At 70.9% G+C, this 57,671-nt stretch carries 48 protein-coding genes and 1 pseudogene (2 of these 49 cut by a window edge); 45 read left to right on the plus strand and 4 right to left on the minus strand.

Annotated elements, in window-relative coordinates; translation table 11 throughout:
• The 22 genes and pseudogenes from ASF23_RS18615 to ASF23_RS00355 form a co-directional block, all read left to right on the plus strand.
• Positions 1-328 carry the final stretch of a hypothetical protein gene (locus ASF23_RS18615; protein WP_055947357.1) on the plus strand. The gene continues 335 nt to the left of window position 1, outside the view, so 328 of the gene's 663 nt are visible here — the last part of the coding sequence; its start codon lies beyond the left edge, outside the window; it ends in the stop codon at positions 326-328.
• 248 nt (positions 329-576) lie between these two features.
• Positions 577-1,293: a F0F1 ATP synthase subunit A gene (gene atpB / locus ASF23_RS00260; RefSeq protein ID WP_326998988.1), complete on the plus strand. Its 717-nt coding sequence runs from the start codon at positions 577-579 to the stop codon at positions 1,291-1,293.
• A 72-nt stretch (positions 1,294-1,365) separates the two neighbouring features.
• Positions 1,366-1,602 carry an ATP synthase F0 subunit C gene (atpE, locus tag ASF23_RS00265; RefSeq protein WP_055947362.1) on the plus strand — a complete coding sequence of 79 codons (237 nt, stop codon included), beginning with the start codon at positions 1,366-1,368 and terminating at the stop codon, positions 1,600-1,602.
• A gap of 8 nt (positions 1,603-1,610) precedes the next feature.
• Entirely contained in the window at positions 1,611-2,183 is a 573-nt protein-coding gene (locus ASF23_RS00270; RefSeq protein WP_055947365.1) for a F0F1 ATP synthase subunit B, read from the plus strand.
• Positions 2,184-2,185: 2 nt separating this feature from the next.
• Entirely contained in the window at positions 2,186-2,980 is a 795-nt protein-coding gene (locus ASF23_RS00275; protein WP_055947367.1) for a F0F1 ATP synthase subunit delta, read from the plus strand.
• Positions 2,981-3,164: 184 nt separating this feature from the next.
• Positions 3,165-4,802 (plus strand): F0F1 ATP synthase subunit alpha, encoded by a 1,638-nt coding sequence (gene atpA / locus ASF23_RS00280; RefSeq protein ID WP_055947370.1) that lies wholly within the window; start codon positions 3,165-3,167, stop codon positions 4,800-4,802.
• 52 nt (positions 4,803-4,854) lie between these two features.
• Complete coding sequence (locus ASF23_RS00285; protein WP_055947373.1) at positions 4,855-5,760, plus strand: F0F1 ATP synthase subunit gamma; 906 nt, start codon at positions 4,855-4,857, stop codon at positions 5,758-5,760.
• A gap of 71 nt (positions 5,761-5,831) precedes the next feature.
• Positions 5,832-7,289 carry a F0F1 ATP synthase subunit beta gene (gene atpD / locus ASF23_RS00290; protein ID WP_055947376.1) on the plus strand — a complete coding sequence of 486 codons (1,458 nt, stop codon included), beginning with the start codon at positions 5,832-5,834 and terminating at the stop codon, positions 7,287-7,289.
• Between the two features lie 2 nt (positions 7,290-7,291).
• Positions 7,292-7,567: a F0F1 ATP synthase subunit epsilon gene (locus tag ASF23_RS00295; protein WP_055947379.1), complete on the plus strand. Its 276-nt coding sequence runs from the start codon at positions 7,292-7,294 to the stop codon at positions 7,565-7,567.
• Between the two features lie 5 nt (positions 7,568-7,572).
• The gene (locus ASF23_RS00300) at positions 7,573-8,349 is read left to right on the plus strand and encodes a YaaA family protein (RefSeq protein WP_055947382.1); all 777 of its coding nucleotides are present in this window, start codon (positions 7,573-7,575) and stop codon (positions 8,347-8,349) included.
• 105 nt (positions 8,350-8,454) lie between these two features.
• Positions 8,455-9,009 (plus strand): hypothetical protein, encoded by a 555-nt coding sequence (locus ASF23_RS18495; RefSeq protein ID WP_055947385.1) that lies wholly within the window; start codon positions 8,455-8,457, stop codon positions 9,007-9,009.
• Positions 9,010-9,068: 59 nt separating this feature from the next.
• Positions 9,069-9,737: an FHA domain-containing protein gene (locus ASF23_RS18500; RefSeq protein WP_162236663.1), complete on the plus strand. Its 669-nt coding sequence runs from the start codon at positions 9,069-9,071 to the stop codon at positions 9,735-9,737.
• A complete protein-coding gene (locus tag ASF23_RS00315; protein ID WP_055947389.1) occupies positions 9,734-10,564 on the plus strand; it encodes a PP2C family protein-serine/threonine phosphatase in 831 nt (276 codons plus the stop codon). Before ASF23_RS18500 ends, ASF23_RS00315 begins: the two co-directional genes overlap by 4 nt.
• A gap of 169 nt (positions 10,565-10,733) precedes the next feature.
• Positions 10,734-12,143, plus strand: a complete 1,410-nt coding sequence (locus tag ASF23_RS00320) for a serine/threonine-protein kinase (RefSeq protein WP_055947391.1) — start codon at positions 10,734-10,736, stop codon at positions 12,141-12,143.
• A complete protein-coding gene (locus ASF23_RS00325) occupies positions 12,143-18,022 on the plus strand; it encodes an Ig-like domain-containing protein (RefSeq protein WP_055947393.1) in 5,880 nt (1,959 codons plus the stop codon). The genes ASF23_RS00320 and ASF23_RS00325 overlap by 1 nt, the downstream gene beginning before the upstream one ends.
• Positions 18,023-18,070: 48 nt before the next feature.
• The gene (locus ASF23_RS00330; RefSeq protein ID WP_055947394.1) at positions 18,071-19,042 is read left to right on the plus strand and encodes an AAA family ATPase; all 972 of its coding nucleotides are present in this window, start codon (positions 18,071-18,073) and stop codon (positions 19,040-19,042) included.
• Positions 19,039-20,487 (plus strand): DUF58 domain-containing protein, encoded by a 1,449-nt coding sequence (locus ASF23_RS00335; RefSeq protein ID WP_235510723.1) that lies wholly within the window; start codon positions 19,039-19,041, stop codon positions 20,485-20,487. The genes ASF23_RS00330 and ASF23_RS00335 overlap by 4 nt, the downstream gene beginning before the upstream one ends.
• Positions 20,484-22,877 carry a DUF3488 and transglutaminase-like domain-containing protein gene (locus ASF23_RS00340; protein WP_055947397.1) on the plus strand — a complete coding sequence of 798 codons (2,394 nt, stop codon included), beginning with the start codon at positions 20,484-20,486 and terminating at the stop codon, positions 22,875-22,877. The genes ASF23_RS00335 and ASF23_RS00340 overlap by 4 nt, the downstream gene beginning before the upstream one ends.
• Positions 22,874-22,942, plus strand: a pseudogene (locus ASF23_RS19040) (zinc-ribbon domain-containing protein); the annotation flags it as partial. The gene ASF23_RS00340 and the pseudogene ASF23_RS19040, both read left to right, overlap by 4 nt.
• Positions 22,943-23,329: 387 nt before the next feature.
• Positions 23,330-24,967 carry an FHA domain-containing protein gene (locus tag ASF23_RS18505; RefSeq protein ID WP_235510725.1) on the plus strand — a complete coding sequence of 546 codons (1,638 nt, stop codon included), beginning with the start codon at positions 23,330-23,332 and terminating at the stop codon, positions 24,965-24,967.
• Between the two features lie 165 nt (positions 24,968-25,132).
• A complete protein-coding gene (locus tag ASF23_RS18920) occupies positions 25,133-26,263 on the plus strand; it encodes a hypothetical protein (RefSeq protein ID WP_156364023.1) in 1,131 nt (376 codons plus the stop codon).
• A 41-nt stretch (positions 26,264-26,304) separates the two neighbouring features.
• Positions 26,305-26,667: a hypothetical protein gene (locus ASF23_RS00355; protein WP_055947406.1), complete on the plus strand. Its 363-nt coding sequence runs from the start codon at positions 26,305-26,307 to the stop codon at positions 26,665-26,667.
• Positions 26,668-26,782: 115 nt separating this feature from the next.
• Here the strand turns inward: ASF23_RS00355 and ASF23_RS00360 are convergent, their stop codons facing one another.
• Positions 26,783-27,781: an asparaginase gene (locus tag ASF23_RS00360; protein WP_055947410.1), complete on the minus strand. Its 999-nt coding sequence runs from the start codon at positions 27,779-27,781 to the stop codon at positions 26,783-26,785.
• Positions 27,782-27,814: 33 nt separating this feature from the next.
• On the opposite strand from ASF23_RS00360, the gene ASF23_RS00365 reads away from it, so the two are divergent.
• The 11 genes from ASF23_RS00365 to rbfA all read left to right on the plus strand — a co-directional run bounded on the left by ASF23_RS00365 (position 27,815) and on the right by rbfA (position 41,732).
• A complete protein-coding gene (locus ASF23_RS00365) occupies positions 27,815-28,288 on the plus strand; it encodes an OsmC family protein (protein ID WP_055947413.1) in 474 nt (157 codons plus the stop codon).
• Between the two features lie 131 nt (positions 28,289-28,419).
• Entirely contained in the window at positions 28,420-29,370 is a 951-nt protein-coding gene (locus tag ASF23_RS00370; RefSeq protein ID WP_055947415.1) for an FKBP-type peptidyl-prolyl cis-trans isomerase, read from the plus strand.
• A 44-nt stretch (positions 29,371-29,414) separates the two neighbouring features.
• Positions 29,415-30,536, plus strand: coding sequence for a 1-deoxy-D-xylulose-5-phosphate reductoisomerase (gene dxr / locus ASF23_RS00375; protein ID WP_055948961.1), 1,122 nt, complete (start codon positions 29,415-29,417; stop codon positions 30,534-30,536).
• 178 nt (positions 30,537-30,714) lie between these two features.
• Positions 30,715-32,043 carry a M50 family metallopeptidase gene (locus ASF23_RS00380; RefSeq protein ID WP_055947417.1) on the plus strand — a complete coding sequence of 443 codons (1,329 nt, stop codon included), beginning with the start codon at positions 30,715-30,717 and terminating at the stop codon, positions 32,041-32,043.
• A 121-nt stretch (positions 32,044-32,164) separates the two neighbouring features.
• Positions 32,165-33,634: a purine-cytosine permease family protein gene (locus ASF23_RS00385; protein WP_055947422.1), complete on the plus strand. Its 1,470-nt coding sequence runs from the start codon at positions 32,165-32,167 to the stop codon at positions 33,632-33,634.
• A gap of 77 nt (positions 33,635-33,711) precedes the next feature.
• A complete protein-coding gene (gene ispG / locus ASF23_RS00390; protein WP_200919275.1) occupies positions 33,712-34,860 on the plus strand; it encodes a flavodoxin-dependent (E)-4-hydroxy-3-methylbut-2-enyl-diphosphate synthase in 1,149 nt (382 codons plus the stop codon).
• A gap of 145 nt (positions 34,861-35,005) precedes the next feature.
• A complete protein-coding gene (locus tag ASF23_RS00395; RefSeq protein WP_055947428.1) occupies positions 35,006-36,757 on the plus strand; it encodes a proline--tRNA ligase in 1,752 nt (583 codons plus the stop codon).
• A gap of 162 nt (positions 36,758-36,919) precedes the next feature.
• Complete coding sequence (nusA, locus tag ASF23_RS00400) at positions 36,920-37,909, plus strand: transcription termination factor NusA (protein WP_055947430.1); 990 nt, start codon at positions 36,920-36,922, stop codon at positions 37,907-37,909.
• 67 nt (positions 37,910-37,976) lie between these two features.
• On the plus strand, positions 37,977-38,285 hold the full coding sequence (locus ASF23_RS00405) for a YlxR family protein (protein WP_082473658.1): 309 nt from the start codon (positions 37,977-37,979) through the stop codon (positions 38,283-38,285).
• A gap of 72 nt (positions 38,286-38,357) precedes the next feature.
• Positions 38,358-41,195, plus strand: coding sequence for a translation initiation factor IF-2 (gene infB, locus ASF23_RS00410; protein ID WP_055947434.1), 2,838 nt, complete (start codon positions 38,358-38,360; stop codon positions 41,193-41,195).
• A gap of 108 nt (positions 41,196-41,303) precedes the next feature.
• The gene (rbfA, locus tag ASF23_RS00415) at positions 41,304-41,732 is read left to right on the plus strand and encodes a 30S ribosome-binding factor RbfA (RefSeq protein ID WP_055947437.1); all 429 of its coding nucleotides are present in this window, start codon (positions 41,304-41,306) and stop codon (positions 41,730-41,732) included.
• 131 nt (positions 41,733-41,863) lie between these two features.
• On the opposite strand, the gene ASF23_RS00420 is transcribed toward rbfA, so the two are convergent.
• The gene (locus tag ASF23_RS00420) at positions 41,864-42,730 is read right to left on the minus strand and encodes an A/G-specific adenine glycosylase (protein WP_156364117.1); all 867 of its coding nucleotides are present in this window, start codon (positions 42,728-42,730) and stop codon (positions 41,864-41,866) included.
• 88 nt (positions 42,731-42,818) lie between these two features.
• Between ASF23_RS00420 and ASF23_RS00425 the strand changes: the two genes are divergently transcribed.
• The 5 genes from ASF23_RS00425 to ASF23_RS00445 all read left to right on the plus strand — a co-directional run bounded on the left by ASF23_RS00425 (position 42,819) and on the right by ASF23_RS00445 (position 46,189).
• Positions 42,819-43,295 (plus strand): hypothetical protein, encoded by a 477-nt coding sequence (locus tag ASF23_RS00425; RefSeq protein ID WP_055947443.1) that lies wholly within the window; start codon positions 42,819-42,821, stop codon positions 43,293-43,295.
• Between the two features lie 37 nt (positions 43,296-43,332).
• Complete coding sequence (truB, locus tag ASF23_RS00430; protein ID WP_055947446.1) at positions 43,333-44,334, plus strand: tRNA pseudouridine(55) synthase TruB; 1,002 nt, start codon at positions 43,333-43,335, stop codon at positions 44,332-44,334.
• Entirely contained in the window at positions 44,331-44,693 is a 363-nt protein-coding gene (locus tag ASF23_RS00435) for a hypothetical protein (protein WP_055947449.1), read from the plus strand. Before truB ends, ASF23_RS00435 begins: the two co-directional genes overlap by 4 nt.
• A gap of 72 nt (positions 44,694-44,765) precedes the next feature.
• Positions 44,766-45,227, plus strand: a complete 462-nt coding sequence (locus ASF23_RS00440; protein ID WP_055947451.1) for a hypothetical protein — start codon at positions 44,766-44,768, stop codon at positions 45,225-45,227.
• Positions 45,228-45,229: 2 nt separating this feature from the next.
• Positions 45,230-46,189: a bifunctional riboflavin kinase/FAD synthetase gene (locus tag ASF23_RS00445; protein ID WP_055947454.1), complete on the plus strand. Its 960-nt coding sequence runs from the start codon at positions 45,230-45,232 to the stop codon at positions 46,187-46,189.
• 116 nt (positions 46,190-46,305) lie between these two features.
• Here the strand turns inward: ASF23_RS00445 and ASF23_RS00450 are convergent, their stop codons facing one another.
• Both ASF23_RS00450 and ASF23_RS00455 read right to left on the minus strand, forming a co-directional pair.
• Positions 46,306-47,538: a DUF349 domain-containing protein gene (locus ASF23_RS00450; protein WP_055947457.1), complete on the minus strand. Its 1,233-nt coding sequence runs from the start codon at positions 47,536-47,538 to the stop codon at positions 46,306-46,308.
• Positions 47,539-47,633: 95 nt separating this feature from the next.
• Positions 47,634-48,467, minus strand: a complete 834-nt coding sequence (locus ASF23_RS00455; RefSeq protein WP_055947459.1) for a peptidylprolyl isomerase — start codon at positions 48,465-48,467, stop codon at positions 47,634-47,636.
• Between the two features lie 110 nt (positions 48,468-48,577).
• Between ASF23_RS00455 and ASF23_RS00460 the strand changes: the two genes are divergently transcribed.
• The 7 genes from ASF23_RS00460 to aroC form a co-directional block, all read left to right on the plus strand.
• The gene (locus ASF23_RS00460; protein ID WP_082473659.1) at positions 48,578-50,050 is read left to right on the plus strand and encodes a replication-associated recombination protein A; all 1,473 of its coding nucleotides are present in this window, start codon (positions 48,578-48,580) and stop codon (positions 50,048-50,050) included.
• A gap of 835 nt (positions 50,051-50,885) precedes the next feature.
• Positions 50,886-51,515, plus strand: a complete 630-nt coding sequence (gene rpsD / locus ASF23_RS00465; RefSeq protein ID WP_055947462.1) for a 30S ribosomal protein S4 — start codon at positions 50,886-50,888, stop codon at positions 51,513-51,515.
• A 191-nt stretch (positions 51,516-51,706) separates the two neighbouring features.
• On the plus strand, positions 51,707-51,901 hold the full coding sequence (locus ASF23_RS00470; RefSeq protein ID WP_055947465.1) for a hypothetical protein: 195 nt from the start codon (positions 51,707-51,709) through the stop codon (positions 51,899-51,901).
• A 63-nt stretch (positions 51,902-51,964) separates the two neighbouring features.
• A complete protein-coding gene (alaS, locus tag ASF23_RS00475) occupies positions 51,965-54,622 on the plus strand; it encodes an alanine--tRNA ligase (protein ID WP_055947468.1) in 2,658 nt (885 codons plus the stop codon).
• Between the two features lie 3 nt (positions 54,623-54,625).
• Positions 54,626-55,069 carry a Holliday junction resolvase RuvX gene (gene ruvX / locus ASF23_RS00480; protein WP_055947472.1) on the plus strand — a complete coding sequence of 148 codons (444 nt, stop codon included), beginning with the start codon at positions 54,626-54,628 and terminating at the stop codon, positions 55,067-55,069.
• A 24-nt stretch (positions 55,070-55,093) separates the two neighbouring features.
• On the plus strand, positions 55,094-56,668 hold the full coding sequence (gene mltG, locus ASF23_RS00485) for an endolytic transglycosylase MltG (RefSeq protein WP_055947475.1): 1,575 nt from the start codon (positions 55,094-55,096) through the stop codon (positions 56,666-56,668).
• 74 nt (positions 56,669-56,742) lie between these two features.
• Positions 56,743-57,671, plus strand: partial view of a chorismate synthase gene (gene aroC / locus ASF23_RS00490; RefSeq protein WP_055947478.1) — the 5' portion only. Its footprint extends 304 nt past the window's final position; 929 of the gene's 1,233 nt are visible here — the first part of the coding sequence; its start codon is at positions 56,743-56,745; its stop codon lies beyond the right edge, outside the window.

Here is a 57,671-nt window from a genome sequence, read left to right on the forward strand (position 1 = left end):
TGATGCCCCCGTGATGGCCGTCGCGATCATCGTCGGCGTGGTGGGCAGTCTGGTGATCGACGTCGTCGCGGTGTCGCGTGCGCGCATCCCGATCGGGGTCTCGCTGCCGGGCGACGTGTCCGCACCGGTGGTGCGCGGTGCCGGAGACGCGTCCGTACCGGTGGTGCGCGGTGCCGGAGACGCGTCCGCACCGGTGGTGCGCGGTGCCGCCGACAGCCTGGAGGGACGGGGTGCGTCCGCCGCACCGACCCACCGGACGGACGGCGTGCCTCCCGTCCGCGCCGCAGGCGACGACACGGCGACGGATGTCGGTCAGCCGCCCGCCTGAGAACCCGCGAAGGCTCTCACACCTGATAGGGTTCTAGAAGTCCGCGCCTGGAGCCTGCGCTCCGGTCGGGCCGCCTCCACTCAGTCCACTCATCGCGTGCCTCGTGCGCGCGCTCGACACAGGAGACAGCGCTGCTATCCCACGCTCTTCCCCTGTCCCTCACCGCAGCGGGTCACTCCGTTTCGGCTGCGGGCAGTTCGGCCGCCGAGTTCCACGGGCCGTCGATCAGTGAATTCTTCCCGCCCGTCATCGCGTTCGGGGGGACGCCGTTCGAGATCGACCGCCTCGTCATCATCCGGTTCATCGCCGTCGCGGTGCTCCTGGTCTTCGCCTTCGTCGGCACACGTGCGCTCAAGCTGATCCCGAACCGCGGTCAGGCGATGATCGAGTACGGCTTCGACGTCGTGCGTCGGAACGCGTTCGACAACCTCGGCGAGGCCGAGGGTCGTCGGCACCTGCCGCTCCTCGCGTCGATCTTCTTCGGCGTGCTGTTCATGAACCTGACGGGTCTCATCCCGTTCCTGAACCTCGCCGGCACGTCCCGCATCGCGATGCCGATGCTCCTGGCGATCATCGCCTACGTCGCGTTCATCGTCGCGGGTGTCCGCAAGCACCCCGGTGCCTTCTTCCGGAACGCGCTGTTCCCGAAGGGCGTGCCGTGGCCGCTCTACATCATCGTGACGCCGATCGAGTTCGTCTCGACCTTCGTGCTCCGCCCGGTGACGCTGACGCTCCGACTGCTCATGAACATGGTCGTCGGACACCTGCTGCTCGTCCTGTTCTTCTCGGCGACGTGGTTCTTCTTCACCGAGTCGCACAGCATCCTCGGCGTCTTCGGCGTCGGGACCCTCGCCTTCGGCATCGCCTTCAGCTTCTTCGAGATCCTCGTCGCACTGCTGCAGGCGTACGTGTTCATGCTGCTCACCGCGGTGTACATCCAGCTCGCGCTGGCTGACGAGCACTAGAAGACCACACACCTCTCAGACCTCATCCGGTCCTCGGCAACCGCCGCGGACCACCCCCAGGAAGGAAAACACGTGGACGCAACGACCGTTCTCGCGGAGATCAACGGCAACATCGCGACGGTTGGCTACGGCCTCGCGGCGATCGGCCCGGCAATCGGTGTCGGCATCGTCGTCGGCAAGACGATCGAGTCCGTCGCCCGCCAGCCCGAGCTCCAGGGTCGCCTCACGACCCTCATGTACATCGGTATCGCCTTCACCGAGGCGCTCGCCTTCATCGGCATCGCCACGTACTACATCTTCACCAACTAAGGCCCTCGATGCACAACGCACTCATCCTGGCGGCGGAGGCGGAGACCCAGAATCCGCTGGTCCCGCAGATCTACGACATCGTCTGGTCACTCGTGGCCTTCGTGATCATCTTCATCGTGTTCTGGCGCGTCGTGACGCCCCGGATCACGAAGATGCTCGATGAGCGCACCGAGGCGATCGAGGGCGGCATCAAGAAGGCCGAGGCCGCACAGGCCCAGGCGACCGCGGCGCTCGACGAGTACAACAAGCAGCTCGCCGAGGCGCGTGCCGAGGCCTCCCGCATCCGCGAGCAGGCCCGAGCCGACGCCACCGCGATCGGCAACGAGGTGCGTGAGCAGGCCTCGGCCGACGCTGCGCGCATCACGGCCAACGCCCAGGCGCAGATCGAGGCCGAGCGTCAGAGTGCGCTCACCTCGCTCCGCACCGAGGTCGGGTCGCTCGCGCTGGACCTCGCGTCCGGTGTGATCGGCGAGAGCCTCACGGACGACGCCAAGGCCACCGCGGTCGTCGACCGGTTCCTCGCGGACCTCGAGGCGAGCTCGACGGCCACCGGCGCGGTCGACTCCACCGAGGGTCGCTGAACATGCGCAGCGCGACCAGAACGGCACTGACGTCCACCCGGGCGGTGCTCGGTGAGCTCGGTGGCAGCGCCGACCTGGCGACCGGTGTCGAGATCCTGAACACGGGTCGGGTCATCGGTTCGTCGCGGCAGCTGCTCACGGTGATCGCCGACCCGACGGCCGACGTGCTCGGCAAGAAGGCGATCATCGAACAGGTCTTCGCCGGGCAGTCGACCCAGACGCGCGCGGTCCTGACCGCCGTCGTCGGGTCGCGCTGGTCGACGCAGTCGGACCTGCTCGGGGGCATCGAGGACGCGGGCATCCGGGTCATCGCCGCCAGCGCACCGTCCGACGTGTCGATCGAGGCCGAGCTGTTCTCCTTCGAGACGGCCGTGCGGAGCGACTCCGGCCTCGAGCTCGCGCTCGGGACCAAGCTCGGCAGCCCCGCTGAGAAGGCGGCGCTCGTCGACCGGCTCCTCGGGGGCAAGGCCTCCGCGCAGACCATCGCGATCCTGCAGCACCTCGTGCAGCAGCCGCGGGGTCGTCGGATCGGCGAGATCGTCCGCGACGCCAGCTCGATCGTGGCCGACCAGGCGGACAAGCTCGTCGCCACGGTCATCACGGCCGAGCCGCTCTCCGACGTGCAGGCGGCTCGTGTCGCCCGCGGCATCGCCGCGCGGTACGGCCGCGACATCAGCGTCAACCGGGTCGTGGACCCCACCGTCATCGGTGGCGTCCGTGTCCAGGTCGGCGGCGACGTCATCGACGGCACCGTGAGCTCCCGACTCTCGGACCTCAAGCTCCAGCTCGCACACTGAGCGACGGCGGGCTGTGGACGCCGTGAGTCGCTCGACGTAGCCTCGACTCGGCACCGCACCGCATCGCTCCTGGCGTCCGGCCACACAGACACCGCCACTCAAGACACACCTCACTCGGGCACACCGACCGCAGGGCATCACGCTCCCTGGGCCGCCGGCCCCGGAAACCAACAAGGAAAATCCCATGGCAGACATCACCATCAGCCCCGATGAGATCCGTGATGCCCTGAAGGACTTCGTCTCGAACTACGAGCCGACGAAGGCCTCCACGGCCGAGGTCGGGCACGTCACCGACGCGGCCGACGGCATCGCCCACGTCGAGGGACTCCCCGGCGTCATGGCGAACGAGCTCATCCGCTTCGAGGACGGCACGCTCGGCCTCGCGCAGAACCTCGACGAGGACTCGATCGGCGCCATCGTGCTCGGCGAGTTCGCCGGGGTCGAGGAGGGCCAGGAGGTCACCCGGACCGGCGAGGTCCTCTCGGTCCCCGTCGGCGACGGCTTCCTCGGCCGCGTCGTCGACCCGCTCGGTGTCCCGATCGACGGTCTCGGTGAGATCGCCGCGGAGGACCGTCGTGCCCTCGAGCTCCAGGCTCCCGGTGTCATGGCCCGCAAGTCCGTGCACGAGCCGATGCAGACCGGCATCAAGGCGATCGACGCGATGATCCCGATCGGTCGCGGCCAGCGCCAGCTGATCATCGGTGACCGTCAGACCGGCAAGACGGCGATCGCGATCGACACGATCATCAACCAGAAGGCCAACTGGGACTCCGGCGACGAGAACAAGCAGGTCCGCTGCATCTACGTCGCGATCGGGCAGAAGGGTTCGACGATCGCCTCGGTCCGCGGCGCGCTCGAGGACGCCGGCGCGATGGAGTACACCACCATCGTCGCCGCTCCCGCCTCCGACCCGGCCGGCTTCAAGTACCTCGCCCCGTACACCGGCTCGGCCATCGGCCAGCACTGGATGTACGGCGGCAAGCACGTCCTGATCATCTTCGACGACCTGTCCAAGCAGGCCGAGGCCTACCGCGCCGTGTCGCTCCTCCTGCGTCGTCCGCCGGGACGCGAGGCGTACCCGGGTGACGTGTTCTACCTGCACTCCCGTCTGCTCGAGCGTTGCGCGAAGCTGAACGACGAGCTCGGGGCCGGATCGATGACGGGTCTCCCGATCATCGAGACGAAGGCGAACGACGTCTCGGCGTACATCCCGACCAACGTGATCTCGATCACCGACGGCCAGATCTTCCTGCAGTCCGACCTCTTCAACGCGAACCAGCGTCCCGCGGTCGACGTCGGCATCTCGGTGTCCCGCGTCGGCGGTGACGCCCAGGTGAAGTCGATCAAGAAGGTCTCCGGGACGCTCAAGCTCGAGCTCGCCCAGTACCGCTCGCTCGAGGCGTTCGCGATGTTCGCATCCGACCTCGACCAGACGTCGCGTCGTCAGCTCGACCGCGGTGCCCGTCTGACGGAGCTCCTCAAGCAGCCGCAGTACTCGCCGTACCCGGTCGAGGAGCAGGTCGTCTCGATCTGGGCCGGCACGAACGGCAAGCTCGACGAGGTCCCCGTGCCCGACGTGCTCCGCTTCGAGTCGGAGCTGCTCGACCACCTCAAGCGCAACACGAAGGTGCTCGACACCCTCCGCGAGTCGAACGTCCTGTCCGACGACACCGTCACCGAGCTCTCGGGCGCGGTCGACGAGTTCAAGAAGGGCTTCCAGACGGGCGAGGGCAAGCCGCTCGCGTCGGTCGGGTCCGAGCAGTTCGCCGCGGCGGACTCCGAGGACGTCGACCAGGAGCAGATCGTCAAGGGCCGGCGCTGATCCGCTGCCCCCGCCGCTGATCGCAACTGACAACCCCTCGTAAAGGACACCAATGGGAGCACAACTCCGGGTCTACCGGTCGCGGATCCGCTCTGCGCAGACCACCAAGAAGGTCACGCGCGCCATGGAGCTGATCTCGGCGTCGCGGATCCAGAAGGCCCAGGCCCGCATGGCCGCGTCCGGTCCGTACTCACGGGCCGTGACCCGCGCCGTGTCCGCCGTCGCGACGTTCTCGAACGTCGACCACGTGCTGACGACCGAGCCGGAGACGTCGACGCGTGCAGCGATCGTCATCTTCACGTCGGACCGCGGGCTGAACGGTGCGTTCTCCTCGAACGTCCTCAAGCAGGCCGAAGAACTGACCTCGCTCCTCCGCAGCGAGGGCAAGGACGTCGTGTACTACCTCGTCGGCCGCAAGTCGGTGGGGTACTTCACGTTCCGGCAGCGCGCCTCCGAGCAGCAGTGGATCGGCGGGACCGACCAGCCCGAGTTCGCCACCGCGAAGGAGATCGGCGACGCGGTCGTCGCGAAGTTCCTCCAGGACACGACCGAGGGCGGCGTGGACGAGATCCACATCGTCTTCAACCGGTTCGTGAGCCTCGTCACCCAGGAGCCGCAGGTGGTCCGCCTGCTGCCCCTCGAGGTCGTCGACGGCGTCGAGGAACCGACCGACGACGAGCCGCTCCCGCTGTACGAGTTCGAGCCCGACGTGGACGCCGTCCTCGACGGACTGCTCCCGGTCTACATCGAGAGCCGGATCTTCAACGCGATGCTGCAGTCCGCGGCGTCGGAGCACGCTGCCCGCCAGCGTGCGATGAAGTCGGCGAGCGACAATGCCGACTCGCTCATCAAGGACTTCACCCGGCTCGCGAACAACGCGCGTCAGGCGGAGATCACCCAGCAGATCTCCGAGATCGTCGGCGGCGCCGACGCTCTGTCGGGTCCCAAGAAGAAGTAGCCAGTGGCGGGTCACCCCGCCCCGGTCCGACCCGCACAGGGTCTCAACACCACCCCAGGAAGGCACCAGCCATGACCGACACCGCCACCACCGCGGTTCCGTCGTCCAAGGCGCACGGAGTCGGCCGGATCGCCCGCGTCACGGGCCCCGTCGTCGACATCGAGTTCCCGCACGACGCGATCCCGGACATCTACGCACTGCTGAAGACCACCATCGTCATCGGTGAGTCGTCGCAGGAGATCGGCCTCGAGGTCGCGCAGCACCTCGGCGACGACCTCGTCCGCGCCATCTCGCTCAAGCCGACCGACGGCCTCGTCCGCGGCCAGGAGGTCCGTGACACGGGCGCTCCGATCTCGGTCCCCGTCGGTGACGTGACCAAGGGCAAGGTGTTCGACGTCCTCGGGAACATCCTCAACAAGCCGGGCGAGCAGATCGAGATCACCGAGCGCTGGCCGATCCACCGCAAGGCACCGGCGTTCGACCAGCTCGAGTCGAAGACCACGATGTTCGAGACGGGCATCAAAAGCATCGACCTCCTCACCCCGTACGTGCAGGGTGGCAAGATCGGGCTCTTCGGTGGTGCGGGCGTCGGCAAGACGGTCCTCATCCAGGAAATGATCCAGCGTGTGGCCCAGGACCACGGTGGTGTCTCGGTGTTCGCCGGTGTCGGTGAGCGCACCCGTGAGGGCAACGACCTCATCGGCGAGATGGAGGAGGCCGGGGTCTTCGACAAGACGGCCCTGGTGTTCGGCCAGATGGACGAGCCGCCGGGAACGCGTCTCCGCGTCGCACTCTCCGCGCTGACGATGGCGGAGTACTTCCGCGATGTCCAGAAGCAGGACGTGCTCCTCTTCATCGACAACATCTTCCGCTTCACGCAGGCGGGTTCCGAGGTCTCGACGCTCCTCGGTCGCATGCCGTCCGCCGTGGGGTACCAGCCGAACCTCGCCGACGAGATGGGTGTGCTCCAGGAGCGCATCACCTCGACGCGTGGTCACTCGATCACCTCGCTGCAGGCGATCTACGTGCCGGCCGACGACTACACCGACCCGGCCCCGGCGACCACGTTCGCGCACCTCGACGCCACGACCGAGCTCTCCCGCGAGATCGCGTCGCAGGGTCTGTACCCCGCGATCGACCCGCTGACCTCGACGTCGCGCATCATGGACCCCAGGTACCTGGGCGAGGCGCACTACCGCACGGCGACGCGCGTCAAGCAGATCCTCCAGAAGAACAAGGAGCTGCAAGAGATCATCGCCATCCTCGGTGTCGACGAGCTCTCCGAAGAGGACAAGATCACCGTCGAGCGCGCTCGTCGCATCCAGCAGTTCCTCTCGCAGAACACCTACATGGCGAAGAAGTTCACCGGTGTCGAAGGCTCGACGGTTCCGCTCAAGGACACCATCGAGTCGTTCTCGGCGATCGCGGACGGCGAGTACGACCACGTGGCCGTGCAGGCGTTCTTCAACGTCGGCTCGATCGCGGACGTCGAAGAGAAGTGGGCGCAGATCCAGAAGGACAACGGCTGATCATGGCTGGTCTCACCGTGAGCGTCGTCTCGGCCGACCACGAGGTCTGGTCGGGCGACGCCACCATGGTCGTCGCACGCACGACGGAGGGGCAGATCGGTGTCCTCGCCGGACACGAGCCGATGTTGGCCATCCTCGCGCAGGGTGAGGTGCGCATCACCCGTGCCGACGGCTCGACCGTCACCGCGGAGGCCGAGGACGGCTTCTTCTCGGTCGAACACGACACCGTGACGATCGTCGCGCGTCAGGCCGCCCTGGCATCCGGCGGTCGCGCCTGACCGAGCTGACGGTCCTCCTTCCGCCGTCCGAGACGAAGCGGGACGGGGGAGACGAGACACGTCCGTTCGACCTCGGGGCGCTGTCCTTCCCGGAACTGACCGGAGAACGGGTCGCGGTGATCACCGCGGCCCGTTCCGTCAGTTCCGACGACGCGACGGCCCGAGCGGCGCTGAAGCTCGGGCCGAAGTCGCTCGCAGAGCGGCACCGCAACCTGACCCTGGAAGGTGCACCGACCCTCCCGGCCATCGACCGGTACACCGGTGTGCTCTACGACCCCCTCGACGCGGTCGGCGCCGATCCCGCGACGCGTGCGTGGTGGGCGGCGCACGTCGTCGTGCAGTCCGCGATGTTCGGTCCGGTCGGCGGGGGTGACCCGTTGCCGGCGTACCGGCTGTCGCACGACTCGCGCCTCGGCGTGGTGCGGTTGGCCACGACGTGGGCCGGCCCGTCGGCGCGGGTGATCGCCGCGCGGAGCGGCGGCGGGCTCGTGCTCGACCTGCGGTCCGAGGGCTACCGCGCGCTCGGTCCGGTCGAGGACGCGGTGACGCTCCGGGTCGTGAGCCAGGATGCCGACGGTCGTCGTCGGGCGCTGAACCACTGGAACAAGACGGCCAAGGGGCGTCTCGTCGCGGCCCTCGGTGCCGCCCGTCCCGACGTGTCGGACATGGCGACGCTCGTGGAGTGGGCTCGCACGGTGGGGATCGTCGTCGACCGGGTGGACGGTGTGTGGGAGCTCGTCGCGGAGAGCCTGGGGTCCGCCGCGGGCACCGCGTCCGACTGAACGGCGGCGACCGCCCGTCCTCCCCAGACTGCGAGCCGCGAGGCGCCGTCCACAGACGGCCGGAACCGCACCGGACTGGAGGCGCGGCCGCGGTTCGCTGCCTGCATGATCGATTCGACACGGAACGGGTCCTCGGGGCCGGACACGCTGTACCGCTACTACCCGCGCGAGGTCGCGGCGCACGTCACCCTCGGCGCTGCGGCAGCCGCGCTCGTGCGTCACGACGATCACCCGATGGGTCCTGGGGAGTCGGTCGCGGTCACGACCGCGTGCGCGGCGCTCGCGACCCGGCTCGGGCTCCTGCGGCACGTCGTCGACCCGGCCGTGCCCGCGGTGCCGTTCACGGTGTGGCACGAGCAGCTGCCGGCGGCGCTGCTCGGCACCGGGACGATCCCGGACCGCGACCGTGTGGTCGTCGCAGGGGACCGCTGTGTCGCGGCGTGGCGGCGCTGGGCGACATCGGCGGGGACGGCGGCCGACGACGTCGGCGGGGTCGCCGGGGCCCTGGCGCTCGGGTCGTGGTGCTCCTGGGCGACGAGGAGCGCAGCCCAGGCGCGGACCAGGGCGCGGTACGCGCTCGACGTCGACCCGTCCGATCCGCTCGCCCGCCTGGTGCTCGGGTGGTGTCGCGCTCGGCACGGGCCGGCGTGGCGGTCGTGAGCGTGGGGACCGCGTGGATCGTCTACGGTTGGGTGCACCGACGATCATGGGGGCGCGACGTGCACGACGAGGATCTGGACGACACCGTCATCCGACCGCGTCGCGAGCCCCGCGTCCCCGCAGAGCACGACGCCGTCGGCGACACCGTCATCCGGCCTCGGTCCGGGGCCGCCCTCGAGGACACCGTCATCGTCGCGCCGCGCCCTCGTGCGGCGCCACCGGGCGCGGTCCGTCCTGCAGCGGCGCCACGACGTGTGGCCTCGATCCGGCTCGGCGGCCGCGTCGTCCCGCTCGACCGACCCGTGGTCGTCGGACGTCGTCCGTCCGGCCCCCGGCTCACGATCGGCATCCAGCCCGAGCTCGTCGCGGTCGTGTCGCCGTCCGGGCAGGTCTCCAGCACGCACGTCACGATCCACGCCGAGGGCGATGCCGTCGTGGTCGAGGACATGCGTTCGACGAACGGCACGTTCGTTCGTGCGCCCGGCGCGGCGCCACTCCGTATGCGCGCCGGAGCCTCGATGGTCGTCCTCACCGGTACGGTTGTTGACCTGGGGGACGGAGTCTCCATCGAGATCCTGTCGCCGCACCAGCGCATCCGTCCCGAAGGTCCCGCCACCGCCTCGTACGGTGCGACCGTCCCCCCGGCGCCGGGACACCCCGGCACAGCTCCCCGTGGCGCGGGCACCACCGGCCTGGGTTCCCCCGAAGCAGAGAGACTCACCACGTGACCGAACTCGGCCGACCCGCCTCCGCGCTGACCATCCCCGTCCCGGGATCGGACGGCGCGTCCGTCACGCTCTCCTGGGGTGCCGCGACCGACGTCGGACGGCGGCGCGACCACAACGAGGACAGCTTCATCGTCGATGCGCCGTACTTCGTCGTCGCGGACGGCATGGGCGGACACCTCGCCGGCGACCGCGCGAGCGACGCCGTCGTCCAACGGCTGGGTCAGGCGACGCGGGGGTCCTTCGGGTCTCGCGGGGAGATCGAGGCCGCGCTCGCACTGGCGACCGTCGACATCGAACGCGCTGCCGGCGGCAACTCCATCGGGGCGGGCACCACGGTGACCGGGGTGACGCTCGTGGCCACCGCCGGGGTCCCGGCCGTCCTCGTGTTCAACGTCGGCGACTCACGGACCTACCGGATCGAGGACGGCAAGCTCAGCCGCGTCACGGTCGACCACTCGGTCGTGCAGGAGATGGTGGACGCGGGGCTGCTCAGGGCCGAGGACGCGGAGTCCCACCCGGACAGCAACGTGATCACCCGCGCCGTCGGGTTCGGCGAGCCGCCTGAGCCGGACTTCTGGACCCTCCCGCTGCACGCCGGCGACCGCTACATCGTCTGCTCGGACGGTCTCACGAAGGAGATCGGTGACGTCGGCATCTCCCGGATCTCCGCGAAGGTGCCGGATCCACAGGCCCTCGCCGAGCGCCTCGTCGGGGATGCGATCGTCGCCGGTGGGCGCGACAACGTCACCGTCGTGGTGCTCCGGGTCGATGCGACACCCGAGCTCGACGACACCGACGACACGCTCCCGCGCTCTGAACCCGCCTGAGTCCGTTCACACCCGGACGACCACCCCCGAACTGGGGTGGCCCGGTCGCGCAGTTGTCCACAGGGTGCGACGGGACGTCCGAAGCGCTCCGTAGACTTGTCCCGCCCCGGGCCGCCAGAGTTCGACGAACCTGGACGGCCCCGCGAACACCCGGTCGGAAGGAGGGGTCATGGTCAGACGTCTGCCGTCGACGCCGCCCGTGATCCCGGGCTTCTCCTACGTGCACGTCCTCGGCTCGGGCGGGTTCGCGGACGTCTTCCTCTACGAACAGAACATGCCGCGCCGCAGGGTGGCCGTCAAGGTGCTCCTCGACGAGGTCGTCGACGACCACGTCCGACAGTCGTTCCAGTCCGAGGCGAACCTCATGGCGCGCCTCAGCACCCACCCGTCGATCCTCACGGTGTTCCAGGCGAGCGTCTCCGCCGACGGCCGTCCGTACCTCGTGATGGAACTCTGCTCGTCGTCCCTCAGCGACCGGTACCGGCGCGACCCGATCCCGGTGTCCGATGCCCTCTCGATCGGCGTGCGCATCGGCTCGGCACTCGAGACCGCGCATCGCGAGGGAGTGCTGCACCGCGACCTCAAACCGTCGAACATCCTGCAGACCGCCTACGGCAACCCGGTGCTGTCGGACTTCGGGATCGCCGCGAGCCTCGGCGAGGCAGACCCGGACGAACCGATCGGCATGTCGATCCCGTGGTCTGCGCCAGAGGTCCTGATGGACGACTCCCGCGGATCCATCCAGTCCGAGGTCTACTCGCTCGCGGCGACGGTCTACTCACTCCTCGCCGGCCGGAGTCCGTTCGAGGTGCCCGGCGGCAAGAACGGCGCCTCGGACCTGATGACCAGGATCGACAAGGGCTCGGCCAAGCCGACCGGTCGCGCCGACGTGCCGGCATCGCTCGAACGCCTCCTGGCGTCCTCCATGGCGCGCCGGACCGAGAACCGGCCGACGACCGTGATGGAGTTCGTGCGCGGTCTGCAGCAGGTCGAGGCGGAGCTGGGTCTGCCGCAGACCGGCGCCGACGTCGCCGTGCAGGGGTGGGCGATGACCACGGTCGGGGACACCTCGGACCGGACCGTGCTCCGCGACGCATCGGCGCCCGCGTCGGGCGGACGGCGTCGCCGCGCCCGCCGTCCTGTGAAGGGCGGGGTCGTGCCGGCACCCTCGCAGAGCGTCGGGACCGTGCACCGCACCGGGTCGGTCACCAGGCAGCGCTCACGGAACCGCGGGTCGCTGCTCTGGGCGAGCATCGTGGCGGGCGTCGTGGTCGTCGCGCTCGGGGTGACCGCCTCCCTGGTGCTGTCGCGCACCGGGACCGCCTCGATCCCGACCGTGTCCGACATCAAGGCCGGCGTCTCCGGGACCTCGGTGACCTTCCGCTGGTCGGATCCCGGCATCGACGCCGGGGACACGTACGTGATCGCGTCGAACGGCGGAGCGAGCCAGCAGTCCGGGACCACGTTCGTGGTCAGCGGCTCCCGCGGCGACGAGGAGTGCGTCACCGTCACGGTGAACCGTGACGGCAAGAACGGCGACCCGAGCGCGCAGAAGTGCGTCACGATCGGGGACGACTGATGTTCCGCGACTTCGTGCGCGGCCACCGCTCGGCCGTCGTGACCGCTGCCACGACGGTGGTCATCGGTGCCGTCGTCGCCGCGACCGCGATCGTCTCCAGCGGCTACCACACGCAGCGCGTCGCGCTCGGGGACGGCACCGTCTGGGTGCCGAGCGCCGAGTACGGCGCGGTCGGCCGTGCGAACACCGGGGTGCTCCAGCTGAACACCGCGGTGGAGGCTGCGACGGACGCGCTGAGCGTGGTCCAGAACGGGTCGACCGTCTACAGCGTCGACGAGACCAAGGCGACCATCACCAGGGTGGACGTGGCGGACGCGACACTCGGCGACCCGATCACACTGCCCTCCGGCTCGCCGCAGGTGTTCTTCGCCGGGACGACCGCCGTGATCGGCAACGCCGACACGGGTGAACTCTGGTCGACGGACACCAGCGACCTCGCGCAGTTCGACGCGTCCTCGAAGGCCGACCTCACCCTGGGCGCCGATGCGGTCTTCGACGCCGACGACGCCAACGTCGCGGTCTACTCACCCCGGACGGGCACGGCCTCGCTCGTCGACGTCGCAGCCTCGCTCAGCGTCACGAAGTCCACCGAGAAGCGGATGAACACCAAGCACGACTTCCAGGTCGCCGCGGTCGGTTCGCACGTCGCGGTGCTCGACCAGACCGACAGCGTCCTGCAGGTCGACGGTCGCACGGTGGACCTCGCCGGGCGGACGAGCGGTACCCCGTCGCTGCAGCGGTCGTCGGAGAACGGCGCTGCGGTCGTCGTGGCGAGTGCCGCCGGTCTCCTCCGCGTCGCCCCGTCGGGTGCGGTCGACCAGGAGCCCCTCGCGGTGTCCGGCGCCGCCGCACGTCCGTACGTCGACGGCTCCTGCACCTACGCAGCGTGGGCCGGCGGGCAGGCGGTCAACACCTGCGACGGTCGCGCCCTCCAGCGCCTCGCGGACGTGCCGGCGGGTTCGGCGCTCACCGTGCAGCACAACGGCGACACGGTGGTGGCGAACGACCCCGAGTCCGGACGGACGTGGGCGATCGACCGCAGCGGCCAGCTGATCGACAACTGGGACGACCTGATCCAGCGCGATGACGACCAGCAGCAGCAGGAGCAGACCTCGACCGACGATCCACAGGTCGACACCGACCAGAAGCCCCCGGTGGCCGTGGACGACACCCTCGGAGCCCGTCCTGGCCGGACCACGGCACTCCCGGTGCTGCTGAACGACTACGACCCGAACGGCGATCCGATCGTCATCGACAGCATGACGGCGATCGACCAGAAGACCGGGTCGTTGGCGCTCATCGACGACCAGCAGGAACTGCAGATCACCCTCGGCGACCAGGCGACGGGCACCGTGCGGTTCGAGTACACGATCAGTGACGGCAACGGCGGCTCCGACACCGCCACCGTGACGGTCTCGGTGAAGCAGCCCGGTGAGAACTCCGCGCCGGTGCAGGTGCGCGACACCTCGGCGGACGTCGTGCAGAACGGCCACGTCTCGACCAACGTGCTCTCCGACTGGGTCGACCCGGAGGGCGACCCCGTGTACCTCGCGTCGGCGACCGCACCCGACGGGGACGCCGTCTCGACCACGCCGGACGGTCTGCTCGACTACCAGGACAAGAGCGGGCAGACCGGCAAGCGGACGGTCGCGCTCGTCGTGTCCGACGGCAGGGACCAGGGCCGCGGCACACTCGTCGTCGACGTCGCGGCACAGGGCCGGGTCCCGCTCGTCGCGGACGCGTTCGCGGTGCCCGCGTACGCCGGGCGAACGCTCGCCGTGTCGCCGCTCGAGCACGTCCGGGGCGGCAACGGGACGGTCACGCTCACGAGTGTGCCGAGCATCGCCCGGGCGACGGTGACACCGAGCTACGACGCCGGCACCTTCACATTCGCGAGCGACGCCCTCGGGGACCACCAGCTCGAGTACACCGTCACCGACGGCACGAAGACGGCGAGCGGGGTGATCCGCATCACGGTGCTCGCCCCACCGGACGCGTCGACCGCGCCGATCACGACCCCGAAGACCGTGTTCGTGAACACGCTCTCGACCAAGGACACCGACGTGACGGCGACGGATCGGGACCCCGCGGGTGGGGTGCTGCTCGTCACCGGACTGAGCGGACTCTCGGCGCGTTCCGGGGTCGAGGCGAGCGTGCTCGACCAGCACACCGTGCGCGTCACGCTCACCGCGCCGCTGACCGGCGCCGTGTCGTTCAACTACGAGGAGACGAACGGCCTCGCCTCGGCCACCGGCAGCATCACGGTGATCGAGATCCCGAAGCCCGACCACATCCAGCCCCCGGTCGCGCAGCCCGACAGCGCGACGGTCCGCGTCGGGGACGTCACGACGATCGACGTGCTCGCGAACGACACCCAGCCGGACGGCGAGCCGCTGACGCTCGAACCCGATCTCGTGCAGAACGTGCCGGGCGACGCCGGTCTGCTGTTCGCCTCCGGTGACCGCCTCCGGTACCTCGCGCCGAAGACCCCCGGGAACTACACCGCGGTCTACCGCGTGGACGGGCCGGACGGACAGCACGCGGACGCCACGGTGTCGATAGCGGTGCGTGAGCGCGACGCGGCGACGAACGCCCCGCCCGTCCTGCAGACCATCACCGCGCGCGTCATCGCCGGCGAGTCCGTCCGCGTCACCGTGCCGCTCAGCGGGATCGACCCGGACGGCGACTCCGTGCAGCTCGTCGGGGTGGCGTCCAACCCGGACAAGGGCTCCGTCAGCGACGTCACGAGCAACTCGCTCGTCTACGACGCCGGCGACTACTCCGCGGGCACCGACGAGTTCACCTACACGGTGGTGGACGCTCTCGGGGCGAGGGCCACCGGCACCATCCGGGTCGGGATCGCGCCGCGCGCCAACCAGGCGTCCAACCCCGTCGCCGAGCCGGACCACGTCGCGATCCGACCGGGTGGGAGCGTGACGGTCCGCGTGCTCGAGAACGACTCCGACCCGGACGGCGGTGAGCTCTCGGTGGCCAAGGTGGAGCCGAACGGGGCCGGGCTGCGCGCCAGGATCATCCGCAAGCAGGAGGTACGGGTCACACCGCCGCAGAACGCCGGGTCCGGCGACTTCGCCGTGCTCTACACGGTCACCAACGAGGACGGCGGGTCGAGCACCGCGTTCCTCACCGTGACGGTCGACAAGGACGCCGAGCCCCTGCGGCCGGAGGTGTCGGACACCACACTCGACCTCGTCGACATCCTGCACCGCACGACCGTGAACGTCGACGTCCTGAAGAACGTGTTCTTCGCCGAGGGCTCCACGTCCGACCTCCGGGTGGGGCTCGTCGACGGCTACACCACGAACGCCAGGGTGACCGGTGGCGGCCGCGTGCAGGTGACCCTGACGAACGACTCGCAGACGATCCCGTTCTCGGTCGCCCGCCGGGATCATCCGGACATCGTCTCCTACGCGTTCATCCAAGTCCCCGGGTTCGCGGACGCGCTCCCGCAGCTCGACCGGACGGCGCCGGCGCTCAGCGTGAAGAGCGAGTCGACGATCCAGATCCCGCTGTCGAAGTACGTCGTGACGGCGAACGGCAACGCGGCGCGGATCACCGACCCGAGCACGGTCAAGGCGACGCACGCGAACGGCGGTGACCTGGTGGTCGACGGGTCCACCCTCACCTACACCTCGGCGAAGCTGTACTTCGGGAACGCGTCGATCTCGTTCGAGGTCACCGACGGCTCGTCGGCGAACGGCGGCAAGGGACGCACCGCGACCCTCGTCCTCCCGATCAAGGTGACACCCCGCGCGAACCAGCCTCCGGCGTTCACCGGGAGCAGCGTCGAGATGCAACCGGGTGACTCGCGGACGTTCGACCTGACCCGGCTGACCAACTACCCGTACCCGAAGGACCTCGGCGAACTCCGGTACACCGTCGTCTCCCGGCCGGACAGCGGCATGACGGCGACGATCGCCGGTCAGGCGCTGACGGTCAAGGTCGCGGACACCACACCGAAGGGCACCACGGCGGGGATCGGTGTCGGCGTCGCCGACTCGACCAACGAGGGCCGGGCGGGCACGATCGGCGTCGCGGTCGTCGGGTCGACCAGGCCGCTCGTGCAGCCGGGTGCCGACCGCGCGGTCACCAGGCGCGGGCAGACGACCACCATCGACGTGCTGACGAACGACAACGCCACGAACCCGTTCCCCGGGGAGCCGCTGAAGGTCGTCGCGATCCGTGGTCTCGACGGCGGCATCCCGTCCGGTGTCACCGTGACCCCGAGCGCAGACCGGTCACGGCTGTCGGTGAGTGTCGCGTCGAGCGCGAGGCCGATCGACACCCACCTCCAGTACCAGGTCGGCGATGCGACCAACGACCCGGACCGCCGCGTCTGGGGTGACGTCACGGTCTCCGTGCAGGACGTGCCGGACGCGCCGAGTGCGCCGAGTCGCACCGGCACACCGACGGGAGGCACGGTGGCGTTGACCTGGAGCGCCCCGGCCGCCAACAACTCGCCCATCACCAGCTACCGGATCACCGGGCGAGCGTCGAACGGCGGGACCTACTCGCACGACTGCGGCGCGAGCACGGTCTGCTCGCTGACCGATCTCGACCCCCAGCAGCGCTACACCTTCACCGTCGCGGCCGTGAACGCGATCGGGACCTCGGCGTCGTCGGGATCGAGTCCACTGATGAGTGCCGACTACATCCCGGGCGGACCGGCATCGGTGAAGGTCACGGCCGACTCCGGCACCCCGAACCGCCTCGTCGTGTCGTGGCCCGCGGTGGCTCGCCCCTCGCCCGGATCGGCGATCAACGACTACGTCGTCGCCCTCACCGGGCCGACCGGGCAGCAGAGCCGCACGGTCGCCGCCAGCACCACCTCCGTCACGTTCGACGGCGCACAGGCCGGCGGCCAGTACACGGCCACGGTCTACGCCCGGAACAACGCGCTGGTCGTCTCCGACGCCGACTGGAACCGGACGACGTCACCCTCCGCGACCGCGGTCGGGATGCCCTCGACCCCGACGATCTCGGTGTCCGGAACCCCGGACGGCCGGGGCCGGACCACCGTGACCCTCGGGTCGGCGGAGCAGGACTGGGGCGGCGGACCGAACCAGACGCTCACGATCGCGCGCTTCGACCCGGGGACGAGCATCCCGAGCGGCTGCTCGACGACCGGGGCGTCGGCACAGTTCGGCAACACCGGTTCGGACACGGTGACGGCAGACGGCGAGTACCAGTACGTCGCGTACGCGGACAACGGCCTGTTCTGCGTCGCCAGCGCGCCGCGGGGTGTGACGAGCTTCACCCCGCCGGGGATGCCGTCGGCGCAGGTGGGGCTGCAGGACTACGGCAGCGGACTCGGCGGGACCAAGAGGACCGACGACAACGGGAACGTCGACGTCCAGGTCTCCGGGCTGACCGCCTCCGGCAGGGTCGACCACTACATCGTCACGCTCTCGGACGGCACGGTGGCACGGGTGTCCGGAGGCTCCGTCGGTTTGACACCGAGTCCGTCCAGGTACGGATCGTCGCTGGCGGTGTCCGTCAGCGCCTGCCGCGAGTCGTCCGACGACTACTGCACGACGAACCAGGACGTCGGCTCGGTGACGCCGTTCACGGCCCATGCCTCCTCGATCGCGGTGGACAGCGCCGGGACGCTCTCGTTCGCCGCACCGGCGAACTCCCCGGCGCTGCCGACCACCTACAGTGTCTACGTCTGCACCGCGACCCTCCTCGGGCTTCCCGACTGCGGCACGACGTACACCGACGCCGACGGGGCGCAGCAGCCGTACAAGAACGGCTCGACGATGCCCGACGGGCTGCGCTCGGTCCGCGTCACGGCTACGGTCACAGCAGGCGGCGCGGACTACGTCGACCAGAACCCGACCACCGCCAGCTTCGGCCAGTGACCACGACCCCCGGACCACGACCCCCGACACACGAGGAACGACATCCGCATGAGCATGACCCCCGAGCAGGCGACCTGGTTCGCCGACGTCGCCGGCCGCATCGTCACGAACGTCGAACAGGTGCTCCTCGGCAAGACCTTCGTGATCCGGATCGCGGTCACGGCGATGCTGAGTGAGGGCCACCTGCTGCTCGAGGACGTCCCCGGGACGGGCAAGACGAGCCTGGCGCGGGCGATGGCGCAGAGCGTGCAGGGCTCGACCACACGCATCCAGTTCACCCCGGACCTACTGCCGGGCGACATCACGGGCATCAGCGTGTTCGACCAGAAGAACACCGAGTTCGAGTTCCACCGCGGTCCGGTCTTCGCGAACATCGTCCTCGCCGACGAGATCAACCGTGCGAGCCCGAAGACCCAGTCGGCCCTGCTCGAGGCGATGGAGGAGTCCTCGGTCACGGTCGACGGCACCACCCACCGCCTCGCTGCGCCGTTCATGGTGATCGCCACCCAGAACCCCATCGAGCAGGCCGGCACGTACCGGCTCCCGGAGGCGCAGCTCGACCGCTTCCTCATGAAGGCGTCGATCGGCTACCCGGACCACGCGGCGACGGTGAAGATCCTCGAGACGGCATCCGCGCCGTCGGCCTCGGTGCCGCTCCAGAGCGTCGTGCCGGCCGCGACCATCACCGAGATGGCGACGCTCGCGCGGACCGTGCACGTCGACCCGGTGATCGCCGACTACGTCGCCCGTCTCGTCGACGGCACCCGGTCCGCGAACGAGGTCCGCCTCGGGGTCAGCGTCCGCGGGGCGATGGGCCTGGTGCGCGCCGCCAGGGTGTTCGCCGCGCTGAGCGGCCGCCACTACGTCACACCGGACGACGTGAAGGCCCTCGCCGAGCCCGTCCTCGCCCACCGCCTCGTGCTCGACGCCGAGGCCGAGTTCGACGGCGTGAGCACCTCGAGCGTGATCTCCCAGCTCCTCGTCGAGACGCCACCACCCGCGGACCGGATCGCCCCGTGACGGACAGGTCCGCAACGGGGCAGCGGGCCTCGCCCGCGCGGGGAGACGTGTCGACGCAGTCGCGGCGACGCTCCTCGACCCGGTCGCGCCACGGTGGTCGCACGCCGTACGAGCGCACCGGGACCGTCGCGGGCCTCACCAACGTCCGGACGAGGATCGTCGGCGAGCGGGACGGTGTGGCCGCCGACGCGGTCATCGGTGTGGTGCGCGTCTGGCGGACAGCTGCGCGAGCCGTCCTCGGCGCGTGGACCCAGGTGTCCGCCGTCGTCACCGGCCTGGGGTGGACGGTCGCGGCGCTGACACTCGCGGCGTTCGTCCTCGGGTACCGCTTCGGGCTCCGCGAGGTGGTCGTGGTCGGGTTCGCCGGAGCCCTGCTCGTCGCCGTCGCCGCGGTCGCGCTGATCGGTCGTCCGGGCCTCGTCATCCGGATGGAGCTGCCGAAGCACCGTGTCGCCGTGGGGGAGCCGGCCGGGGTGAGCGTCGTCGCCGAGAACCCGGGCCGGATCCCGTCCGTCGCCACGACGGTCGAGATCCCGGTGGGGGTCGGCCTCGTCGACGTCGCACTGCCGAGCATCGCCCCGCAGCACGACGTCACGCGCGAAGTCCCGGTCCCGACGGTCCGTCGCGGGGTGCTCGACGTCGGACCCGTCACCGGCGTGCGCGCCGACCCGGTCGGCCTGGTGCGCCGCGAGTTCATCTGGACGGCCCGTGAGCAGGTGATCGTGCACCCCCGCACCATCGCGATCCCGTCGACGAGCACCGGACTGGTGCGGGACCTCGAAGGGCAGGCGACCCGCGACCTCTCCCCGTCGGACATCGCCTTCCACGCGATCCGCGAGTACCAGCCCGGCGACGACCCCCGGACGATCCACTGGAAGTCGACCGCGAAGACCGGGGCGTTCATGGTCCGGCAGTTCGAGGACACCCGTCGGTCGCACCTCGTGGTCGCGCTCGGGCTCGGGCGTTCCGAGTTCGCCGACGACGACGAGTTCGAGCTCGCCGTGAGCGCGGCCGCCTCCCTCGGCACCCGGGCGATCCGCGACGGCCGCGAGGTCACGGTCGTCGTGTCCGAGCGGACACCGGAGTTCGCCAGGCGAGCCGTCTACGCGGTGCACGCCCTGCCGACGGTCACACCCACCCGGCTGCTCGACGACTTCGCGACGGTCGGGCTCGCGGACTCGTGCCTGCCGATCGCCGAGGTCGCTCGCATCACCGGTGCGGACAGCGCCGGGGTATCGGTGGCGTTCCTCGTCGTCGGGTCCACCGTCGGCCTCCCCGCCCTCCGTCTCGCCGCGACGCGGTTCCCCCTCGGTGTCGAGGTCGTGGCGGTGATCTGCGAGGCCGAGGGCACGCCGGGGTTCGTGCGCGTCCCCGGTCTGACCGTGATCACGATCGGGTACCTCGACGACCTGCGCCACGCGCTGCACCGATCGGCGGCGGCATGACCGCCGTCGCGTCGAGCACGAGGCGATCCGAACGCGCTGCCAGGAGGCGCGGTGTCGGCTGGCAGCGTCTGGTCGGCGGCACCCTCGGGGTCTGGCTCCTCGTCGCACTCGCGAGCGTCGCGTGGTGGCCGGTCTACCGCTCCGGGGCGATGCTCACCGCGGGGATCGCCGCGGTCGTCGTCGGGACGGTGGTCGCGCTCTCGGGAGCCGTGTGGCGCCTCCCGAGCGTCGTCGTCGTGCTCGCAACGGTCGCCGGTTTCGTCCTGGTGGGGGTCCCGATCGCGGTGCCGTCCGAGGCGGACGGTGTCCTGCCGACGCTCGCCGGGGTGAGCGACCTCTTCGCCGCGGTCGCACTCGGGTGGAAGCGGCTGGTGACCATCAGCCTCCCGGTCGGCGACTACGAAGCGCTGCTCGTGCCCTTCTTCGTCTCCGCGCTCGTGGCGACGGTGATCGCGGTGAGCGTGGCGACGCGAGCGAGGCGTCAGGAACTCGCGAGCGTGCCGCCGATCGTGCTCTTCGCCGCGGCGATCGTCGTCGGTCCGACGAGCCTCGGCTACCCGATCGTCGCCGGGGTCCTGCTGGTCGGCGTCGGCCTCGTCTGGGCGCTGTCCGCGCGGCACGTCCGTCGTGCCGTCGCGGTCGCCACGACGGTGGGCGCTCGCGTCGGGTTCCGGCGGGCGATCCTCCGACCCGCCCTCGTCGGGACGGCCACCATCGCGGCCGCCGGTGTCGTCGCGACCGGTCTCGGGATCGCCGCGGCGCCGAGCGGACCGCGTGCGGTGGCCCGGACCGCCGTCGTCAAACCGTTCGACCCGCGTGACTACGTCAGCCCGCTGAGCGGTTTCCGCGCGTACGAGGAGTCGCCGACCGCCGATGCCGCCGAGCTCCGCGTCTCCGGGTTGCCGGCGGACGCGTTCATGCGCATCGCGACCCTCGACACGTACGACGGGGTCGTCTACTCGGTCGGCGGTCCGTCGGGCGCGACGGCGTCCGGCACCTTCAGCCGCGTCCCGACCTCGGTGGACGTCCGCGACCGAGCGGGAGCACGGGTGGACGTGGACGTCGACGTCCTCGGGTACAGCGGTGTCTGGGTCCCGACGATCGGCGACCTCGAGACGGTGCAGTTCACCGGGACCGGCGCGACCGACGAGCGCGGGTCCTTCTTCTACAACCCGAGCACGTCGACGGCCGCGGTCGTCGGCGGGGTGTCACGCGGCACGTCCTACCGCCTGCAGGCCGTGGTCCCGACGCAGCCGTCGGCCGCGCAGCTCGCGGACGCCCGTCCCGGAGCAGCGTCCGTGCCGTCGCCCAGGCGTGTCCCGGACGCTGTCCGCGACACGGTCCAGTCCTCGACGAAGGACGTGCAGGGGTCCGGTGCCAAGCTCGCCGCGATGATCAAGCAGCTCCGCGCCACCGGGTACGTCTCCCACGGGGTCGGCGACGAGCGGCCGAGCCGGTCAGGGCACGGCGCCGACCGCATCGAGGAGCTCCTGACGTCGCCGCTCCGGATCGGCGACGGCGAGCAGTACGCGGTCGCCGCGGCACTCATGGCGGACGACCTGGGGTTCCCGTCGAGGGTGGTGCTCGGGTTCGCGTCGGACGAGAACCGGGCCACCGAGGGCACGACGACCTTCCGGGGCAGCGACGTGACCGCGAGGATCGAGGTCGACACCGCGCAGTACGGCTGGGTGACGATCGACCCGAACCCACCCGTCCGGGAGATCCCGGCCGAGGAGCTCCAGACCCCGCAGCCGGTCACGCGTCCTGAGACGGTCGTGCCACCGCCCCCGGCCGCCGACCAGGACCAGGGCACGCAGAGTCCGCCCCAGAGCGATCGCAACACGCCACCGGTGACACCGCTCTGGCTGCAGATCCTGCTCGCAGCACTACCGTGGGTGATCGGGGCTCTCGCCCTCGTCGCGCTCGTGCTGCTGCCGTTCGGGGTGATCGTGGTGATCAAGCGCCTCCGTCGTCGCCGACGCGCCCGGGCGCCGTCGAGTCGAGGCCGGATCGTCGGCGCGTGGGACGAGTACCGGGACGCGCTGCTCGACCGTGGGACCGCCGTGCGGTCGTCCGCGACGCGGCGCGAGGTCGCAGCGAGGGCGCCGGGGACCGGTGGGACCGGCCTCGCATCGCTGGCGGACCGGGCCGTCTTCGGGCCGGTCGACACCGACAACGGGACCGCGGACCGGATGTGGGCAGCGACCGACACGGCGATCGCGGAGCTCCGGACCGGCCGCACGCGGTGGGAACGCTTCCGCAGTGCGACGTCCGTGCGGTCGCTCGGCCGTGGCGCCGCCTCCGGTCGTCCCGGACCGCCGGTGGCCTCGGTCGCCAGCGGAGATCGGTACGATGGCCGGAGTTCGAACGAGGACAGAGGTCACCAGTGATCAGATGCGAACACTGCGGATCACCGCTCCCGGACGGGGCGATCTTCTGCGGCGAATGCGGTCGGGCCGTCACGAGCGGTGCTGCCCGACGTGCGGCGACGCCCGACGCGACGACCGCGGAGCAGCCGCCGGCACTCCAGGTGCCGGGAGCCGACGGAGCCAGGCGTGATCCGGCCGCGGAAGCATGGCTCCCGGAGTCGACCCTGGACCCCGCGACCCGCGCCTGGCTCGCGGGCGATCGGCCGCGTGGTGGGCCTGCCCAGGCGATCCCGGTCGCTCGGCCCGGCGGGACGACGGATCCGGCTCGGACCGATCCGTTCGCACCGAGGACCGCGCCGACGCATGTGCACCGAGCGGGTTCTGGACTCGGCGACTGGACCGGCCGTGCGCCGTCCGAGCCGCCCCTCGACCCGGACGCGTTCCCGACGGACATGCCGTCGGGTGGTTCGAGCATGCAGCCTCGCCGCGACCGGCCCGATGACCGCGACCGGCCCGATGACCGCGACCGGCCCGGTGATCGCGAGCAGCCCGATGCCATCGAGCCGGACACCGAGACGACCGTCTCGACCGCACGGACTTCGGCACGCCAGGACCCCACCGCCACGGGAGCCGTGCCACGCTGGCAGGCTCCGGAGCGTCCCGGACCCGTGCAGGCGTCCCCGGCGCCGGTCGTGGCGCCGAAGCCGAGTTGGTGGATCGACCGCGGCGCGAACGCCCCGGCCACGATCGATGACGTCCCGGACAAGCCGACGCCGGGTGCCGGGCCTGCTGTCCCCACGGCGAACGACCCGGCCGCGACCGCAGACCGTCGAGCGGGCACCGCGCGGTCCGATGCGCTGCCGACCGACGCGCGACCGACCGACGCGAGACCGACCGACTCCGCGACTGCCGACGTCCCGCCGACGGACACGACCGTGAGCGCTCCGCAGCAGACCGGTGCGCTGCCGACCGGGTCGTCGACGTCGGGCGCTCCGATGTCGAGCGCGCAGGACGACGCGCCACGACCCGGTGACACCGCGATCGTCCCGCCGTTGCTCGGCGCGCGTCCGGTGCAGCGACCCGTCCCACTCATCGCACCCGGCGCCGACGGTGCGACCTGCCACGTGTGCGGTCACGCCCTCGAGCCCGACGACATCTTCTGCGAGGAGTGCGGCGCGGTCGTCACGGCCGTGACAGCTGCGTACACCGGCCCGGTGACGCCGCTCCCGATGATCCGGCCCGACTGGTCGGTCACGGACGACGACGACCTCGGAACGGTCGTCGGCGGCCGGACCAGCGACGGGGACGCACCGTCGACGACCCGCGCCGAGCGCCGCGCTGCGACACACGCCGCGGGCAGGTCCGACTCTGGTCCCGGTGGATCCGGTGCAGGTGCAGGTGCAGGTGCCGATGGCGGTACTGGTGCCGGTACGTCCGGTGATGATCGGGGCGAGTCCACCGTCGATCCGAGTGCGCCCGACGCCGATCCGGGTGCGGCCGACATGGACGCTGGTGCTGCAGACTCCGGGAGCATCCGGACTGGAGGCACGGTGCCAGCAGGCGTGCTGGCCGACGCCGTCGACACCGAGACCCCGGCAGGCGTCACCGAGGCGGAGCTCCACGCCCCGACGATCGCGGTGACGCTGCCGCCCATCGACGACCTCCGACCGGCGGTCGACGAGTCCGGTGACGAGGATCGCGCCGCCCCCGACGACGAAGACGCCGAGGACGACGAAGACGCCGAGGACGTCGAAGCCACGCGCATCGTCGCGAAGACCCCTCCGCGGGCGCCGATCGTGCTGCACTTCAGCACGGGGGAGCGCTTCGGCATCCGGGGTTCCGGACTCCTCGGTCGGTTCCCGAGGCCCGCGGACGGGGAGCGCTTCGACGACCTCGTGACCGTCGCCGACCCCGGCAAGTCGGTGTCGAAGACCCACCTGGAGCTCGGGCGGGACGGCGACGACCTGTGGGTGTCCGATCGCGAGTCGGGCAACGGCACGGTCGTCCGACACATCGACGGGTCCATCCGGCGGTGCGAGCCCGGCCGGCGCTACCGCGTCGAGCGTGGTGCGCGCGTCGACATCGGGGAGCAGTTCTTCCTGGTCCAGTAGGGCCGCTGCGGACGACTCCGCTCCTCCTGCACAGTGGGGGCTCGGGCGGAGTTGCACACAGTCGGAGGTCCTCGTGCGGGGCTCGGGCTCGAGATCGTCTCTGCTTGACGCATGGGAACGTCCGGAGTCCGTCGCCCCCGCGCGCCCGAGCAACGAGTGCGGCCTGTGGCTCAGGTGGTGCGCGCACGGATCGAGACGACCCTCGCCGTCGTGGTGCTGACCGTGGCGCTCCTGACGGTGGGGGCGGTGACGCTGACGGCAGGGGCGTCGTGTGACACCCGTGGGACGCCGTGCGCCCTGGTCCAGGGCGGCGTGACGGGCGTGGCGTCCGTCCTGCCGGATCCCGTCGTCGATGAGTCCGCCGCCGTCGGACAGTTCCTCGTCGCGGCCGGACCCGCTGCTCCGCTCGTCGTCCTGCTCGTCGCCGTGGCCGGAGCCGTCTCCGGACGGCGGACGCGCAGCCGGCCGGTGCGGAGGCGCAGCCGACCGGTCCGGACGAGGGCAGACGGAGGGCGCCTCCGGGGCGGCGGATCCGACGAGACCGTGGTGCGGGCGGGACCACCCGGTGCGGCTCCGAGCCTCGGTGGGTCGAACGCGGGTCCCTCCGTCACGGCCGTACGGGCCGCAGCGCCCTGGACGATCGGGGACGCCGGGGGCGCGGCCGGGGTCCCCGTGCTCGTCGGGTGGCGGACGGGCGTGGGGCAGAGTGCCGTGACCGGGTGGCCGGACCCCGACGAGCGGGCGGACCCCGACGAGCGGCCGGGCCCCGACGAGCGGCCGGCGTGTGGTGGGTCCCTCGATGCTGTCGTGCTCGATGCCGCCGGCGGCATCACGGTGCAGGGACGCGGACCGGTTGCGCGGGGTGTGTTCCGTGCGATCGTGCTCGACCTCGTGGAACGGTGCCCCGAGCTGGTGGGGCCGGGCGGCAGCGGTGGCGTGGAGCTGCGCGCGATCGGTGACGACCGGATCGCGGGCCTCGCTTGCGCGACCGAACCGCCCGACGCAGCGGGGGAGGTGTCGGCCGACCAGGCGGTCGCGGTGATCCTCGCTCCGGACCCGGTGATCGTCGTGGTGCTCGTCGGGGATGACGCCCGCGCCGACGCCCGACGCGGACCCGGCAGACCCCACCCGCGCGGACCCGGCGGACCCCACCCGCGCGGACCCGGCGGGGTGCCCTCGCCCGGACCCCGGGCACCGAGCGCGACCGGACACGGGAGCCGGATCGTCGTCGGCGCCGCGTCCTGCACGGTCGACTCCAGCGCGTTCCTGCCGCGGTTCCCACGTCTCCCGGACTGACCGAGGATGCGGTCCGCAGCGGTGGAAACTAGCCTGGGCGGATGCTCTCCCGACGTGACGCCGCCGTCCGGCTCGACATCCCCCTCGAGATGGCGACCCACCACGGCATCCCCGCCCGCCTGAGTGACGCCGAACTCGCGGCGATCGAGCAGGACCCGCCGGCATGGCTCGTGCAGTCCCGTGCGAACCGCACCGGCACGAAGAAGGTCTGGGTGCGCCTGGAGTGCGTGGTCTGCGGCTTCTCCGAGGACGCCCGGCCCAAGAAGTGGTGGCCGGACTGGGACTACCTGACCTGTGACTACCACGCGCAGTACCAGGCACCGGAGCCCACGAGCGGGCTCACACGGCGCGAGGTCGAGGGCATCGGCAGTCGGTTCGTCGCGCTCGTCGACGAGAAGCCCTAGCCGACGCCCCGGCGGACCGCGCTCCGAGCGTCCAGCGGACCGACCAGCGAGCGTGCGGTGGACCGACCACCGAGCGTGCGGTGGACCGACCACCGAGCGTGCGGTGGACCCGCGGTCAGTGCGCGACGAGCCCGCTCCCGGCGCGCAGGACCCCGACCGGCACACCGCCACCGAGGACCCGTTCGACGGTCGTCTCGAGCACCTCCGACACGGCGTAGGCGTCGACGAACCCGGCGCGTGCGAGGAGCGTGAGCGCCGCGAGGGTCCCGGCCCGACCGGATCCGTCGAGCACCTTCACCGCGACGGCGCCCGCCCCGCGCACCCCCATCACCATCACGCCCTCGGCACCGAGCTTCGCGAACACCCCGAGCCGCTCGGTCGTCACGGTGTTCGCCCGTCCGACCCCGTCGATCGCCCACGGGTGCGCGAGCACGGCGTCCGTGAGTGCGATGGCCGCGTCGTCACTCGGACCGACGACCTCCGCGATGCCGCGTGCGAGCCCGCGGAGCGTCAGTGGCGCCACCGGGGCGCCGCACCCGTCGGTCCCGACGAGGTCGACCCGTTCGCCCGTGAACTCCTCGACCGCCGTCACGACGTGCTGCTGCATCGGGTGCGCGAGCTCCAGGTACGTCGACTCGTCCCAGCCGTTGACCCGGCACGCGGCGAGCATGCCGGCGTGCTTGCCCGAACAGTTCATCGCGAGGCGTCGGGGGCCCGGCATCGATCGTGCCGTCTCGCGGTCGAACGGCATGTCCGGTGGGCACCCCAGATCCTCCTCGACGTGGTCGAAGCGCTCGAGCATGTGCCGCGCGACGGCCTGGTGCGCCGGGGTGCCGGCGTGGCTCGCGGTGCTCAGGACGAGCTCCTCGGCGGCGAACACGGCCCCTGCTCGACGGATCGCGACGGCCTGGAACGGCTTCATCGTGGACCGCGGGTAGATGCTCGCGCCGATGTCCCCGACGGCCTCGAGCACGGCTCCGCCGGCGTCCACCACGATGCCGGCGCCGAGGTGACGGCTCTCGTCGAACCCGGAGCGTTCGAGCACGGCGAGTTCGACCGACCCGTCCGCCGTGAGGGGGTGGCGATCGGTGCGGACGGCGTCGGATCCGGTCATGATGGGAGTGTATCGACGACCGAGAGGACCCCCATGCTCGACCACCACTACGAGGTCACCCTCCGCTGGACCGGCAACCGGGGGACCGGGACGAGCGGCTACCGCGACTACGACCGCGACCACGTGGTGAGCGCCGCGGGCAAGCCGGACGTGGTCGGGTCGGCCGATCCGGCGTTCCGCGGTGACCGGTCGCGGTGGAACCCGGAGGAGATGCTCGTCGCCGCCCTGTCGCAGTGCCACATGATGAGCTACCTGTACGTCGCGACCCTCCAGGGCTTCACCGTCGTCGAGTACGAGGACCGGGCCACGGCGGACCTCGACGTCCATGCGGACCACTCGGGGAACGTCACGGGGGCGATGCTCCGGCCGGTCGTCACGATCCTCGAAGCGGACCTGGTCGATGCGGCGACCGCGGCGCATGCGGAGGCGAACCGGCTGTGCTTCATCGCCGCATCGGTGGCCTTCCCGGTCGAGCACACGCCCGAGATCCGCGTCGCCGCAGCCTGAGCGCAGCAGCGCAGCACCGCCGCAGCGTGATCGCACCGCCTGGACCGCACACGGAGGAACGTGCGGCAGACTGTCGGAGGTCGGCCGCCCGGACACGGCTGCCGAACTCCCCATCGACTCGAAGGTCCCCCGTGAAGCGTCTGCGTCTCCTCCCGTTCCTCCTCGTCCCGACCGTCGTCCTCGGCCTCGCCGCGTGCTCCGGTTCCGGCTCGGACAACGCGTCGTCGTCCCCGAGTGCCAGCGCGAAGACCGCTGCGTGCCCGCCGTCGGGCAAGGACTCGAAGGCCATCAAGGTCGCCGGCGACTTCGGCGGCTCGACCGCCCCGACGGTGAAGTTCGACAAGGGACTCTCGGCCAAGGCCGTCGAGTCGACCACGACCGTCACGGGGAAGGGCAAGAAGCTCTCCGACGGCGACTTCATCAAGGTCTCGTACTCGGTGTACCAGGCCAAGACCGCCGAGAAGCTCGGCTCCGTCGGCTTCGACTCGGGCAGCCCGCAGGTGCTCTCGGTCGGTGGTACCGGCTTCGGCGACGCCCTCGGCTGCGCCACGGTCGGGTCCCGGCTGGCACTGGTCGGCGCGAGCAAGACCCTCGGCTTCGGCACGACCGGCCAGATCGTCGTCATCGCAGACATCCTCGAGACCCTGAAGACCCATTCGACCGGCAAGGCGCAGACCCAGGACACGGCACTGCCGACGGTCAAGGACAAGTCCACCGGCGAGCCCGAGATCACGATCCCGGACGGGTACGCGGCACCGGCGAAGACCACGACCGAGGTGCTGAAGGCCGGCGACGGGGACACCCTCACCGACGCCGACACGGTGTTCGTGCAGTACACCGGCAAGATCATCAAGACCGGCAAGGTCTTCGACTCGACCTGGTCCAAGGGCCAGCCGGCGTCGTTCGCGCTGACGGGCGTGGTGGCGGGCTTCAAGGACGGACTCGTCGGCCAGAAGGTCGGTTCGCAGGTCCTCATCGTGATCCCCGGCGACCAGGCCTACGGGGCGAACCCGCCCGAGGGGTCGGGCATCCCCGCGAACGCCGACCTGCTGTTCGTCGTCGACATCCTCGCCAAGGGCTGAGCGTGACCGGGGAGCCGACGGCACCCGCGGGCGAGCAGGACGGACTGCCGCACGGCAGCCCCGCGCGCTCGCATGGCACCGCCCCGGCCCGGCGTGACGTCGTCCTCCTCGGCAGCACCGGTTCGATCGGCACGCAGGCGCTCGACGTCATCGCGCGGAACCCGGACCGCTTCCGCGTCGTCGGCCTCACCGCGGGGGGCAACCGCGACCTCGTCGCCGAACAGGCGGAGCGCTTCGGCGTCAGCGAGACGGCGTTCGGGGCCGAGGACGCCGAGCGTCTCGTCCGGAGCGTGCACGCGGACGTCGTCCTCAACGGCATCACGGGTTCGGTGGGCCTCGGTCCGACCCTCGCGGTCCTCGAGACCGGCGCCACGCTGGCCCTCGCGAACAAGGAGAGCCTGATCGTCGGTGGTCCGCTCGTCCAGCGGGCGGCAGCACCCGGTCAGATCGTGCCCGTCGACAGCGAGCACTCCGCGATCGCGCAGGCGCTCCGCTCCGGCAGTGCCGACGCAGTCCGACGCCTGGTGCTCACGGCGTCCGGTGGCCCGTTCCGCGGCCGGACGAGGACCGAACTCGCCCACGTCACCCCCCAGCAGGCCCTCGCACACCCGACGTGGGACATGGGGCTCGTCGTCACGACGAACTCGGCGACGCTCGTCAACAAGGGGCTCGAGGTGATCGAGGCGCACCTGCTCTTCGGCGTCCCCTACGACCGGATCGCCGTCACGGTGCACGCGCAGTCGATCGTGCACTCGATGGTCGAGTTCGTCGACGGCTCGACGATCGCGCAGGCGTCGCCGCCCGACATGCGGCTGCCGATCGCCCTCGGCCTCGGCTGGCCGGACCGCGTGCCGGACGTCGGCGTGCCACTCGACTGGACGACGGCGAGCACCTGGACGTTCGAACCGCTCGACGAGGACGCCTTCGGGGCCGTCCGCCTCGCCAAGCAGGTCGGCGAGCGGGGCGACACGTTCCCGGCCGTGTTCAACGCGGCGAACGAGCAGGCCGTCGCCGCGTTCCACGCCGGGTCGATCGGGTTCCTGGACATCGTCGACACGGTGGAGCGGGTCGTCGGCGAGCACACGGCGGGGGAGCTGTCACTCGAGGGTGTCCTCGCGGCCGAGCGGTGGGCGCGGCAGACCGCGGACCGTCACCTGTCCCGCTGACCCGAGCCGGGCCTCCAGGCTGACGCAGGCCCGGAACCGTGCTCGCAGGCTCGCCCGGCGCGATGCCGCGCAACGCTGGCGCGTCGCCCCGAGCGGAGCACGCGCGGACTGGAGGCACGGCGCGGCTCCACAGGAACCACTCGGTTCCCGGAATGGTCGCGTCCCGTACGATTCCCGGGTGACTCCGGAATCCGTCCTGCTCTTCGTCCTCGGCGTGGTCGTCTTCATCGTCGGACTGCTGGTCTCGATCGGCCTGCACGAGCTCGGCCACCTGACCTTCGCGAAGCTCTTCGGCGTCAAGGTGACGCAGTACTCGCTCGGCTTCGGCAAGGCGATCTGGTCGTTCCGGCGCGGTGACACCGAGTACGGCATCCGACCGATCCTCCTCGGCGGGTACATCTCGATGGTCGGCATGCTCGCGCCCCGGCCCTCCGGCAAGCCGTCGCCGATCACGAACACCGGGTTCTACAGCGCGATGATCCAGGACGCGCGACAGGCCAGCGCCGAGCAGATCGCGGTGGAGGGCGACGAGCGCGCCTTCTACCGCCTCCGCCCCTGGAAGCGGATGATCGTGATGGCGGCGGGCCCGGTCGTGAACCTCGTGATCGGGGTGCTCATCTTCGGGGTGCTGCTCTGCGGATTCGGGGCGTACACGACCTCCATCGCGGCGACGTCGGCGTGCGTGCTCCCGACGAGTGCCTCCGACGAGTGTGCTGCGGGCGATGCGGTCTCCCCGGCGAAGGCCGCCGGTCTCCGACAGGGCGATGTCGTGCTCGCGGCGAACGGCGACACGAAGCTGACCTCGACGTCGCTCACGACGCTGTTCCAGGAGTCCGCGGGCAAGCGCGTCGACCTGACCATCCTCCGCGACGGCAGCGAACGGCACATCGACGTGACCCCGACGCTGGCGACCCGGAACGTCCTGAAGACCGACGGCACCGTCGCCAAGAACAAGGACGGCTCCACGAAGACGGAGCAGGTCGGTGTCGTCGGTGTCTCGATCGGCGCGACCCTCGTCCGGCAGTCGCCGGCGACGGTGCTGCCCGCCGTCTGGCAGCAGACCGAGGCATCGGCGTCGCTCATCATCAACCTCCCGCAGCGGCTCGTCGCGGTGTGGAACGCGGCGTTCGGGGCCCAGGAGCGCGCGGCCGACAGCCCCGTGAGCGTCGTCGGTGTCGGCCGGGCGATCGGCACCGTGGCGTCCGAGAGCGGCATCCCCGTGGTCGACAAGATCTACACGATCCTGTCGCTCCTCGGTGCACTCAACATCGGCCTGTTCGTGCTCAACATGGTGCCGCTGCTGCCCCTCGACGGCGGACACATCGCGGGAGCCATCTGGGAGGCCATCAAGCGCAACACCGCCCGGCTGTTCGGCCGCAGGGACCCGGGGCCGATCGACCTCGCCAAGCTCATGCCGCTGACGTTCGGTGTCGTGATCCTGCTCGGTGGCATGAGCCTGCTGCTCATCTACGCCGACATCGTGCGCCCGGTGAGCGTGTTCGGCTGATCCGCGTGACCGGCCGACGGACGGGAGGGACGGTGCCGGCCCGCACCGTCCCTCCTGTCCGTCAGCGGCGCCGGTCCGGCGCGACCGGCGCGACAGGCGCGACCGGCGCTACGATTCCGGGATGAGCGAGCGCACTGCGGAACGCAGCGGGACCGGCATCGAGCTGACCGGGATCGACACGATCGCCGAGGCGGACCGCAGGGGCACCCCCCGGCAGCTGTTCTGGCCGTGGTTCGCCGCGAACGTGTCGGTGCTCGGCCTCAGCTACGGCTCGTTCGTGCTCGGGTTCGGGATCTCGTTCTGGCAGGCGAGCATCGTCTCGGTGATCGGCGTCGTGTTCTCGTTCTTCCTGTGCGGGGTGGTCGCGATCGCCGGCAAGCGGGGCTCAGCGCCGACGATGGTGCTCAGCCGGGCCGCGTTCGGCGTCCGCGGGAACCGGCTGCCGTCCTTCCTCAGCTGGATCCTGACGGTCGGGTGGGAGACCGCGCTCGCGTCACTGGCCGTGCTCGCGACATCGACCGTGTTCACCGAGCTCGGGTGGAACGGCGGGGTCGCCACGAAGCTCGTCGCGCTCGTCGTCGTCGCCGCGCTCGTCATCGGTGCCGGGGTGGCCGGGTTCGACGTCATCATGCGGATGCAGACGTGGATCACCGTGATCACCGGGGTCCTGACCGTGGTCTACATCGTCCTGGCGGTGCCGCACATCGACCTCGCACGGATCGGGGCGCTGCCGGCGGGGAGCGCCCAGAACGTCATCGGCGCGCTGGTGCTCGTCATGACCGCGCTCGGCCTCGGCTGGGTGAACGCCGCGGCCGACTACTCCCGGTACCTGCCGCGCTCCGCCTCGACGCGTGGTGTGGTGTGGTGGACGACGTTCGGCGGAGCCCTCGCCCCCGCGATCCTCATCGTGGTCGGACTGCTGCTCGCCGGGTCGTCGCCCGCGCTCAGCAAGTCGATCGGGGCCGACCCCATCGGGGCGTTGACGAGCATCCTGCCGGTGTGGTTCCTGGTGCCGTTCGCGGTGGTGGCGATCCTCGGGCTCGTCGGCGGGGCGACGCTCGACATCTACTCGTCGGGCCTGGCGCTCCTGAGTGCCGGCGTCCGGATCCCGCGGCCGGTCGCCGCCGGTGTCGACGGCGTCCTCATGGTCGTCGGTGCGATCGCCGTGGTGTTCTTCGCCCCGGACTTCATCTCGCCGTTCCAGGCCTTCCTCGTCACGCTCGGCGTGCCGGTGGCGGCGTGGTGCGGGGTGTTCCTCGCCGACGTGCTGCTCCGGCGTCGGGACTACGCCGAGGGGGAGCTGTACGAGGTCTCCAGGCGCTACGGCGACGTCCGGTGGACCGCGATCGGACTCGTCGTCATCGGGACGGTGCTCGGGTGGGGTCTCGTGACGAACACGTACGGGGTGCCGTCGTGGTTGAACTGGCAGGGCTTCCTGCTCGGGGCTCTCGGGCTCGGTGGGCGCGAGGGCGCGTGGGCGTACGCGAACCTCGGCGTGCTCGTGGCGCTCGTGGTCGGGTTCGTCGGGACGCTGGTGCTCTCGCGGGGTACCGTCCGCCGTCAGGAGTCCGAGAGCGCCGAGACGCGCTGACCGGGTTCGCCGGGAGCGCGCTGCACGTTCGACCGCCCGTGCGGGCGCGGGCGACGACGGCGCGTAGGCTGACGATCGTGCCTGCAGTCAATCTCGGTATGCCCAAGGTCCCCGAAACCCTCGCCCCCCGCCGCAAGTCCCGGCAGATCAAGGTCGGCAAGGTCCTCGTCGGCGGTGACGCCCCCGTCAGCGTCCAGTCCATGACGACGACGCCGACCACGAACATCAACGCGACGCTCCAGCAGATCGCCGAGCTGACGGCCTCCGGCTGCGACATCGTGCGTGTCGCGGTGCCGACGCAGGACGACGCCGACGTGCTGTCGATCATCGCCAAGAAGTCGCAGATCCCGGTCATCGCCGACATCCATTTCCAGCCGAAGTACGTGTTCCAGGCGATCGACGCCGGATGCGCCGCGGTCCGCGTGAACCCCGGGAACATCCGCAAGTTCGACGACCAGGTCGGTGCGATCGCCGCGGCGGCCAAGGCGGCCGGGGTCTCCCTCCGGATCGGCGTCAACGCGGGTTCGCTCGAGCCGAGCATCCTGCAGAAGTACGGCAAGGCCACCCCGGAGGCACTCGTCGAGTCCGCGGTGTGGGAGGCCAGCCTGTTCGAGGAGCACGACTTCCACGACTTCAAGATCTCGGTCAAGCACAACGACCCGGTCATCATGGTCAAGGCCTACCGCCAGCTCGCGGAGCGGGGCGACTGGCCGCTGCACCTCGGCGTGACCGAGGCCGGACCGGAGTTCCAGGGCACGATCAAGAGCGCCACGGCGTTCGGCATCCTGCTCGGCGAGGGCATCGGTGACACCATCCGCGTGTCGCTCTCCGCGCCGCCGGCACAGGAGATCAAGGTCGGCCTGCAGATCCTGCAGTCGCTGAACCTCCGGGAGCGCAAGCTCGAGATCGTGTCGTGCCCGAGCTGCGGCCGCGCACAGGTCGACGTGTACCAGCTCGCGAACGACGTCACCGCGGGGCTCGAGGGCATGACCGTGCCGCTCCGGGTCGCCGTCATGGGGTGCGTCGTGAACGGTCCGGGCGAGGCGCGCGAGGCCGACCTCGGCGTCGCGTCGGGCAACGGCAAGGGCCAGATCTTCGTCAAGGGCCAGGTCATCAAGACGGTGCCGGAGTCCGAGATCGTCGCGACGCTCATCGCCGAGGCGAACCGCCTGGCCGACGAGATGCCCCCCGGCGAGGTCGGCACCCCCGAGGTCGTCACGGCGTAGCTCGGTCTGCCCGATCCGGTCCCACCCGGCGGCCGAGACGGCGCATCCGTGACTCCTCGCGTGTCGAGGAGTCTCAGATGTGCCGTCTCGTCGTCCGAGCGGACCCCGACCCCGACGCCGGCCGGCGCCCCGCTAGGCTTGCCCCGTGGTCACTCGGCTCTCTCACCTCTTCCTCCGCACGCTCCGCGACGACCCGGCCGAGGCCGAGGTCCGGAGCCACAAGCTCCTGGTGCGCGCGGGCTACATCCGGCGCCAGGCCCCTGGCATCTATGCGTGGCTGCCGCTCGGGCTCCGGGTCAAGGGACGCATCGAGCAGATCGTCCGCGACGGCATGATCGCGGCCGGTGCGCAGGAGGTCCACTTCCCGGCACTCCTGCCGCGTGAGCCCTACGAGGCGACGAACCGCTGGACCGAGTACGGCGACGGCATCTTCCGACTCAAGGACCGCAAGGACGCGGACTACCTCCTCGCGCCGACGCACGAGGAGATGTTCGCGCTCCTGGTCAAGGACCTCTACTCGTCCTATAAGGACCTGCCCGTCACGCTGTTCCAGATCCAGGACAAGTACCGCGACGAGGCCCGTCCCCGTGCCGGACTGCTCCGCGGGCGCGAGTTCACGATGAAGGACGCCTACTCGTTCGACATCGACGACGCGGGCCTCGACCGGAACTACGAGATCATGCGCGACGCGTACGAGCAGATCTTCACGCGTCTCGGCCTCGAGTACGTCATCGTCCAGGCAGACGCCGGCGCGATGGGCGGCAGCCGGAGCGAGGAGTTCCTGCACCCGATCGCGGTCGGCGAGGACACCTTCGTCCGGAGCGCGGGGGGCTACGCCGCGAACGTCGAGGCGTACGTCACCCAGGCGGCCGAGGCGGTGCCGATCGAGGGGCAGCCAAAGCCCGTCCTCCTGCCGAAGTCGGACACGCCGACGATCGGCTCCCTCGTGCAGCACGCGAACGCGGCGGCACCGAAGGCCGGCGGCGAGTGGACGGCCGCGGACACGCTGAAGAACGTCGTCCTGGCGCTGACCCACCTCGACGGCACCCGCGAGGTCGTCGTCGTCGGACTCCCCGGGGACCGCGACATCGACCTGAAGCGCGCCGAGGTGGCGTTCGCCCCGGCCGAGGTCGAGGCTGCCGGCGACGCCGACTTCGGGCGGAACAAGGGCCTGGTCAAGGGTTACATCGGCCCGCAGGTGCTCGGCTCGGAGCGCGCGACCGGACTGCGCTACCTCGTCGACCCCCGCGTCGCCGACGGCACGACGTGGATCACCGGCGCGAACGAGCAGGGCCAGCACGTGTCCGGACTCGTCGCCGGGCGCGACTTCACGGCCGACGGCGTCGCGGACGTGTCCGACGTCCGGGCCGGGGACCCCGCCCCGGACGGATCGGGCCCCCTCGAGACCGCGCGCGGCATGGAGATCGGCCACGTCTTCCAGCTCGGACGCAAGTACGCCGAGGCGCTCGGACTCAAGGTGCAGGACGCCAACGGCAAGCTGGCGACGGTCACCATGGGGTCGTACGGTATCGGCATCACCCGGATCATGGCGATCATCGCCGAGGCGCACAACGACGACCGCGGCCTGATCTGGCCGAAGAACGTCGCGCCGTTCGACGTGCACGTCGTCGCGACCGGGCGGGACGAGATCGCGTACGACGTCGCGAGCGGCATCGTGGCGGACCTCGAGGGCGCCGGCTTCGACGTCGTGTACGACGACCGTCCCAAGGTCTCGCCGGGCGTCAAGTTCGGCGATGCCGAGCTGGTCGGGGTCCCGATCGTCGTGGTCGCCGGCCGGAACGCCGGCGAGGGCGTCGTCGAGGTCTGGGACCGCGCCGCCGGCGAGCGTCGCGAGATCCCGGTCGCCGAGGTGCTCGAGGCGGTCCGCTCGATCTAGCGGCCTCCGCGAGTCGCGGACGCGACCACCAGACGGTCTGGAGGGACGGTGCCAGTTGGCGCCGTCCCTCCAGTCTGTCCATGCTGCGGTACGATTGTCTGCAGCCTGCGCGCGGTCACCGAGCGCGCGGGTCAAGTCATCTGAATACCGGAGGTCCCCTCGATGCAGATCGATCTCGCCGTACTGCGGCTCATGGAGCGTGAGCGGGAGATCCCGTTCGACGAACTCGTCACGATCATCGAGCAGGCCATCCTCACGGCCTACCAGAAGCACACCGAGGAGAACGGCGACGACGTCGATCCCCAGGCGCGCGTCGAGCTCGACCGCAAGTCCGGGCAGGTGCAGATCTACGTCCCCGAGCGTGACGACGAGGGCGCCGTGATCGGTGAAGCCGCCGACTCGCCGTCGGACTTCGGACGCATCGCGGCCTTCGCCGCCAAGCAGGTGATCAACCAGCGCCTCCGTGACATCGGCGACGAGAAGGTCCTCGGCGAGTTCCGTGGGAAAGAGGGCGACATCGTCGCCGGCGTCATCCAGCAGGGACCGAACCCGCGCATGGTCCTCGTGGACCTCGGCACCGTCGAGGCGATCCTCCCGCCCGAGGAGCAGGTCCCAGGGGAGTCGTACAACCACGGCTCGCGCATCCGCGTCTACGTGACGAGTGTCGGCAAGGGCAAGAAGGGGCCGCAGATCACGGTGTCGCGCACCCACCCGGGGCTCGTCCGCAAGCTGTTCGCGCTCGAGGTCCCGGAGATCGCGTCCGGTGTTGTCGAGATCGTCTCGATGGCGCGCGAGGCCGGACACCGCACGAAGATCGCGGTCAAGGCCAACGAACCCGGCATCAACGCCAAGGGCGCCTGCATCGGCGAGCTCGGGGCGCGAGTCCGATCGGTGACGAACGAGCTCGGAGCCGAGAAGATCGACATCGTGGACTACTCGCCGGACCTCGCGACGTTCGTCGGCAGTGCCCTGTCGCCCGCCAAGGTCAGCTCGTCGTTCGTGATCGACCAGGCGACGAAGGCCGTCCGTGCCCTCGTGCCGGACTACCAGCTGTCGCTCGCGATCGGGAAAGAGGGCCAGAACGCCCGCCTCGCCGCCAAGCTGACCGGGGCTCGGATCGACATCCAGCCCGACTCGATCCTCGAGGACTAGTCGTCCACGTCCCGGCGCTGCCGTGTCAGGCGCGCCGGGATCGCGGTCGTCGGAAGGTGGGAGTAGAGTGGAACCCGTCAGAACGTGCATCGGCAGTCGTCGTCGCGCGCCCCGATCCTCACTTCTCCGAGTCGTCGCCCGCGGCGACCAGGTCGTGGCGGACCCGAAGGCAGTCATGCCGGGCAGGGGAGCGTGGCTCACACCGACCGTCGAAGCCTACGAACTGGCCGTCTCCCGCAAGGCGTTCCGCCGTGCGCTGCGGCTGGATCGTGAACCGGACACGTCGGCGGTCCTCCGGACGGTGCTCACCATGAGCGCCGCACCAACGGGACCGTCCGACACGACAGAACAGGCTGAACGGCTTATGGACAACTGATGAGCGGCTCGAAATGAGACCCATCACCTAATGAGCTCCTCCCTTCTCGGGCGGGGCTCGAGAAGGAGAACTGTGGCGAAACCACGCGTACACGAGATCGCAAGCGAGCTCGGCGTCGACAGCAAGACCGCAATGGAGAAGCTCAAGGAGCTCGGCGAGTTCGTCAAGGGCCCGAGCTCGAGCATCGAGCCCCCGGTGGCTCGCAAGCTCCGCGCAGCCCTCGAATCGCTCGGCGCGAAGCCGACCGCGACGACGGCTGCACCGGCCGCTGCCCCGAAGGCAGCAGCACCCCGTCCCGCAGCACCGCGTCCGGCAGCGCCGGCGCCCGCTGCCCCCGCCGAGGCCCCGGCCCCGGCGGCGCAGTCCGACGACTCTGACGATGCACCGCGCCCCGTCGCGCCGCTGACCGTCGCCGAGCGTCAGGCGCAGGCCGAGGCTGCCCGCAAGGCCGCCGCCGAGGCGAAGGCAGCCGAGGCCAAGGCCGCGGCACAGGACGACGCCGGCACGACCGACGCCGTCAAGCCCGGCACACCGAAGCCCGCGGGTGCAGCGCCGTCCGCGGCGAAGCCCGGCGGACCGAAGCCCAGCTCAGCGCGTCCGGGCAACAACCCGTTCTCGTCGAGCCAGGGCATGGGTTCCCGCCCCACGCGGCCCGGCAACAACCCGTTCTCGTCCAGCCAGGGCATGCCCCGTCCGGGCGGCGCCGGTGGTGCCGGCGCGAGCGGCATCCCGCGCCCCCAGCCCCCGCGTCCCGGCGCACCCCGTCCGGGTGCTCCGCGTCCGGGCGGCCCCGGCCAGGGTGCCCGTCCGAACGGCTTCGGCCAGCGTCCCGGTGGCCCCGGCGGCCGCGGCGGTCAGGCCGGTGGGTTCCAGCGTCCAGGTGGCGCCCCCGGTGCCGCAGGTGGGTTCCAGCGTCCGGGCTTCGGTCCGTCGCGCCCCGCCGGTGGCGGCGGTCGCGGTCGCGGTCCCGGTGGTGGGACCGCGGGTGCGTTCGGTCGTGGAGGCGGCAAGAGCCGTGCCCGCAAGTCGAAGCGGACGAAGCGCGCCGAGTACGAGATGCGGCAGGCTCCGTCGATCGGTGGTGTGCAGGTCCCTCGTGGTGACGGTGACACCGTGGTGCGTCTGCGCCGTGGTGCGTCCATCTCGGACTTCGCGGACAAGATCGACGCCCTGCCCGGCAACCTCGTGACCGTGCTCTTCCACCTCGGTGAGATGGCGACGGCCACGGAGTCCCTCGACGAGGCGACGTTCCAGGTCCTCGGCGAGGAGCTCGGCTACAACATCCAGGTCGTCTCGCCCGAGGACGAGGACAAGGAGCTCCTCGAGGGCTTCTCGATCGACCTCGACCAAGAGCTCGAGGACGAGGACGAGTCGCTCCTCCAGATCCGACCGCCCGTCGTCACGGTCATGGGCCACGTCGACCACGGAAAGACCCGACTCCTCGACGCGATCCGCAACGCGAACGTCGTCGCGGGCGAGGCCGGTGGCATCACCCAGCACATCGGTGCCTACCAGGTCATCACCGAGCACGAGGGCATCGAGCGTCCGATCACCTTCATCGACACCCCGGGTCACGAGGCGTTCACCGCCATGCGAGCTCGTGGTGCCCAGGTGACGGACATCGCGATCCTCGTGGTTGCCGCCGACGACGGCATCATGCCGCAGACGGTGGAGGCCCTGAACCACGCGCAGGCAGCAGGTGTGCCGATCGTGGTCGCGGTGAACAAGATCGACAAGGAAGGCGCGAACCCGGCCAAGGTCCGTCAGCAGCTCACCGAGTACAACCTGGTGGCCGAGGAGTACGGCGGCGACGTCATGTTCGTCGACGTCTCCGCGCGGAACAACACGAACATCGACGGACTCCTCGAGGCCGTCCTGCTCACCGCGGACGCCGGGCTCGACCTGCGTGCCAACCCCGACAAGGACGCACGCGGCATCGCGATCGAGGCGCGCCTCGACAAGGGCCGCGGTGCGGTCGCGACGGTGCTCATCCAGTCCGGCACGCTGCACGTCGGTGACGCGATCGTCGCCGGCACGGCGTACGGCCGGGTCCGGGCGATGATGGACGAGAACGGCGACCCCGTGCTCGCTGCGACGCCGAGCCGTCCGGTCCAGGTGCAGGGTCTGTCGACCGTGCCCCGAGCCGGCGACACGTTCCTCGTCACCGAGGAGGACCGCACGGCACGTCAGATCGCCGAGAAGCGCGAAGCCGTCGAGCGCAACGCACAGCTGGCCAAGGCCCGCAAGCGCATCTCGCTCGAGGACTTCACCCGTGCACTCGAAGAGGGCAAGGTCGACGCGCTCAACCTCATCATCAAGGGTGACGTCTCCGGTGCCGTCGAGGCACTCGAGGAGTCGCTGCTCAAGATCGAGGTCGACGACAGCGTGCAGCTGCGGATCATCCACCGCGGTGTCGGCGCCGTCACGGAGTCCGACGTCAACCTGGCGACGGTCGACAACGCGATCATCATCGGGTTCAACGTCCGTCCGGACACGAAGGCCAGGGAGCGCGCCGCCCGCGAGGGTGTCGACATCCGCTTCTACTCGGTCATCTACTCCGCACTCGAGGACATCGAGCAGTCCCTCAAGGGCATGCTCAAGCCCGAGTACGAGGAGATCCAGTCGGGTGTCGCGGAGATCCGTGAGATCTTCCGCTCCTCGAAGGTCGGCAACATCGCCGGTGTCATCGTCCGCTCCGGAACGATCACGCGCAACGCCAAGGCGCGCGTCATCCGTGACGGTGTGGTCCTCGCCGACGGGCTCGCGATCGAGTCGCTGCGTCGGTTCAAGGACGACGTGACGGAGGTCCGTACGGACTACGAGGCCGGTATCGGTCTCGGCAAGTTCAACGACATCCAGATCGGCGACGAGATCGAGACGACCGAGATGATCGAGAAGCCGCGCGACTAGCTCGCCGGCGTTCTCCGGGGTCCCGCACGCGACAGCGTCGTGCGGGGCCCCGCCCCGTTCCCCCGGGTGCCGAGGCACCCACGCATCCGTTCCACCACAGGAGGATCCATGGCCGACCCGCAGCGTGCCCGCAAGATGGCGGACCGCATCAAGCAGATCATCGCCAGGCGGCTCGAGAAGGGCATCCGCGACCCGCGCCTCGGGTTCGTGACCATCACCGACGTTCAGGTCACCGGTGACCTGCAGCACGCCTCGGTGTTCTTCACCGTGTACGGCACCGACGAGGAGCGCCAGGACAGTGCTGCGGCGCTCAAGTCCGCGACGGGCATGCTCCGGACCGAGGTCGGCAAGAACATCACGGCGCGGCTCACTCCCTCGCTGGAGTTCTTCCTCGACGCCGTGCCGGAGAACGCCGCGCACATCGAGGGTCTCCTGCGCGAGGCGAAGGACCGCGACGCGTCCAACCACGAGCTGGCCTCGAGTGCCGACTACGCGGGCGACGCCGACCCGTACCGGCACGACGACGAGGACGCCTGACGCTCCGCGCGCGCTCCGTGTTCTGAACACCTCCGTCCGCTGCGAACACCTGGATCCGGGTGTTCGCGGCGGACGTCCGTGTTCAGAACACCTGGAACCGCCCAGCGCCGCCGCCGCCCGGCGCCCCGCGCTCAGTGCCCGGGCAGCGTGTACCCGGCGGTGTCGTCGCCCGCGGCCAACCCGTCCCGCAGCAGCGACGCCAGGGCACGGGCGCGCTGCACCCCGTCCGGCCACACCATCACGATCTCGTCGACGGTGACCGGCACGTCACTCGCCCGCAGCTCGGCCATGATCAGCCCGCGCACCTGCCGGTCGCTCCCCGCGAACCTCGCCTGCTTCGGCGCACGGGGTCCGTCGTGCGACGGGTACCCCGCGGCGCGCCAGGCACACCGATCCGCGATCGGACACACGTCGCAGGCCGGCGCCCGCGACACGCACACCAGGGCACCGAGCTCCATGACGGCGGCGTTCGTCGCGGCGGCTCCCTCGAGGTCCGCGGGCAGCACCGACTCCATCAGCGGCAGATCGCGCTTCGCCGATGCCGGCCCCGCCTCGCCGTCGCCGAGGACGGCCCGAGCGAGCACCCGGCGGACGTTGACGTCGACGACCGGGTGTCGGAGCCCGTACGCGAAGACCGCGACGGCCCGCGCGGTGTAGTCGCCGATCCCGGGGAGCGCGAGTAGGTCGTCGACGTCCGACGGCACCACGCCGCCGTGTCGCTCGACGATCGCGGTCGCGGCAGCGTGCAGGGCGAGTGCGCGCCGGGGGTAGCCGAGCCGGTCCCACGCCCGCACCGCCTCCGACGGCGGGTCGGCCGCGAGTGCCGCGGGGGTCGGCCAACGCGTGAGCCACTGCTCGAGACGGGGGACCACGCGGGCGACCTGGGTCTGCTGCAGCATGATCTCGCTGACCAGGGTGCCCCACGCGGGGAACCCTGCCCGACGCCACGGCAGGTCCCGTCCCTCGCGCCGGAACCAGTCCACGAGGGGCGTCGCCAGGTCGGGGAGGGTCGCGTCCGCCCCGGGGCGGGGTGGGTTCGGACGGGAGGCACGGGCGGAGTCCACCAGGAGAGCCTACGGTGGGTGCATGGCACGCTGGGCACCCGAGGAGACCGACACCATGGCCGCGCTGGCGACCGAGATCGCCGGGACGCACGGCACCGCGAGGACGCTCGTGGCGGTGGACGGGCAGCCGGGTGCGGACGTCCGGCACGTCGCCGACGCGCTCGTCCAGGCGTTCTCCACGCAGGGCGTGACGGCGATGCACGCCGACGCCGTGTCGACCGACGTGGACGGCCTCCGCGCCGAGGTCGTCGACCCCTTCCGCACGACGGGGACGGCGGCGGGGGTCCTCGTCGTCACGGGGACGCGGCTCCTGGCGACGCGGAGCCGACCGCTCTGGAGCTGGACGCTCTGGGTCGAGGCCGACCCCGACCTCCGGGTCGCGGACGACGACCCGTACCTCGGATACCTCCGCCAGGACGACCCGAAGGCGCATGCGTCGGCCGTCCTCGACACGTCGGACCCCGAGCACCCGCGCCGGAACTGGAACGACGCCTGCTGAGCGGTCCGGTCGGATCGACGGCTGCTAGCCTGCTCCGGTGCTCGAACCGGCAGCCCCCAGCGGCATCATCCTCGTCGACAAGCCGCAGGGGATCTCCAGCCACCGGGCGGTGTCGATCGCCCGACGGCGTTTCGGCACCAGGAAGATCGGTCACGCCGGCACCCTCGACCCGATGGCGACGGGACTCCTGGTCCTCGGGATCGGACCGTCGACCCGGCTGCTGACCCACCTCGTCGGGCTCGACAAGACCTACACGGCGACGATGCGACTCGGCATCACGACCGACTCCGACGATGCCGACGGCACCCCCGTGACCTGGCCGGGAGCGCTCCTGGGCAGCATCACCGAGGACGCACTCGAGTCGGCGGTCGCCGAGCAGCGGGGCGTCATCGACCAGGTGCCGAGCACCGTCAGCGCCATCAAGGTCGACGGTCGTCGTGCGTACGCGATGGCGCGGAACGGCGAGACCGTCGAACTCGCCGCCAGACGCGTGACGATCGGGCGGTTCGAGGTCACCGACCGGCGCGACATGACGGCGAGCATCGACGGGTCGCCGGTCCCGGTCGTGGACGTCGACATCGAGATCGCCTGCACCTCCGGGACCTACGTCCGTGCACTGGCACGTGACGTCGGCGCGGCGCTCGGGGTGGGTGCGCACCTCACGGCACTCCGCCGTACCTCGGTCGGTCCGTTCGAGGTCTCCGACGCGGTCGACCTGGAGGACGACGACGTGGACGTGGTGCGGGCGATGCTCCGACCGGCCGACGTCGCCAGGCGGCTCTTCCCGGAGGTCGTCCTCGACGCACCCGACACGAAGGACTTGTCCGACGGCAAGCGCGTCGCCACCGACCTCGATGACACCGAGGGTCCGGTCGCCGCGGTGTCCGGTGCTGACGATCGGCTCATCGGGCTGGTCAGCGCGCGACGGGGTCAGTTCCGGGTGATCACGAACTTCCCGTCGCCGCAGGCGGTGCCGGGATCCGCGCCGGGGTCCGCCCTGCGGTCCGCTCCCGACCACCGGGGCGGTGGACGCGCGTGATCGACTGGTTCACCTGGGTCCAGATCGGACTGGCGGTCGTCGCCGGGGTCTTCGCGATCGTCGTCGGACTCATCGGGTGGAAGCCGAACGACGTCACCGTCGGCGCGCTCGTGCTCATCGAGCTGCTCCTCGTCGCGCAGGGCGTGGTGTCCCTCGTGCAGCCGGCGGTGGGCAACCCGCCCGGCGGCGACGGTCTGACGTTCGGGGTGTACGCCGTTTCCGTGCTGCTCGTCCCCCCGGCCGCAGTGGTGTGGGCGCTCGTCGACCGGACCCGATGGAGCACCGTCGTGCTCGGTGTGGGCGCGCTGACGGTGGCCGTGATGGTCTACCGGATGCAGGAGATCTGGTTCGCACACTGACACCGTCGGACGCCGTGGCGCGTGCCGACCTGCGGACACGGCACGGGCCTCCCGGTCTGTAGAATCGGGACAATGGCGACCAAGTCCTCTCGCGCGACCGGAATCGGTCGTGTCCTCATCGCCGTCTACGGCATCCTCGCCCTGGCGGCGACCGGGCGGAGCGTCGTCCAGATCATCCAGAAGTTCGACCACGCACCCTTCGCCTACACCCTGAGCGCCGTGTCGGCGGTCGTGTACATCGTCGCGATGATCGCCCTCATCGTGCCGGGGCGTGCCTGGTACCGCGTCGCGTGGGTGACGATCAGCTTCGAGATGGTCGGTGTCCTCGTGATCGGCGCACTGTCCCTGTTCGACCACGCGCTGTTCCCGGACGACACCGTCTGGTCCGGGTTCGGCGCCGGCTACTACTGGGTGCCGCTCGTGCTGCCGATCGCCGGCCTGTGGTGGCTGCTGCGCTTCCACCGCGCTGCGGCACTCGGGACGCCGGCGGCCACGACCGCGTCCTCCACGCAGCCGCGCGTCGCGGGGGAGTAGCCGTGCAGTTCTACGAGGACGTCCTCGACGTGGCACGGGGCTTCGGGCCGAGCGCCGTCACGATCGGTAAGTTCGACGGTGTGCACGTGGGGCATCGCGCAGTCATCGCCCGGCTCGAGAAGGCCGCGGCCGAACGCGGACTCGTCTCGACCGTCGTCACGTTCGACCGGCACCCGCTCAGTGTCATCGACCCGCTGCACGTCCCACCCGCGCTGACGAGCATCGCGCAGCGGCGGGAACTCCTCGAGCAGGCGGGTGTCGACGCGACGCTCCTGCTGTGCTTCGACGAGGAACTGCAGCAGCTGCCCGCCGAGGACTTCGTCGAGCAGGTGCTCGTCGAGACCCTGTCCGCGCGCCTGCTGTTCGTCGGCAGCGACTTCCGCTTCGGGGCCAGGGGCCTCGGCGACATCGACCTGCTCCGGCGGATGGGTGGCGAGCACGGGTTCGAGGTCCGTCTCATCGACGACGTCGACCTCGTGGACGACGTCCGCCCCGCCGGTGAGCGCCGTGTCTCATCGACCTGGATCCGCGAGCTCCTCACCGAGGGCCGTGTCGCCGAGGCGGCGCGGCTCCTCGGTCGGGAGCACGCGGTCCGGAGCACGGTGGTGCACGGCAACGAGCGCGGCCGCGCGATGGGCTACCCGACGGCGAACCTCGACCCGGCGCTCGAGGGGTTCGTCCCCGCGGACGGTGTCTACGCCGCCCGCGTCCTGCACGACGGCGTGATCCACCCAGCGGCGGTGTCGGTCGGGAACAACCCGACGTTCCAGGGTGTGCCCGAGAAGCAGATCGAGGCGCACCTGCTCGACGTGGACATCGACCTGTACGACGACACGATCAGCGTGCTGTTCACGGCGTACGTCAGGAGCATGGTCGCGTTCGGCTCGATGGACGAGCTGGCGGCGCAGATGCGGCAGGACGACATCGACATCCGCACGATCCTGGGCGCACCGCAGCACTGATCCCTCGCACCCGGGTCGGGAGCGCGGCGAGGGTCGCAGTCGCGGTCGCGACCAGTGGACTGACGGGAGGCCCGGTACCAGCTGGTACCGGGCCTCCCGTCCGTCACGTGGTTCCGTCAGGAACCGAGCGCGTCCAGCCAGATGCGGCGGGCGTCGAGCGCTTCCTGCGCGTCCTTGATCTTCCGGGCGTCACCGCTGGCCGTCGCGTCGGCGAGCTCGGACTCGAGCTTGCCGATGGCGTCCTCGAGCTGGCTCGCGAGACCCGACTGCCGGGCCTTCCGCTCGGGGTCGGACTGCTTCCAGTGATCGTCCTCGAGCCCGCGGACATGACTCTCGACCGCACGCATCCGGTCCTCGATGCGGCGGACGCTGTCGCGGGGGACCTTGCCGACCTCGTCCCACCGGCGCTGGAGGTCGGTGAGGGTGCGGCGTGCGGCGACACGGTCCTGCTGCTGCAGGAGCGGCTCCGCCTCGGTGAGCAGGGCCTCCTTCGCCGCGAGGTTCGCCGTGTACTCCTCGTTCTCCTGCGCGACTTCCTCGTGCTTGTGCGCGAAGAGCGTGTCGCCGGCTGCCTTGAACTTCGCCCAGAGCGCGTCGTCGTAGCGCTTCCCGGCACGACCAGCCTGCTTCCAGTCGTCGAGGAGCTGCCGGTAGGCGGTGATGCCGTCGCTGCCCTGGGGTGCGAGTGCCTCGGCCCGGTCGACGAGCTCCTGCTTGCGCGTCCTGGCGTCGCGGTGCTGGGCGTCGAGGTCGGCGTAGAACGCGCGACGGTGCTGGTCGACCGTGCTCCTGGCGGTCCGGAACCGCTTCCAGAGGTCGTTCGCCTCGTTCTTCGGGATGCGCGGGCCGTCGTGCTGATGGGCCTGCCACCGTGCGAAGACGTCGTCGAGCTGGGCGGTGACCTGCTTCCACTGCGCGCGTGCGGGGTCGACGGCGGCCAGACCCTCGGCCTCCTCGACCAGGGCACGGCGGAACGCGAGGGCCTCTGCGAGGGCTTCTTCGGCCTTGGCCGACTGCTCCCGCCCGAGGGCACCGACCTGTTCGGCGAGCACGCCGACGCGGTCCTCGAGGGACTTGATGTCGCCGACGACGTTCGCCTCGGCGAGGGTCGTCGTGAGGTGCTCGACCGTGCGCCCGATGTCGGATGCGGAGGCACCACGCTGTGCGCGCTGCTCCGTGATGCGGACCTGGCCCTCCAGGTCGGCGTACTTGCGGGAGTAGTAGGCGAGCGCCTCTTCCGCGCTCGCGTCGGGGTACTCGCCGACGGCTCGCTCGCCGTCGCCGTAGCGGACGTAGACCGTTCCGGTCTCGTCGACCCGCCCCCAGGTCGTTGCTTCGTCAGTTCCCACAGGTCTCGCCTCGATCGTGGTCGTGCTCGCCGACGTCGCCGTCGGCCGGTCGGTCGTCAGCCTATTGCACCGCCGGTGCGGCTGGGGGCCTCGCCCTACTTCTGTTGGGCGATCGTGGCCCCGGTGATCGTCGTGGCGACCTTCGGGGCACCGGTCCCGTCGGCGCCCGCGGTCCCGATGCCCTTCGACGTGATCGTCGTCCTGAGGTCGTCGAGCCCGCTCGTGACCTTGCCGACGACCGTGTAGCCGCCGGTCGAGCCGTCGAGCTGGGTGTCGCCGTAGACGATGAAGAACTGGGTGGTCTGGGAGTACTGCGACGAGCTCCTGGCGATCGCGATCGTGCCGGTCGGGTAGTCCCCGTCCGACGGGACGTTCTCGAGGGGGCCGTACTCGAAGCCCGCGTCGCCCGTGCCGTCGCCGTTCGCGGAACCGCACTGCAGGAACTTCGCCCCGGTCGACGTGCTGAGCCGGTGGCAGGTGGTGCCCTCGTAGAACTGCTTCCGGATGAGGTCGATCTCGACGCTCGTGGCCTGGGGTGCCGCAGAACCGTCGAGTTCGATGCCCAGCTTCACGGTCTTGTTGAGCGTGAGGGTGCCGTCCCAGGTCGCGCCCTTCGCGATCGACCTGCTCGGCACGTCGCCGGTGTTCGCAGCCGTCGCCGAGGGGCTGGCGGTGCTCGAGGGGTCGGCACTCGGAGTGGCGCTCGCCCCGGCGGACGCGCTGGCGGCGGGCTTCGACTCGTGCTGTCCCGCGTAGACGAGCTGCGACCCGGTCGCGAGTCCGGCGACGACCACGAGCGCAACGACGGCGATCACGTTGTCCCGGACACGGCGCGTCCGACGACGGGCGTGCAGCCCCTGTCGAGCCTGGTAGAGCCGGAGTCGTTCGCGTGCTTCGCGGGCCTGTCGACCCTGGTTCTTCGGTGCCACGTGTGGATCTGCCCTCTCGTCCTGCGCGTTCCCGGGAATCGTAGTGGACGCACGGATGAACCGGGGGAGGCCGGTCCACAGGTGTCGGTGGCCGCGCCTACAGTGGTGGCATGGCAGCGGGTCGTTCGAGGGAGCAGCAGGCGCCCACGAGCGGATCGGCGCGGGGGTTGTCCTCGGGGTCGGTGCCGCTCGCGGTGCGGATGCGCCCCACGAGTCTCGACGAGATCGCCGGCCAGGGTCATCTCCTCGGCCGTGGCTCGCCGCTCGTCTCGCTCGCGACCGGTGACGCCGAGCGGCCCGGTGGCGTCTCCGTGATCCTGTGGGGGCCGCCGGGCACCGGCAAGACGACGATCGCGCAGGCCATCGCCAGGTCGTCCGGACGCGAGTTCGTCGAGCTCAGCGCCGTGACCGCCGGTGTCAAGGACGTGCGCGAGGTCATGGAGCGCGCGCTCGCGCACCGGGACCTCTACGGCACGACCACCGTGCTGTTCCTCGACGAGATCCACCGCTTCAGCAAGGCGCAGCAGGACGCGCTCCTGCCCGGCGTCGAGAACGGATGGGTCATCCTCATCGCGGCGACCACCGAGAACCCCTCGTTCTCGGTCATCTCCCCGCTCCTCTCGCGCTCGCTCCTGCTCACGCTCAAGCCGCTCACGGACGTCGATCTCGGGCTGCTCGTCGACCGGGCGGTCGAGGACCCGCGCGGGCTCGGCGGCAGTGTCGTCCTGGGCGACGAGGCGCGGGCCGCCCTCATCCGCCTGGCATCGGGCGACGCCAGGCGCGCCCTCACCGCACTGGAGGCCGCGGCCCAGTCCGCAGTGGCGTCGGCCGCCGACGACGAGGGCACCGTAGCCCGGGGTCCCGCCGAACAGGACGACGACGATGAGGACGACGAGGAGTCCTCGTTGGTCCCGGTCGCGGACGTCGTGGACGCGGGCAGCACGGTCCCCGTGATCACGGCGGAGACGATCGCGATCGCCGTGGACCGTGCGCTGCTCCGCTACGACCGTCAGGGCGACGAGCACTACGACGTCATCAGTGCGTTCATCAAGTCGATCAGGGGCAGTGACGTCGACGCGTCGCTGCACTACCTCGCCCGGATGGTCGAGGCGGGCGAGGACCCGCGGTTCATCGCCAGGCGCATCATCATCTCCGCATCCGAGGACATCGGCATGGCGGACCCCCAGGCCCTCCCCATCGCGGTCGCCGCGGCACAGGCGGTCCAGCTCATCGGCATGCCCGAGGGGCGGATCCCGCTCGCCGAGGCCGTGGTCTACCTCGCCACCGCTCCCAAGTCGAACGCCTCCTACAACGGCATCAACGCCGCGATCGCCGACGTCAGGGCGGGGCGGATGGGCGTGGTGCCGAACCACCTGCGCGATGCGCACTACCCGGGGGCCAAGCGCCTCGGCCACGGCAAGGGGTACGTGTACTCGCACGACGCCGAGCACGGGGTGGCTCGGCAGCAGTACCTGCCGGATGCCCTCGACGGCACCGAGTACTACTCGCCGACGGGGAACGGCAACGAGCGCGAGGTCGGTCCGCGGCTCGAGCGCCTCCGCCGCATCATCCGCGGGGAGTAGTCAGCTCGGCCGGTCGCCCCGGGCCGAGTACCCAGCGCAGTCCTGCCCGCCCGGCCCCGCGCGGTCCTGCCCGCCCGGCCGCGCGCGGTCGGGACCGTTCGGGATCAGCGTGATCCGCGCCTCCAGGCTGGCTTCCGTCGTGCGCGGCCCGGCGCGCGGTCTCTGTTTCGGCCCACCCGGACGGCACCCCTGCCCGAGTGCTCGCACCATGCGCGCGCATCGAGCGACATCGCCACCGCTTCACGACGTCGCGTTCGTCAGGTCTCGTCGCACCATGCGTTCGCGCTGGATGGACGGGCATCGAGCGACATCGCCACCGCTTCACGACGTCGCGTTCGTCAGGTCTCGTCGCACCATGCGTTCGCGCTGGATGGACGGGCATCAAGCGACATCGCCACCGCTTCACGACGTCGCGCTCGCCCGGCCTTGTCGCACCATGCGTTCGCACTGGATGCACGGGCATCAAGCGACATCGCCACCGGGCTCCGACGTCGTTCCCCGACAACGGCGTCGCCCGATGCGCATGCATCCGGCGACCACCCATGCAGATGTACGCACCCACCCGCACCCACCCGCACGCACCCACACCTGAACACGGCGCGCGCCGGGTTCCGCAACGCCCTGCGCTCCTGCTATCGTTGATCCGCCTACGACCAGGTTCTCGCGCGCGGCTGCTGTCGAGAACTCAGTGTCAGAGGTTCGGACTGTAGCCGTCCGATCCCACAGGCTCATCCCTCTGAATCCCTTCGCGGTGCTCGCGATGCGAGTGTCCCTGGTTGCCGTGTGCGCACGGTGGCGGGCCGCGATCCGTTCATTCAGTACAGAAAAGGACCCTGTGTCTACCAAGTCACGTTCACGCAGCAAGACCCGCCTCTCGCGCGCGCTCGGCATCCCGCTGACGCCGAAGGCGGCCCGTTACCTCGAGAAGCGCCCCTACGGCCCCGGTGAGCACGGTCGCACCCGCCGCAAGCAGGACAGTGACTACGCCGTCCGTCTCCGTGAGAAGCAGCGCTTGCGCGCCCAGTACGGCATCCGCGAGAAGCAGCTCCGCATCGTCTTCGAAGAGGCCCGCAAGGCCAAGGGCCTGACCGGTGAGAACCTGGTCGAGCTCCTCGAGGAGCGTCTCGACGCCCTCGTGCTCCGTGCCGGGTTCGCTCGGACCACGGCGCAGGCTCGCCAGATGGTCGTGCACCGTCACATCCTCGTCGACGGCAAGCTCGTCGACCGCCCGTCCTTCCGCGTCAAGGAGGGCCAGATGATCCACGTCAAGGCCCGTTCCGAGTCGATGGAGCCGTTCCAGGTCGCCGCTGCCGGTGGCCACGTGGACGTCCTCCCGAAGGTCCCGGGGTACCTCGAGGTCGAGATCGACAAGCTCCAGGCCCGCCTCGTGCGCCGTCCGAAGCGCGTCGAGGTCCCCGTGACCTGCGAAGTCCAGCTCGTCGTCGAGTACTACGCGGCTCGCTGAGTCTCAGCACTCCACGCCAGAAGGCGGTCCACCACCGGGTGGGCCGCCTTCTGCCGTCGCGGGGCCGGGCGACGGCGCTGCCGGTCTGGAGGATCGGTGCGTCGCCGCCCCGCGGCCGCCGGTGGTCGCATGGCGCTGGCGGTAGGCTGGTCGGGCGCGCGGGGGTCGTGCGCCCGAGGGAGAGGCTCCGCGTGAAACCACTGTTCTTCGTCGCCGTCGGCGTCGTCATCGGGTTCCTCGTCGCGCACCAGGTCAACCAGACCACGGGCGGCCGGCGGTTCTTCGCCGAGCTCGACACCCGCACGAAGGCCTTCCGCGGCGCCATCGTCGACGGCTACCGGTCGCGCGAGGCGGAGCTCCGAGCCCACCCCGCCGCGGGCGTCTGACCACCACGGCCACGCACGTCGCACCCCGGTCGTTCCACACCCACTCCTCAACAGGGAAGCACCATGCAGACCGCTGAAATCCGTCGCCGCTGGCTCGAGTTCTTCGGGAACCGCGGGCACACCGTCGTCCCCTCCGCGCCCCTCGTCTCGGACGACCCGTCGCTCCTCTTCGTCGTCGCCGGCATGGTGCCGTTCATCCCGTACCTGACCGGACTGGTCCCGCCGCCGTACCCGCGTGCGACGAGCGTGCAGAAGGTCATCAGGACGAACGACATCGAGGAGGTCGGGCGCACGCCCCGGCACGGCACCTTCTTCCAGATGAACGGCAACTTCTCGTTCGGCGACTACTTCAAGGAGCAGGCGATCACCTACGCCTGGGAGCTGCTCACCACGCCGGAGTCCGACGGCGGCCTCGGGTTCGACCCCGAGGACCTCTGGGTCACGGTGTACGAGGAGGACGACGAGGCGATCGCGATCTGGAAGCAGGTCGCCGGACTCCCCGACGAGCGTATCCAGCGCCTCGGCAAGGACTCCAACTACTGGTCGACCGGACAGCCGGGCCCCGCCGGGCCCTGCTCGGAGATCTTCTTCGACCGCGGGCCGGCCTACGGCGTCGACGGCGGCCCGGCGACCGACGACGACCGGTACGTGGAGATCTGGAACCTCGTGTTCATGCAGTACCAGATCGAGAACGTCCGCTCGAAGGTCGACTTCGACATCGTCGGCGAGCTGCCGAACAAGAACATCGACACCGGGATGGGCCTCGAGCGGGTCGCGTTCATCAAGCAGGGTGTCGACAACATGTACGAGATCGACCAGGTCCGCCCGGTCCTCGACCTCGCCGCGCAGCTCTCCGGTCGGCAGTACGGCTCCGTGCACGAGGACGACGTCCGGATGCGAGTCATCGCCGACCACGTCCGGAGCGCGCTCATGCTCATCTCGGACGGGGTCTCCCCGTCGAACGAGGGCCGCGGCTACATCCTGCGGCGTCTGCTCCGTCGCGCGGTGCGCTCGATGCGGCTCCTCGGCGTCGAGCGGGCCACCTTCCCGGAGCTGTTCCCGGCGTCGCGCGACGCGATGAAGGCCGCGTACCCCGAGGTCGAGTCGGACTTCGCCCGGATCTCCCGCATCGCCTACGCAGAAGAAGAGGCGTTCCTCCGCACCCTCGCGCAGGGCACGACCATCCTCGACGTCGCGGTCGAGCGCGCGAAGGACGACGGCAACCGACCGATCGGCGGAGACACGGCGTTCCTGCTGCACGACACGTTCGGGTTCCCGATCGACCTGACGCTCGAGATGGCAGACGAGGCCGGGCTGCACGTCGACCGCGCGGCCTTCGACACCCTGATGTCGGACCAGCGCTCGCGTGCCAAGGCGGACGCCAAGAGCAAGAAGCGCGCGATCGCGGACCTCAGCGTCTACAGCGCGTTCCGGGCGAGGGGCGAGACCGTCTTCACCGGCTACGACGCCCTCGACACCGAGTCGACCATCCTGGGCATCATCGTGGACGGCGTCAGCGTCGACCGCGCGGTCGCCGGGGACATCGCCGAGGTCATCCTCGCCGAGACGTCGCTCTACGCCGAGTCCGGCGGCCAGGACGCCGATCAGGGGGCGATCGTCGGCAACGGCTTCGACCTCGAGGTCCTCGACGTCCAGAAGCCCGTCCCGAACCTCTTCGCGCACACCGTGCAGGTCCGGTCGGGCGAGGTCGCCGTCGGCGCTGCCGCGACCACGCTCGTCGACGCCGACTACCGCCGTGGAGCGACCCAGGCCCACTCCGCGACACACCTCGTGAACGCTGCGCTCCGCGAGATCCTCGGCCCGGAGGCGCTCCAGGCCGGTTCGTACAACAAGGCCGGGTACATGCGGCTCGACTTCTCCTGGAGCCAGCCGATCTCGACCGACACGCGCTCCGAGATCGAGGACGTCGTGAACACCGCGATCCGGTCCGACCTGCAGGTCGACACGCGCGTGCTGCCGATCGACGATGCCCGCGCGCTCGGCGCCCAGGCCCTGTTCGGTGAGAAGTACGGCTCCGAGGTGCGGATGGTCGACATCGGCGGTCCGTGGTCCCGCGAGCTCTGCGGTGGCATCCACGTCGCCTCGAGCGCCCAGGTCGGGCTCGTCAACCTCGTCGGGGAGGGCAGCGTCGGCTCGACGAACCGTCGCGTCGAGGCACTCGTCGGCATCGAGGGCTTCCGCGACCTCGCGGTCGAGCGGACGATCCTCTCGCAGCTCTCGAGCACGCTCAAGGCTCCTCGCGAGGACGTCCCCGCACGGGTGGCGACGCTCATGGGGGACCTCAAGGCCGCTGAGCGTCGCATCGCCGAGTTCGAGTCGGCGAACCTGCAGCAGCGGATCCCTGCGCTCGTGCAGCGCGCGACGACGATGGGCACGACGACCGTGGTGGCCGAGACCGTCGCGGGCGTGCAGTCCTCGGACGACCTCCGGAGCATGGCGACGGCGGTGCGCGCACAGCTCGGCGACGACGCAGCCGTGGTCGTGCTCGGTGCGGTCGTGAACGACAAGCCCGTGGTGCTCGTGGCGACCAACGACGCGGCGCGACGTGCGGGCCTCCAGGCCGGTCCGTTCGCGAAGGAGGCCGCGGGCATCCTCGGCGGTGGCGGTGGCGGCAAGCCCGACCTGGCACAGGGCGGCGGAACGGACGCGGCGGCACTGCCGGCGGCGCTCCGCGCGGTCACCGCACGGATCGCGGGCTAGGCCGTGCGGACCGGGCGCCGCATCGGCGTCGACGTCGGGCGCGCCCGGATCGGCATCGCGGTCTGCGATCGCGACGGCCTCCTGGCCACCCCGGTGGAGACCGTGCAGCGCGACGACGACCGCGACCTCGTGCGGATCCTGGCGATCGCCGGGGAGTATGAAGCGCTCGAGGCGGTGGTCGGTCTGCCGATCTCGCTCTCCGGCGGGGACACACCGTCCACACAGGACGCGCGGGAGTTCGCGGCACGCATCGCGGAGCACCTGCCGGTCCGGCTCGTGGACGAACGGCTCTCGACGGTGTCCGCTCAGCGCGGGATGCAGCAGGCCGGTCGGAACACGAAGAAGTCCCGCGCCGTGATCGATCAAGCCGCCGCTGTTATCATTCTGCAACATGCGCTCGACCGCGAGCGTGCGGGAGGCACCCCACCGGGGATCGCGCTCCCGTAGATCCGAGAGACTTCGCGAGGACCGTTGGCAGACGACCTGGACTGGCACGACATCATCGCGCCCGGCACCGCAGCCGGGCGGCGTGCCGCATCGAACGACCCTTCCACTGACGACGCGGGTGCACGCGACGGCGCCGGGAGGCCCGTGGCCGGGCCCGGCGCGTCGGCATCCCCTGACGGCGCACCGACCGCACACGAGCCGGTGGCGGCGGCAGACGAACCGGTCCAGCAGCACCGCTCGCGCCGGGAGGCCCGTGCGGCCGCCGCGGAGCAGGGTCGTGGTCGGCGCGGCGCGGTGGGCGGAGCGACCGTGCCGACGGAGCAGGAGCCGGAGCAGGTCGAGATCCACGAGTTGCTGGCGGACTCGGTCGACGGCGCTGGACGTGCGGAGGCCGGTGTCACTGGCGGGGCTGGGGGCTCTCGCCCGGGGGACGGGTCGGACGGACTCGGCGGATCGGGTGGTTCCGGCGGGTCGGGTGGTTCCGGCCGCGGCGGAGGCGGACGGACGCCGCGTGAGCCGCGGGAGCCACGACGGAAGCGTTCGCGCGGGGCCGTCATCGCGGGCATCGTCATCGTCGCGGTCGTCGTCGTCGGTGGCGTGGGGGCTGCAGCGTTCGTCGTGCCGAAGGTGCAGTCCATCGCCGCGAAGTTCTCCGGGACACCGGAGCCGACCGACTACACCGGCAGCGGACACGGCGCGGCCACGATCACGATCAAGGAGGGCGACATCGGGCAGGACGTCGCCAAGACCCTCGAGCGTGACGGTGTCGTGAAGAGTTCCGGTGCGTTCTACAAGCTGCTGCTCGCGAGTCCAGACGTGCAGTTCCAGCCGGGCTCGTACCAGCTCAAGAAGCAGATGAGCTCGAAGTCGGCGCTGTCCGCACTGCAGGACGCCAAGAACAAGGTCACGGCGTCGATCCTCATCCAGGAGGGCGCGGTCCTCAAGGACGTCGAGGCGTCGATGGTCGCGAAGGCCGGTCTCTCGCAGTCCGACGTCGAGGCCGCTGCCAACGACGTGTCGGCCTACGGGCTCCCGGCCGGGACGACGAGTCTCGAGGGGTGGCTGTTCCCCGCGACCTACCCGGTCAACCCGTCGTGGACGGCGAAGCAGTACTTCCAGTACATGGTGAACACGATGTACTCCAAGCTCGACGCCGCGGGTGTGCCGGTCGACCAGCGGGCACACATCGTGACGTTCGCCGCCCTCATCCAGAAGGAGGCCGGGCTCGCGGCCGACTACCCGAAGGTCGCGCGGGTGTTCCAGAACCGGATCGACCAGGGCATGCCGCTGCAGTCCGATGCGACCGTGGCGTACGGCACCGGGCACACCGACCGGGTCACCACGACCGACTCCGAGCGTGCCGATGCGTCGGACCCGTACAACACCTACCAGCACCTCGGACTGCCGCCCGGACCGATCTCGAACCCCGGCACGATCGCGATCGACGCTGCGATGCACCCGGCGGACGGGTCGTGGCTGTACTTCGTGACGGTGAACCTCGACACGGGCGAGACGACGTTCTCGGACACCTACGCCGAGCACCAGGTCGCGGTGAAGCAGTTCCAGGCCTGGCTCCGCGCGCACCCCGACTACCAGTAGGACGCCCGCGGTCGTCGACACCCCTGTTCCGTCTCGGAGCGGGGGTGTCGTCCTCCCTGTGGGAGGATGGGCGCATGCTTCGTTGGTTGACCGCAGGTGAGTCGCACGGACCCGAACTGATCGCCGTGCTCGAGGGTCTCCCCGCGGGCGTCCCGGTGTCCTTCGACCGGATCCGCGAGGACCTCGCGCGCCGGAAGCTCGGCTACGGCCGTGGCTCCCGGATGAAGTTCGAGCAGGACGAACTGCACGTCTCCGGCGGCGTCCGGCACGGGTTCTCGCTCGGCAGCCCGGTCGCGATCCGCATCGGCAACACCGAGTGGCCGAAGTGGGTCGAGGTGATGAACCCGGAGCCGGTCGAGGAGACCGAGGCGTCGCGTGGTCGTTCGGCACCGCTCACCCGCCCGCGCCCGGGCCACGCCGATCTCGTCGGCATGCAGAAGTACGGCTTCGACGAATCCAGGCCGATCCTCGAACGCGCGTCGGCGCGCGAGACCGCGGCTCGTGTCGCACTCGGTGCCGTCGCCAAGGCGTTCCTCGGCGAACTCGGCATCCGCTCGGTGAGCCACACGCTGCAGGTCGGCACCGTCCGCGTGCCCGACGACACCGCACTGCCGATGCCCGACGACGTCGATCGGCTGGACGACGACCAGCTCCGCTGCTTCGACGCGGAGACGAGCGCGCGCATGGTGACCGAGGTCGAGTCCGCCAAGAAGGACGGGGACACCCTCGGCGGGGTCGTCGAGGTCCTGTTCTACGGGGTGCCGCCCGGCCTCGGGTCGCACGTGCACTGGGACCGTCGTCTCGACGCCCGTCTCGCCGCCGCGATCATGGGGATCCAGGCCATCAAGGGCGTCGAGGTCGGCGACGGCTTCGCGACCGCCGGTCGTCGCGGTTCCGCGGCGCACGACGAGCTCTACCGCGAAGACGGCGAGATCACCCGCGGGACCGACCGTGCGGGCGGCACCGAGGGCGGCATGTCGACCGGCACCGTGCTCCGCGTCCG

It is taken from the genome of Curtobacterium sp. Leaf261, from assembly GCF_001422205.1.
Classification (GTDB): domain Bacteria; phylum Actinomycetota; class Actinomycetes; order Actinomycetales; family Microbacteriaceae; genus Curtobacterium.

Coding starts and splice junctions, on each gene's coding strand:
- ASF23_RS00295 (WP_055947379.1), top strand. CDS start 7,292: ATGGCTGGTCTCACCGTGAGCGTCGTCTCGGCCGACCACGAGGTCTGG.
- ASF23_RS00460 (WP_082473659.1), top strand. CDS start 48,578: ATGGCAGCGGGTCGTTCGAGGGAGCAGCAGGCGCCCACGAGCGGATCG.
- ASF23_RS00385 (WP_055947422.1), top strand. CDS start 32,165: ATGAGCGAGCGCACTGCGGAACGCAGCGGGACCGGCATCGAGCTGACC.
- ASF23_RS18505 (WP_235510725.1), top strand. CDS start 23,330: ATGCAGCCTCGCCGCGACCGGCCCGATGACCGCGACCGGCCCGATGAC.
- ASF23_RS00270 (WP_055947365.1), top strand. CDS start 1,611: ATGCACAACGCACTCATCCTGGCGGCGGAGGCGGAGACCCAGAATCCG.
- alaS (WP_055947468.1), top strand. CDS start 51,965: ATGCAGACCGCTGAAATCCGTCGCCGCTGGCTCGAGTTCTTCGGGAAC.
- ASF23_RS00340 (WP_055947397.1), top strand. CDS start 20,484: ATGACCGCCGTCGCGTCGAGCACGAGGCGATCCGAACGCGCTGCCAGG.
- ASF23_RS00355 (WP_055947406.1), top strand. CDS start 26,305: ATGCTCTCCCGACGTGACGCCGCCGTCCGGCTCGACATCCCCCTCGAG.
- ASF23_RS00425 (WP_055947443.1), top strand. CDS start 42,819: ATGGCACGCTGGGCACCCGAGGAGACCGACACCATGGCCGCGCTGGCG.
- nusA (WP_055947430.1), top strand. CDS start 36,920: ATGCAGATCGATCTCGCCGTACTGCGGCTCATGGAGCGTGAGCGGGAG.
- ASF23_RS00440 (WP_055947451.1), top strand. CDS start 44,766: ATGGCGACCAAGTCCTCTCGCGCGACCGGAATCGGTCGTGTCCTCATC.
- ASF23_RS00360 (WP_055947410.1), bottom strand. CDS start 27,781: ATGACCGGATCCGACGCCGTCCGCACCGATCGCCACCCCCTCACGGCG.
- atpD (WP_055947376.1), top strand. CDS start 5,832: ATGACCGACACCGCCACCACCGCGGTTCCGTCGTCCAAGGCGCACGGA.
- ASF23_RS00320 (WP_055947391.1), top strand. CDS start 10,734: ATGGTCAGACGTCTGCCGTCGACGCCGCCCGTGATCCCGGGCTTCTCC.
- ASF23_RS18495 (WP_055947385.1), top strand. CDS start 8,455: ATGATCGATTCGACACGGAACGGGTCCTCGGGGCCGGACACGCTGTAC.
- ASF23_RS00330 (WP_055947394.1), top strand. CDS start 18,071: ATGAGCATGACCCCCGAGCAGGCGACCTGGTTCGCCGACGTCGCCGGC.
- rbfA (WP_055947437.1), top strand. CDS start 41,304: ATGGCCGACCCGCAGCGTGCCCGCAAGATGGCGGACCGCATCAAGCAG.
- ASF23_RS00285 (WP_055947373.1), top strand. CDS start 4,855: ATGGGAGCACAACTCCGGGTCTACCGGTCGCGGATCCGCTCTGCGCAG.
- ASF23_RS00275 (WP_055947367.1), top strand. CDS start 2,186: ATGCGCAGCGCGACCAGAACGGCACTGACGTCCACCCGGGCGGTGCTC.
- ASF23_RS00365 (WP_055947413.1), top strand. CDS start 27,815: ATGCTCGACCACCACTACGAGGTCACCCTCCGCTGGACCGGCAACCGG.
- atpA (WP_055947370.1), top strand. CDS start 3,165: ATGGCAGACATCACCATCAGCCCCGATGAGATCCGTGATGCCCTGAAG.
- ASF23_RS00325 (WP_055947393.1), top strand. CDS start 12,143: ATGTTCCGCGACTTCGTGCGCGGCCACCGCTCGGCCGTCGTGACCGCT.